This is a genomic window from Sphingomonas sp. AP4-R1, assembly GCF_013113735.1.
Lineage (GTDB): Bacteria > Pseudomonadota > Alphaproteobacteria > Sphingomonadales > Sphingomonadaceae > Sphingomonas_I.
In genome coordinates, this window is record NZ_CP053346.1 from 455,802 (window position 1) to 509,204 (window position 53,403).

A 53,403-nucleotide genomic window follows, 5' to 3' on the forward strand; every position below is an offset into this window, starting at 1 on the left:
GCGAAGCTGCGGGGGTAAAGCCCCGGTCCGTTTCGCTCTGCTCTTCTCGGGCTGCCCTACCCCAACCCGTTCGTCCTGAGCGTAGTCGAAGGACGTGCTTCAAGCGGCATCGCCCGTGGCACGTGCTTCGACTTCGCTCAGCACGAACGGAGAGAGAAGAGCATCTCTCTCGCAGCCCCCTATTTCCGCAGCAGGAACACCGCATGTTCCGCGCGCAGGTTGGCCGCCCCGCCCTTCACGGCGCGCGCGCCGGAGAGGAACCACTCCCCTTCCACCGTCACGCGGCGCTCGGCGATGAAGGCGCGGAAATCGTCGATCGTCAGCTGGTGGATATTCTCGGTCTCGTACCAGCTGACCGGCAGCGCGGGCGTCACCGGCATGCGCCCGCCGAACAGGAACGACGCGCGCACCCGCCAGAAGCCGAAATTCGGGAAGGAGACGAACGCGCGCGATCCGATCCGCAGCAGTTCGGAGAGGACGCGATCGGGCGAGCGCGCGGTCTGCAGCGTCTGGCTCAGGATCGCATAATCGAACGCATTGTCGGGATAATAAGCGAGATCGGTCTCGACATCGCCCTGCACCACCGACAGGCCTCGCCCCACCGCGAGCGAGACGTTGGCGGGATCCAGCTCCAGCCCGCGCGCATCCACGCCGCACAGATCGCGCAGGCTCGCCATCAGCTCGCCGTCGCCGCAGCCGATATCCAGCACGCGCGCGCCGCGATCGACATTGTTGGCGATGATCTGGAGATCGGGCCGCAGGCTCATGACGCGGCCTTCAGCAACGCCGCCGCCTCGGGCGACAGCCGCTCCATGTAGCGATCGGGGCGCAGCACGGCGTGGAACCCAAGCGCCTGATAGACGCCATGCGCGTCGGCGGTGACGAGGCCGACCCGGCGCATCGCCGCATAATCGGGCCGATCGAGGAACCAGCCGACCATCGCCCGGCCTACGCCCTGCCCGCGCGTGCTTTCGTCGACGAACACGTCCGCCAGCCAGGCGAAGGTGGCATGATCGGTGATCATGCGCGCGAAGCCGATCTGCGCGCCCGCCGCATCATAAGCGCCCACGCAATGCGATCCGGCGATGGCCTTTTCCACCAGTTCGCGCGCGATGCCCGGCGACCAGTAGCTGTTCGCCAGCCAGTCATGGATGCGCGCGACATCCAGCAGCATCTTGTCGTCCGAAAGGGTGAAGGTCATGCGTTGGCCCTGAGGAATCCGTCGACCACGCGGTACAGCTCCGGCACGTCGAGCAGGAAGCTGTCATGCCCATAAGGCGCGGACAGCTCGACGAAGCTGGCCGCAGCGCCTGTCGCGTTCAATGCGTGCACGATCGCGCGCGATTCGGCGGTGGGATAGAGCCAGTCCGTATCGAAGCTGACGAGGCAGAAGCGCGCCTTCGATCCCTTGAACGCATCGGCCAGCCGCCCGCCATGCTCCTCGGCCAGATCGAAATAGTCCATCGCGCGGGTGATATAGAGATAGGAGTTCGCGTCGAAGCGATCGACGAACGCCAGCCCCTGGTGGCGCAGATAGGATTCCACCTGGAAGTCCGCATCGAAACCGAACGTCTTGGCGTCACGCGCCTGCAGGCGGCGGCCGAACTTGCCGGTCAGCCCCGCTTCCGAGAGATAGGTGATGTGCGCGGCCATGCGCGCGACCGCGAGGCCGGCGGACGGCCCCTCGCCCGTCCCGTAATAATTGCCGCCGCGCCAGTTGGGATCGGCCATCACCGCCTGCCGGCCGACCTCGTGGAAGGCGATATTCTGCGCCGAATGCCGCGCGGCGCTGGCGATCACCACCGCCGAGCGGACGCGCGCCGGATAGGTCGCCGCCCATTCCAGCACCTGCATGCCGCCCATCGATCCGCCGACGACGGCCGCGAGGCTCCAGATGCCGAGATGATCGAGCAACAGCGCCTGCGCGCGCACCATGTCGCGCAGCGTGATCACCGGAAAGCGCATCGCATAGGGCGCGCCCGTCGCCGGATCGATCGCGGCCGGGCCGGACGATCCCATGCACGATCCCAGCACGTTCGAGCAGATGATGAAGTGGCGCGCCGGATCGATCGGCTTGCCATCTCCCACCATGCGCGACCACCAGCCGGGCTTGCCCGTGCGCGGATGGACCGAGGCGACATGCTGGTCCCCGGTCAGCGCATGGCAGATCAGGATCGCGTTCGACCCGTCCGCATTGAGCGTACCGTAGGTTTCGTAGGCGATATCGATCGACGTGAGGCTGGCACCGCCGTCCAGCAATAGCGGCCCGGAAAGGGTCACCAGCCGGCTGAGGCCGAAGCGCTGATCGTCCATGGCAGGTGCTGCGAGCATCGCGCGCGGCTAGGTCCGGGCCGGTCGCGTGTCAACGCGCGGGGCGGTGGAAGAGCCTCGTTATCGGACATTCCTCCCATGTCATCCCGACGAAAGTCGGGATGACGGTGTTGGCGGGGCACGGGGCCGGAAGCGCTTCCACCTCCGGCCATGACGCTCTAAGGCCCGGCCATGAACGCCCCCGTCGCCAAGCCCTGGATCGCCGAAATCGCCCCCTACGTCCCCGGTCGCTCGACCAGCGACGACGGGCGCAAGATGACCAAGCTGTCCTCGAACGAGAATCCGCTGGGCACCAGCCCCGCCGCGCGCGCCGCCTTCGCCGAGGCCGCGCAGAACCTTCAGGTGTATCCCGATGGCGCGGCGATCGCGCTGCGCGAGGCGATCGGCCGCCATTACGGGCTGGAGCCGGACCGGATCATCCACGGCACCGGATCGGACGAGGTCCTCCACTTGGCCACGGGCGCCTTCGCCGGCCTCGGCGACGAAGTGCTGTACGTGCGCTACGGCTTCTCCGTTTACCCGATCGCGGCGCGGCGCGTGGGCGCGGTGCCGGTCGAGGCGCCGGACAAGGATTATGCGACCGACGTGGACGCGCTGCTGGCGGCCGTGACGGAGAAGACGCGCGTCGTGTTCGTCGCCAATCCGAACAATCCCACCGGCACCTATACCAGCCGGGCCGAGCTGGCGCGGCTGCATGCCGGGCTGCCCAAGGATTGCCTGCTCGTGATCGACCAGGCCTATACCGAATATCTCGACGCCGAGGACGAGGATGGCGGGCTGGAGCTGGCGCGCACCCAGAGCAACGTGATCGTCACGCGCACCTTCTCCAAGATCTTCGGCCTCGCCGCCGGGCGGATCGGCTGGGGCTATGGGCCGATGCCGGTGATCGACGCGATGCAGCGCATCCGCGCGCCCTTCAACGTGGCGACCGGCGGCCTCGACGCGGCGATCGCGGCGCTGGGCGACATGGACTTCGTCGCGACCAGCAAGGCGCATAACGATCAGTGGCGCGGCTGGTTCGCACAGGAAATCGCCAGCCTCGGCAATGCCGGGCTGCGCGCCGTGCCGAGCAAGGCCAATTTCATCCTCGTCCTGTTCGAAGGCCCGCTTTCGGCCGAGACCGCCTATAAAGGATTGATGGCGCGCGGGCTCGCCACGCGCTGGCTGCCGGGGCAGGGCCTGCCCCATGCGCTGCGGATCACGATCGGCGAGGAAGAGGCGATGCGGGGCGTGATGGCGGGTCTGCGCGAGATGGTGGCGGAGGCGAAAGCCGCCTGATGCTGCCTTTCGCCCGCGTCACCATTCTCGGTCTCGGCCTGATCGGCTCCTCGATCGCGCGCGGCATCCGCGCGACGATGCCCACGGTGCGCGTGACCGGCTATGATGCAGATCCCGCCGTCCGCGCCCGAGCTCGTGAAATCGATCTGTGCGACGATATCGCCGACACCGCCGGCACCGCCGCGATCGACGCCGATCTGGTGATGCTGTGCGTGCCGGTGGGTGCGATGGGCGCGGCCGCGCAGGCGATCGCGGCCGATGTGCCCGCCGATGCGATCATCAGCGACGTGGGGGGCGCGAAGGTCTCGGTGGGGACGGCGATCCGCGAGGCGCTCCCCAACAATGTCGTCGTGCCCGGCCATCCCGTGGCCGGCACCGAGCATTGCGGGCCGGATTCGGGCTTCGCGACGCTCTTCAAGGGCCGCTGGTGCATCCTCACGCCCGAGGGCGACACGGATCCCACCGCCGTGATGCGCGTCTCGGCGCTGTGGGAAAAGCTCGGCGCGCAGGTGGAGATCATGGATGCACGCCATCACGATCTGGTGCTGGCCGTAACCAGCCATGTGCCGCACCTGATCGCTTACTCGATCGTCGGCACCGCCTCCGATCTGGAAGAAGTGACGCAGAGCGAGGTGATCAAATATTCGGCGGGCGGGTTCCGCGATTTCACGCGCATCGCCGCCTCCGATCCCACGATGTGGCGCGACGTGTTCCTGAACAATCGCGAGGCCGTGCTGGAAATCCTCCAGCGGCTGACCGAGGACGTGACGATGCTGCAGCGCGCGATCCGCTGGGGCGACGGCGATGCTCTGTTCGACCTGTTCACGCGCACGCGCGCCATCCGCCGCTCGATCATCGAGCAGGGCCAGGACGATGCGCGGCCCGATTTCGGGCGTTCGCATGAATAAGATCTCTTCCCGTTGGTCCCGAGCGCAGTCGAGGGGCCGCAGGACCGAGCGTAGCAGAGGGCCGTCCTGCACAGCCCGCATCTCGGCTTCGCTCGATGCTTCCCATCTCTCGACTTCGCTCGGGACAAACGGATTGAAGGTTCTCTGACATGACCAACCCCCTCCGCATCGCGCTCGCCGGCCTCGGCACGGTCGGCGCCGGCGTCGTCAAACTGCTCGACGCGAACGCCGCCCTGATCGAGCGCCGCGCCGGTCGCGCGATCCAGATCACCGCCGTCTCCGCGCGGGACCGGACGCGCGATCGCGGCGTCGATCTCGGTCGCTTCGCCTGGGTCGACGATGCGACGCAACTTGCGGACCGCGACGATGTGGACGTGGTGGTGGAGCTGGTCGGCGGATCGGACGGCCCGGCGCTGACGCTGGCGCGCTCGACGCTCGCCGCCGGCAAGAGCTTCGTCACCGCCAACAAGGCGATGCTCGCGCATCACGGGCTGGAGCTGGCGCAGGCTGCCGAGGCGAAAAACGTCGCGCTGAAATATGAGGCGGCCGTCGCGGGCGGCATCCCCGTCATCAAGGGCCTGCGCGAGGGCGCTGCCGCCAACGAGATCCACCACGTCTTCGGCATCCTCAACGGCACCTGCAACTATATCCTCTCGACGATGGAGAGCGCGGGCCGTGATTTCGGCGACGTCCTCGCCGAGGCGCAGGCGCTGGGCTATGCCGAGGCCGATCCCAGCTTCGACATCGACGGCGTCGATGCCGCGCACAAGCTCTCGATCCTCGCCAGCCTCGCCTTCGGCGCGACGGTGGATTTCGATGCGGTCGCGATCACCGGCATCCGCCACGTGAAGGCGGCCGACATCGCCGAGGCGGCGGCGCTCGGCTACAAGATCCGCCTCGTCGGCCTGGGCGAAGCGACCTCGAAGGGCCTGTTCCAGCGCGTCCACCCCTGCCTCGTGCCGGTCGATCATCCGCTGGCCCACGTCACCGGATCGCTGAACGCGGTGGTGGCCGAGGGCAATTATGTCGGCCGGCTGCTGTTCCAGGGTCGCGGCGCGGGCGAGGGCCCGACGGCGAGCGCGGTGGTGGCCGATCTGGTCGATATCGCGCGCGGCGAATATGGCCCGGCCTTCGGCATGCCCGTCGCCAGCCTCACCAACCTGCCAGCCGCTCCTGCGGGCGAACGGCGCGGGCGCGCCTATCTGCGCTTCACCGTGGTCGACAAGCCGGGCGTGCTGGCCGAGTTGACGGCCGCGATGCGCGATGCCGGCGTCTCGATCGAAAGCCTGATCCAGCGCGGCCCGGCGGCGGACGGCGGCGTGCTGATCGTCCTCGTCACGCATGAAGGCCCGGAGCAGTCTGTGGCGCATGCGCTGGAGAAACTGGAAGGCTCGCCCAGCGTGATCGGCCAGCCGATGCTCATGCACATTCTGGAGGCCTGAGGCCGCCCGCAGGGCCTCTCATTCTTTCTCTGCGTCTCCGCGTCTCTGCGTGAACCCATTTTTTTGTTCACGCAGAGACGCGGGACGCGGAGACGAAGAGGAGAGGCGAAAAGAAAAACCGCTTTTCCGCTTCGCGGACTGCCCGCTTACCCGCTTACTGGCCCATGCCCTTGCCGGTGATCTTGCCGTCGCCCCGCAGCGTCACCTGCGCGCCCGTCCGGGGCATGATGCCGACCGGATTGGTGTAGCGGATGCCCGCCGTGGACGGCAGTTCGCCGATCGCGGTGCGCGATCCGTCGCGGATGCTCTGATCGTTCGGCAGGGGCGCGCGGGCGCCTTCGCGCACGCCGCAGACCGTGACCGTATCGCCGCCGCCCCGGCTGCGGCAGCGCACGGGCGCGGCACGGGGCTGTTCGCTCTTCTGATAGGCCTCGATCGCCTGTTCGGCCGGGGTCGTCTTGGCGGCGACGGGGGCCGGCGGACCGGCCGTCTGCGCGAACGCCGGGGCTGCCGACACCAGCGCGATCGTCACCGCTACCATCCGCATCGCACGCGCCCTTCCGAATCCGTGGGCAGCATGGCGCAGAAAATGGGCGCTCGATAGAGCAAAGCCTTATTGCGGAGGCGCCGTCGCACGCACTTCGGCCTGATCCGCCTTGCCCTGATCGCCCGCCGCTTTGGCGGCGGCCGCCTGCTTCGCGGCGTCCTGTTCGTAGATCATCTTCAGCGTCGCATTCCGCGTCTTTGCCGTCTTGCCCATGCCGAAGCGCGCGACCGTGGTGCCCGGCCGGGGCGGGAACGGTCCCTGCCCGACATCGGCCTGCCGGATCTCGCCGGGATGGGAGCCCGGACCGCGTTCGTCCGGCAGCGGGATGCGCTCGGGCGACCGGCCGGTGACCCCGCAGACGACGATCTCGCCCGCATTGTTATGGCACGGCGTATCGGGCGGCCGCGCGCCTTCCTTCACCCCGCAGGCCGTGCTGATCGAGCCGTCAGCCTTGCGACAGGTCTGGCCGGGTGGGGACGGCGGGGGCAGCGCATCGTCCCGATGCGCGTAGGAAATCGCCTGCTCGGCCGGGCTCTGCTTCGGTTCGACCGGGACCGGCGGCCCCGCCGTCTGGGCGAAAGCCGGAGCCGTCATCAGCAGCGCGATCGTGACCCAGACCATCCGCATCGCGCACCGCCCTTTCGAAGCCATCCCCAGCATGAGGCAGAAAAGCGCGATTCGAAAGTGCGGGCCTTATCGGGGCGCGGCGGCTGCCGTGATCACGGCCTGATCCACCTCGGCCTGTTTGGCGGCACGATCGGCGGCAGCCTGTTCGGCGGCCTCCTGCGCGTAGATCATCTTCAGCGTTTCGTTGCGCATCTTCACGGCCTTGCTCATGCCGAAGGTGATCAGCGTGATGCCCGGCCTTGGCGGGAACGGCCCTTGCCCGACATCGGCCCGCGCGAACTCGCCGGGATGGTGCGCGGGCCCGCGCTCGTCGGGCAAAGGAATGCGATCCGGCGAGCGGCCGACGATCGCGCAGACGACGATCTCGCCGTCCTTGCGCCGACAGGGAATCGAGGGCGGCCGCGCGCCATCCTTCACGCCGCAGGCCGTGCTGGTCTCGCCCTTGGCATTCTTGCAGGAGACGGGCGTGGGCGCGGGCGGGATCGGATCGTCGCGATGCGCGAAGGCCACCGCCTGCTGGAACGGCGTCTGCTTCGGCACCACCGGCACGGGCGGCCCCGCCACGCTGGCCAGCGCGGGCGACGCCCCGATCAGCGCGATCAGCAGCGGGACGAACCGACTCACCTGTTGGACCTCGACATCATCGGCCGAACCCTGAACCTCCCAGGCTGAATTAGCCCGAAACATGACGTCCAAATTCCGGCGGTCCGACGTCAAAAGGGAAACGCCGGAAGATCCGGTGCGATCCAGCCGCGCCGCGCCTCCACCGAAAACAGGCGCTCCCGCGTCCAATAAGCGAGCGGCCAGTCGGATCGCCCGAGCGGGCCCGCCATCAGTGCGTCGACCGCCTCATGCAAAGGCTCGTCGTGCGGCCTCTCCACGAGGAATGCCCGCGCCGCCCGGATCGAGGCCTGCGTGATCGTTTCGTGATAGCCGGTGTGATCGTCGTTCACGCCGCCGACCGACGCATTATAGGCGCGGATCAGCGCGGGCATGTCGCGCTCGGCCACGATCTCCGGGCGGGCGGCGATCAGCCACAGGGTCGTCGCGAAATGGGCGGCGTGGGTCCATTCCGCCTTGGGCAGAGTGCGATCGAGGAAGGCGTTGCCCAGCCGCGCGATCGCGGCGTCATCGGGATAGAAATGGCTCATGTCGGTCTCCGAAAACGGGGTCCGGCGGCGCGCGCGACCGCATCCGCCGGAAAGGCGGGCGCGTCGCGGCGGGAGGGTGGCGGGAGCTTTAGGAAGAAAGCCCCGGACACAGGATCGCGCGCGCGCCCTCGAACGGGGCGGCTTGCCGTTGGGAGAAGGCGGCGATCCGGTGCATTCCGGCACTTTCCTGCGCCGCCGCGAGCCGGTCAAGCCATGACTTGCCCGCAGCCCTTCTCGACAAGGTAACATGGCCGCCCTATCCCGGTCTCATTCCGGCAGTGAGGAGTAAAAGGGTGGAAGTAACCGCTTCGAAGGCGCTCGATCGCGTTCTCGTTCTCGAAATGGTGCGCGTCACCGAAGCTGCGGCGATCGCCGCGTCCTCGCTCGTCGGTCGTGGCGACGAGAAGGCGGCCGACCATGTCGCGGTCGAGGCGATGCGCAAGGCCTTCAACGAGCTGGATTTCGACGGCACCGTCGTGATCGGCGAGGGCGAGCGCGACGAGGCGCCGATGCTCTATATCGGCGAGAAGGTGGGCAAGGCCTCGCCCGGCAGCCCCAAGATCGATATCGCGCTGGATCCGCTGGAAGGCACGACGCTGACCGCCAAGGCCTATCCGAACGCGCTGGCCGTGCTGGCGATCGCGGAAGAAGGCGGCCTCCTCAACGCACCCGACGTCTATATGGAAAAGCTCGCCATCGGGCCGGGCTATGAGAAGGGCCTCGTCAGCCTCACCAAGACGCCGACCGAGAATATCAAGGCGCTGGCCGCCGCCAAGGGCGTGGCCGCGAACGAGATCATCGCCTGCGTGCTGGATCGCCCGCGCCACGAGGCGCTGATCGCCGAGCTGCGCGCGCTGGGCGTCGGCATCATGCTGATTCCGGACGGCGACGTCGCGGGCGTGATCGCCTGCACCGATCCCGACACGACGATCGACATCTATTTCGGCTCGGGCGGCGCCCCGGAAGGCGTGCTCGCGGCGGCGGCGCTGGCCTGCGTCGGCGGCCAGTTTCAGGGCAAGCTGCTGTTCCGCAACGATGACGAGCGCGGCCGCGCCGCCAAGTGGGGCGTCACCGATCTCGACAAGATCTATGAGCTGGAAGATCTGGTGAAGGGCGACGCCATTTTCGCCGCCACCGGCGTCACCGACGGTTCGCTGCTGGAAGGCGTGAAGGTCCGCAAGGGCGTGATCACCACCGAGAGCATCGTGATGCGCGCCAGCTCCGGCACGGTCCGCCGCGTGAAGGGCGAGCATCGGCGCTAAGCTCCGATCCGCTGACGCGGATGACCGGCGCCGGCCCGCTCCCCATCCAGGAGGAGCCGGCCGCGCCGCCCCCACAGAAGACAGGCGATCGGGGTGGATCGGAACAGCCACCCCGACCTGCCGTTTCAAGGCGACGTTCCTTCCGGCTGACGATCCCGCCAGCCTTATCCTCGCTCTGAAAGGACAGGCTCATGCGCGTCGCGCTTCTCGGCATCGGCAATATGGGTGCGCCGATCGGGCGCAATATCCTGAAGGCCGGGCATGATCTGATCGTCTGGAACCGCTCTCCGGACAAGGCCGCGCCGCTCGTCGCGGAGGGCGCGACGCTGGCCGCCACGCCGGCGGCCGCCACGGTGGAAGCCGAGATCGTCTGCACGATGCTGGCCGACGATCGCGGCGTGGAGGCGGTGACGTTTGGGGAAGAGGGCCTGCTCTCGGCCGATCCCCGCAAGCTGCATGTCGGCTTCAGCACGATCAGCCTCGCCCTCGCCCGCCGGCTGGCCGAGGCGCAGGGCGACCTCTATATCTCCGCCCCGGTGTTCGGACGGCCGCCCGCCGCCGCCGCCGCGCAATTGAGCGTCGTCACCGCCGGCGCGTCCGAGAGCATCGCACGCGCGCAACCCATCTTCGACGCGATCGGGCAGAAAATCTTCGTCGTCGGCGCGGAGGCGCCCGCCGCGAACCTGGTGAAGCTGTGCGGCAATTTCATGATCATGTCCGCGATCGAGGCGATGGGCGAGGCGATGGCGCTCGCCGCCAAGAACGGGCTCGACAAGCAGGCCCTGTTCGATGTGCTGACCGGCACCCTGTTCGGTGCGCCCGTGTACAAGAATTACGGACCGGCGCTGATCGCCGGCGAATATCGGCCGGCGGGCTTCCCCGCGCCGCTCGGACTGAAGGACATGAACCTCGTGGCCGAGGCGGCGGGCGGCGCGCGCGTGCCGATGCCGCTCTTGGGCGTGATCCGCGATCACCTGCTGCAGACGATCGGGCGCGAGGGCGACGATGTCGACTGGGCCGCGATCGGCAAGGCGATCAGCGACAATGCGGGGCTGTAGGCTCAATCCCTGACGCACCCCCTCCGCTCCGATCGATGAGGCCCCGCCATATCTGACCCGTTCGTGCTGAGCCTGTCGAAGCACGGGCCTCACACGCCACGCTAGCAGCACGTTCTTCGACTTCGCTCAGAACGGACGGAGATAGGAGGATCGCCATGGCTTTTCGCTCTACCTACTCAGCGTGAGGGAAGATGGCGGTCGCAAACCAAATGGCTAGGAGAGACAGGTGAACAAGGTCGCCTTCCTCTTCCTCGGCGAGACATTGCTGATCCCGCATCTGTGGCCGATCGCGGAGGCGCTGGCGGAGGCCGCACCCGATCTGCCGATCGATCTGTGGGTGTCCACCTCGATCCACGAGGAGATGCTGAGCCGCTGGTCGCGGGCCTATCCCTCGATGCGGCTGCGGCGTGCGCCCGGCTATCGCCCCCTGCCGGGGCTGGCGGCGGGCACCAACCCGCCCCTCCCCGCCAAGATCCCGATGCTGGCCCGTCTCGCCCCGCTGCTGCTGGGCACGCGCGTGGCGGTGTGCGCCGAGCAGACCAGCCTGTGGATCCCCCGCGCGCTCTCCTTCCACCCCACCCGCTTCGTGCGGACCGCGCACGGCGCCGGATCGATCAACGCGCGCAGCGATCCCCGCCAGCGCGCCGCCACCCTGTTGTTCGAGCCGAGCGAGACCGAGCGGCAGGCCTTCATCCGCCATGGCGTGCGCCCCGAGCGCATCGTGGTGACGGGCTATATCAAGGCCAGCTTCCGTCACCGCACGCCTGCCGCCCATCTCTTCCCGGAGGCACGGCCGATCCTGCTCTATACGCCGCACTGGCAGCGGCATCGCTCCTCCTGGTGGGAGTGGGGCCGCCAGATCGTCGGGCACCTGGCCGAGCAGACGCGCTTCAACGTGATCCTCGCGCCGCATCAGCGGCTGGTGGAGCGCGACCCCGGCCTGCGCGAAGTGCTGGCGGGCGTTTCCCACCTGCCCCACATCCATGCCGATCTCGACAGCTTCGCGATGGTGGACGGCAGCTATACGGCGGCGGCCGACCTCTATCTGGGCGATACGTCGAGTCAGGTGGTGGAATATATGGTCCGACCGCGCCCGTGCCTGTTCCTCAACGCGCAGAAAATCGACTGGCGTGCGACCGACGATCACGATTTCTGGAATTGTGGCGACGTGATCGACGATCTCGCCGCTTTGCCCGCCGCGCTGGACGACGCCACGAAACGACATTCTCACTACGCGGCGCTGCAACAATCTTTCGCCGAAAATGCGCTGGGCGACACCTCCGGAAAGGCGCCGGCCATTTCCGCTAAATATCTGATTTCCTTGTTGAGTGCGTGATTGCATTTCACGCATCTCCGACGAACCGTTTCTTACTTGCGATGAATTGATCGCTCCCTATGTGGCCTGCACCGCACCATTCCTGCGGCACTAGTGGAGAAGTCTCGTGTTCAAGTTCGAAGGTGCCACCGCCCTCCTGATCGCGGTTGCCGCGCAGGCGCTGGTGGTCGGAGCGATTCTCGCCGCCTAACGGCCCCGAGAGCGGAGCGGTCGACGGCCCTCGGGACCGTCCCGCCCCGAAAGCCCCTTTCGACCCACGACCTCCCTGCACCCCCGAAATTCCGGCCCGAAGGGCCAACCTCTCCCCCTTTTTTCTCTCTCTGCGTCTCTGCGTGAACAAAAATTGGATTCACGCGGAGACGCAGAGGAGAAAGGCATAGCCGCTCCGCGGCGATCTACCGCGCACAGCAAAACGCCCGCGAACCTCTCGGCTCGCGGGCGCTTGCATATCCCGAGGGATCGGAGGCTTACGCCTCGACCGAAACCTTCTCGCGATTGTCGCGGCGCTCGGCGATGCGAGCGGCCTTGCCGGTGCGGCCACGCAGATAATAGAGCTTCGCGCGACGGACGACGCCCTTGCGGACCACGTCGATCGAATCGATGTTCGGCGAATAAAGCGGGAAAACGCGCTCGACGCCCTCGCCGAACGAGATCTTGCGGACGGTGAACGAGGAGCCCATGCCCTTGTTCGAGCGCGCGATGCACACGCCCTCATAAGACTGAACGCGGGTGCGCTCGCCTTCGACCACCTTCACGCCGACCTTCAGCGTATCGCCGGGGCGGAATTCCGGAATCGGGCGCTTGGCGGTGAGCGCGGCGATCTGCTCGGCTTCGAGCTGCTGGATGAGGTTCATCTCATTCGTCCTTCTTCTGCCGCGCACCAGAGGGCGACTGGACCCGAGCGCCGATATGGCGCTCCCAAAGATCCGGCCGCCTTAGCCGTGTATCGATCTCGGCCATGGACTGGCGCCATGCCTTGATCGCCGCATGATCCCCCGATCGCAGCACTTCGGGGATCGTGCGGCCCTCCCACATTTGCGGTCGGGTATAATGCGGATATTCGAGGAGGCCGCTTTCGAAGCTTTCCTCGTCTCCGCTCGAAGCGGCGCCCATTACTCCGGGAAGCAGTCTGACGCAAGCGTCGAGCAGCACGATCGCCGCCGTCTCCCCCCCCGACAGCACATAATCGCCGATCGAAACCTCCTCGATCTGCCGCGCCTCGAACAGGCGCTGGTCGAAGCCCTCGAATCGGCCGCAGAGAATCGCCACGCCCGGCCCCGCCGCCAGCGCCCGGACGCGGGCCTGCGTGAGCGGCGCGCCGCGTGGCGTCATGGCGAGCAGGGGCACGCCGGGCTGCGCGGTCGCATCGATCGCGGCGGCCACCACATCGGCGCGCAACACCATGCCGGAGCCGCCGCCGGCCGGCGTATCGTCCACCGAGCGATGCTTGTCCGTCGCGAAATCGCGGATCTGCACCGCATCGAGCGACCACTTCCCCTCCGAGAGCGCACGCCCGGCCAGGCTCACGCCCAGCGGGCCGGGGAACATTTCGGGGTAGAGGGTGAGGACGGTGGCGGAGAACATGGCGACGGCCTCTACCGCCCTACGTCAGGCCTGAGGAGCCCCCCGCCATACTCCGTTCGTGCTGAGCGCAGTCGAAGCACGGGCTTCGAACGGGCCGCTTGCGGCACGTCCTTCGACTTCGCTCAGGACGAACGGGGTCTTTGGTTCGTGCTAGCCCCTCACCCTCACGGCGCCTGCACCGCGAATTCCAGCGCCTGCAGCTTCACCTCGGGCGTGGGCGCGCGCTGGACGCGGCCGGCGATGCGGCCATGTTCGCAGGTCCAGACGAACTTGCCCTCCATCGCCGAGACGGGCGTGATCGCCGCGTCCGCGTCGCAGGTGCCGACCTCCTTCTTCAGCCCCTCCACCAATGTCTTCCAGCGCGGAGCGTCGCGATCCATCAGCACGTTGTTCGCGACGGGCGCGGCCTCGATCCCGCCGGTGCGCCACACGGCGCGCGCGGCCTCATAGGCGGTCGCAAGGCCGCCGCTGACCGGCATCGTGCGATCGGCGGCCAGCACGCCCGCCTTGTTCAGCGCCAGCATCGCGCGATAGGCGGGGAGCGAGGCGCCCGCATAGGTCTTGCTGGCGAAGGCGAACAGGCCGACGCCCTTGTCTGGCAGCAGCATCACGACCGAGCCATAACCGGGATAGCCACCCGTATGCGTGACGACGCGACCCAGATCGCAATCGTCGATCACCCGCCATGCCATGCCATAGGCGCTCGCCTGCCGGCAGGGCGCGCCGCCATAGGCCGCGTTCCGCATGCCCGCGCCCACGAAGTTCGCCCCGGTGACGATCTCGCGTACCGTCGCACGCTTGACCGGGCCGGTGTCGGCGCCGTCGCGGGCGGGCCAGGCCGACAGCAGGAATTCCACCCACTTGGCATAATCCTGGGCGCTGGTCTCGACGCCGCCCATCGCGCCGAACGCGCCGTCCTTCATGTCCGGCTCGCGCACATAGCCATTGTCCTGCCAGCGATAGCCGATCACGCGGCGCCCCTGCGGCCCGGCGAAGATGTCGTAGCCGGACGAGGCCATGCCGAGCGGCACCATGAAGGTCTTGCGGATATACTCCTCGTAGCGGATGCCCGACACGTTCGAGACGATCCGACCGAGCGTGGCATAGCCGAAGTTCGAATATTCCATGCCGAGGCCGGGTGCCCGCGCGAACGGCACGCCCGCCTTCAGCACGGCGGTGAACTCCGCCTCCGGCATCACCTGCTGACGATCGCCCCAGGGATTGTCCTCGACGAAGCCGGCCGAGTGGGTGAGCAGGTTGCGGACGGTGATCTTCGGACTGTCGGCGGTGGGGTATGTCCAGCCCTTCAGCTCCGGCACGTAAGTTTCGGCGGGCGCATCGAGGACGATCCTGCCCTCGTCGCGCAGCTTCAGGATCGCCAGCGCGGTGAAGGCCTTGGACATGGAGGCGATGCGGAACAGGCTGTCGGGCGTGACCGGCTTGCGCGCCACCATATCCTGCAGGCCCCCGCCGCGCACATGGACGAGCTTGCCATCGACGACGAGGCCATAGACCAGACCCGGCACATGCGCGTCGATCGCCCAGGTGTCGAAGATGCGGTCCACCTCCTCCAGCGCAGCCTTGTCGGGCCCGTTCTTTTCAGGGGCCGCCGAGGTGGCGGGGGTGACGGCGAACAGCATCATCGCGAAAAGCAGCGTGCACCGTGCCAACATATTGATTCCTTTGCCTATATGATGGCCGACAGGGCCTCGCGCCACACCGATCACGCGCCCACCCTGGGCGCGACGACTTCGACGGCGGCCGCCACGATCGCCCCCGCCACCGCCATGCCGATCACGACCGGGAGCCATGCGCGCAACAGCCCCGTATCCCCCTCCCACGCCAGCGTCCCGATCAGCACCACCGGCGGCAGCATCACCCGGATCGCCGCCGTGATGCCCCGCATGCGCGGCGCTAGTCGGCGCTTGCGGGCGCCGACCTGACCATAAGCGATCAGCACCAGATAGGTGGGCACGAGCAGCAGGAAGAAGGTGTCGAGCGTCATGCGGACGAGTCCGGGGGAAGCATCCAGTTTTCGACCTGGAGATCGGGGACGTCAGCGAAATCGCGCTCGTTGGCGGTGATCAGCGTCAAGCCGAGCGACAGCGCGTGCGCCGCGATGAGCCGATCATAGCTTCCGCGCACGAACGGCAGGCGGGCATAGGCCACGCTGGCGGCGCGATCGAACGGGAGAACCGCCACCTCCTCGACGAACGTATCCAGATAATCGAGCGCGGGTTGCTTGCCGTGCATGCAACCATGCGCGACCTCCGCATAGACCACGGCCGACGTCACGATGTCCCCCTCGTCGCACTCCGCCATGCGCGCCTGCAAGCGGGTGTCGCCCGCCATCATCGCTGCGATCAGGATGTTGCTATCGAAGAGATATTTCACGGCTCACGCTTGGTGACCGAGGCAACCCATTCGGGATCATCCCAGAGCAAGGGGCGATGCTCGAACACACGATCTTCAGGCGTGATCGGCTTCAGATCCAGATGCTTCCCGATGCCCCAGATCTTCTCAAGATTGATCTTGCGCTTGGGCTTCTCGACCGGCTCGACGATGTAGCGGCCCCGCTCCTCGCGCAGCAGCATTTCCGCACCTTCCTCCAGCCCGAGCGCCTTGGGCAGGCGGAGCGCGAGAGAATTGCCCGACTTGAAGACCTTCGCGCGATATTCTTCGCTCATCGCCGCCTCCGTATATACGGAGCGTATATACTAAGCGACGAAGGCGGCGTCCACCACGAGGCGCTCGCCGTTCCAGTCGGGCACGGCATCCGTGTTCATCGGCACCATGAAGGTGCCGCCGCCTGCGCGCGCGATCTCGATCACGTCGCCGGCGCCGAAATTCTCGACCGCGGCGACATGGCCGAGGGGCTCGCCCGCATCGGAGACGCACGGCAGGCCGATCAGATCGATATGATAATATTCGCCCGGTGGCAGCGCGGGCAGCGACGAGCGCGGCACCGACAATTCGGTGCCGCGCAGCAGCTCGGCCGCATTGCGATCCGCGACGCCGTCGAAGCGCGCGATCGCGCCATTGGCGCCGTGGCGCAGCGAGAGCAGGCGCAGATCGCGCCCGCCCGCGCGGATGCCGGGATAGGCTTTCAGATCATCGGTGAAGAGCTTCAACCGGCATTCGCCGGCGATGCCATGCGCGCCGATGATGACGGCAAGCGTCACCATCCGCTCGCCAGCAGGCGGAGCGGAAGATGCGGCCGGGGCCGAAGCCCCGGCGCCCTTGCGACCGTCCGACGCGGCGGCCACCGATCGGGGCCTCAGGCCTCGGTCGTCTCTTCGGCCGCAGCCTCTTCAGCCGGAGCTTCCGGAGCCGGCGGATTGGCGGCGGCTTCAGCGGCGGCGAGCTTCTCGGCACGCTCCTCGGCGCGCTCCTTGGCCTTCTCGCCCGGCTCGCCCTTCTTCGGGTTCGAGCGTGCGGCGCGCTCCTTCAGGCCGGCCGCATCCAGGAAGCGGGCGACGCGATCGGTGGGCTGCGCGCCGACCGACAGCCAATGCTTGGCGCGCTCGCCGTTCAGCACGACGCGCTTCTCGTCATCCTTGGCGAGGAGCGGATTGTAGGTGCCGATCTTCTCGATGAAGGCGCCGTCGCGCGGAGCACGCGAGTTGGCGACGACGATGCGGTAATAGGGGCGCTTCTTGGAGCCGCCGCGCGACAGGCGAATGGAAACGGACATGGGATCTTCCTTCTTATATTCGGTCCGTCATCCCAGCGAGGGCTGGCATCTCGTTCGGCGGTGATTCCGCTTCTTGAGATCCCAGCTTTCGCTGGGATGACGAGAGTGATCGAGTGGGTTTGGGTTGGTCGTCTAAATCAGCGCTTCTTCAGGAAATTCTGGAAGCCCGGCGGGAGCCCCTGGGGGTTTCCGCCGCCGGGCAGGCCCGGCATGTTGGGGAGGCCGCCCGGCGGAAGCCCGGCGCCCTCCATCATGGCGTTGAGGTCACCCCCGCCGCCGCCGAAGAGTTTGGCCAGCCCCTTGAGGCCGCCCATCTTCTTCATCTTCTTCATCATGCCGGCCATTTCCTGATGCATTTTCAGGAGCTTGTTGACCTCCTGCACGGTCGTGCCGGAGCCCTTGGCGATGCGGATCTTGCGCTTGGCGGCGATGATCTCCGGCTTGGCGCGCTCCTTCGCCGTCATGGAGGACATGATCGCCTCCAGCCGGACCAGATGCTTGTCGTCGGCGGCGCCCGAGGCCATCGCCTGCTTCACCTGCTTCACGCCGGGCAGCATCGAGGCGAGGCCGGAGAGGCCGCCCATCCGCTTCATCTGATTGAGCTGCGAGCGCAGATCGTTGAGATCGAACTTGCCCTCGTCCATCCGGCGGGCGAGCGCTTCGGCTTCCTCCACCTTGATGGTCTCGGCGGCGCGCTCGACGAGGCTGACCACGTCGCCCATGCCGAGGATACGGCCGGCGACGCGTTCCGGATGGAAGGCCTCAAGGCCATCGAGCTTCTCGCCCGTGCCGACGAACTTGATCGGACGGCCGGTGACGGCGCGCATCGACAGCGCCGCACCACCGCGCGCATCGCCGTCCATGCGGGTCAGCACCACGCCGGTCAGAGGCACCTGATCGGTGAAGCTCTTCGCGACGTTGACGGCGTCCTGGCCGGTCAGCGCATCGACGACGAGCAGGATTTCATGCGGGGTCGCGATGTCGGCGACCGCCTTCATCTCGTCCATCAGCGCCTGATCGACGTGGAGACGGCCCGCCGTATCGAGCATCAGCACGTCGAAGCCCTGCAGCTTCGCCGACTGGAGCGCGCGGCGCGCGATCTCGACCGGCTGCTGGCCGGCGACGATCGGCAACGTCTGCACGTCCGCCTGCGTGCCCAGCACCGCCAGCTGCTCCTGCGCGGCCGGGCGATTGACGTCGAGCGACGCCATCAGCACCTTCTTCGCGCCGCGCTCCTTCAGGCGCTTGGCGATCTTGGCGGTGGTGGTCGTCTTGCCCGAGCCCTGCAGACCGACCATCATCACGATGGCGGGCGGCGTGACCTCCAGCAGCAGCTCCGACGCTTCCGCGCCCAGCATCTCGACCAGCGCATCGTGGACGATCTTGACGACCTGCTGGCCGGGCGTGACCGACTTCAGCACATTCTGGCCGACCGCCGCCTCGGTCGCCTTGTCGACGAATTCGCGGACGACGGGCAGAGCGACATCGGCCTCGAGCAGGGCGATCCGCACTTCGCGCATCGCCTCGCGCACGTCCGTTTCGGTCAGCGCGCCACGGCCGCGCAGACGATCAAACGTCGCGGAAAGCCGATCGCTCAGACTGTCGAACATAGGCCACATCACTCCAGGGCTCCCCGAAACGCAAGAAACGCCGGCGGACGAAACCTCGTCAGCCAGCGTCCACGCCACCATCAGGAGGAGGTCGTGGGATTCTCACGTTCGTCAGGAACGGATGGCGGCCGCATAGCCGATCCGGCCCGTGGCGGCAAGCGCGCCTCTCCGCGCGGGCGGATCAAGCCCCCCGGCCCGTTCAGTCCTGCCGTGCGGGCTGGGGGCCGACATGGACGTCGATCGCCAGCGCCTCATGCCCGCCGCCGATGCGCAGGCCCGAAATCGGCGCGGCCTCGCGGTGATCCAGCCCGATCGCGACGCGGACATAGCTTTCGGTGGGGCATTGCCCCTCGAACGAATCGAAGCCGATCCAGCCATAACCATCGACCCAGATTTCCGCCCAGCCATGCGCGGCATGGCCCTCCGGCGCATCCGGCCGATAGAGATGCCCCGCCACATAGCGCGCGGGGAGGCGCAACGCGCGGGCGGCGGCGATCAGCACATGGGCATGGCCCTGCGGATCGGCGGCGCGGGCGGCGAAGCGCGCGGCGGCGCTGTGATCGGTCGCGGGATCGGCCTCGGCCGGGGCCAGCAGATCCTCGATCGCCTCGGCCAGCGCGTGCGCGCGCGCCTGCGGATCGGCCGGAAGGCCCAGCGCGGCGACATGATCGGCCAGCGCCTCGTCCCCCTTCGTAAGCGGTGTGGACTGCAGATAATAGACCGGCGGCAGCGTCTCGACCGCGCCGATCAGCATGCCGGCGCGATCGTCGGTCAGCACCTCGCCCGACACTTCGAGCGCGATCCGCTCCAGCGGGCCGTCGAGATAGAGCATCGTCGTCTCGTTGCCATAGCCGTCGCGCGACGATTTCAGCCGCGCGTCGCGATCCACATCGATCCGCCACGAGACGATCGACTGGCCGGCATGATTGCCGGGCGTGAGGCGCAATAGCTGGACGAGCCGCGCCTGCGGCTCCGAAAAGCGATATTCGCTGCGATGTTTGACGAAGAGACGCACGAGTCGCGGTGTAAGCGAGCGCGCGCGTTTTCGACAAGCGGCGGGTTTGGGCCGACGGCGACGTTGACAGAAAGATGGCGCCCATCTCCGTCACCCCGGACTTGATCCGGGGTCCCGCTACCTTCGGCGCGACGTTGCGAAGGACGAAGCGGGATCCCGGATCAAGTCCGGGATGACGTGATTTAGCCGAAGCGGAACTGCGCGGCGATGGTGCGGTCCAGCCGGGCATTCTCGACGAGGAAGGCCTCCAGATATTCGTGGAGACCCTGCTGGAAGACGCTGTCGATGCTGGTGCGTGCCAGCATCGCCTGACGCTGGCGGGCGAGACGGTCCGCCTCGCCCTGCCGGCCGAGGCGCCTGCCGATGAAGGCGAGGTGGCCCAGCACCTCGTCCGCCGAGCCTGCCAGGCTGCGCGGCAGCTCCGACTTCAGGATCAGCATGTCGGTGACGAGCCACGGCTTCAGTTCGTCATGATAGAGCCAGCGATAGGCGGTGTTGGCGGAGACGGTGTGCAGGATCGTCGTCCACTGATCGCGATCGATCACGCCGCCCACCTGCTCGCCCTCCGGCAGCAGCAGATGATATTTCACGTCGATCAGCCGCGCGGTGTTGTCCGCCCGCTCCATCGCGGCGCCAAGGCCGAGAAAGGCATAGGCCTCGTTGCGCAGCATCCGGTGGAGCGCGCCCTCGAAGCCGCGCGTCTCGGCGCGGATCTTCTCGATCACGGCGAGCGCCGACCGCAAATCGCCCATGTCCGTCACGTTGCGCAGGCCGAGCCACGCGCGGTTGATCGTCTCCCACGCATCGCGGGTGAGCGCGGTGCGCACCGACTTGGCGTTCCAGCGCGCCGCATCGAGGCAGGATCGGATCGAGCTGGGATTGTTCACCGCCAGCGTCAGATAGGCCGAGACGTTGCGCGGGTTCAGCTCGACGCCCGTGGCCGCGAAACCCTGATCGGCGGCGACGACCAGCAGCGCGCTTTCCCACGCGGTGGCGCCGGCCGGGCGCGCGGACAGCGCATCGAGGCGGACGGTCGCCTCGATCAGGCGCGCGGTGAATTCGGCACGCTCCACATAGCGGCCGATCCAGTAGAGCGAGGCGGCGGTGCGCGAGAGCATCAGCCCTGCCCTCCCTGCCCCTGCGACTGGCTCTGGCCGCCACGCGGGGGGAGGAGGCATTCGGGCGTATCGCTCAGGATCAGACTGTCCTTGGTGCCACCGCCCTGGCTGGAATTGACGACCAGCGAGCCTTCCTTGAGCGCGACGCGGGTGAGCCCGCCCGGCACGATATGCACGCCGTCCGATCCGGTCAGCACGAACGGGCGGAAATCGACATGGCGCGGGGCGATGCCTTTCTCCGTAAGCGTCGGCACGGTGGAGAGGGCCAGCGTGGGCTGCGCGATGTAGCGATGCGGCTCCGCCTTCAGCGCGGCGCGGAAATCCTCAATCTGCGCGCGCGTCGCGGTGGGGCCGACGAGCATGCCGTAGCCACCCGATCCGTCGACCAATTTCACCACCAGCTTCTCGAGATTGTCGAGCGTGTACTGGAGCGCGCCGGGCTCGCGACAGCGATAGGTTTCCACATTGGGCAGCTTCGCCTCGCCGCCCGAATAATATTTCACGATCTCCGGCATGTAGCTGTAGATCGCCTTGTCGTCGGCGATGCCGGTGCCGGGCGCGTTCACCAGCGCGACATTGCCCGCCAGATAGGCCGCGATCAGCCCCGGCACGCCCAGCAGCGAATCCGGGCGGAAGACGAGCGGATCGATATAATCGTCGTCGATGCGCCGGTAGATCACATCGACGCGCACGCGCCCGTCGATCGTGCGCATCCAGACGATATCGTCGTCCACCTCCAGATCGGCGGGCTCGACCAGCTCCACGCCCATCGAATCGGCGAGGAAGCTGTGCTCGTAGAAAGCCGAGTTGAAATGGCCGGGCGTGAGCAGCACGCACACCGGCTCCGACCCGCGCCCGCGCGGCGCGACCGAGCGCAATGTATCGCGCAGCTGATCCGGGTAACGATCGACCGGGCAGACGTTGAAGCGGTGGAACAGCTCCGGACAGAGCCGCAGCATCGCCTCGCGATTTTCCAGCATGTAGGAGACGCCGGAGGGCGTGCGGGCATTATCCTCCAGCACCCAGAATTCATCGGCGCCGGTGCGGACCAGATCGATGCCACAGATGTGCGCGAACACGCCGTGCGGCGGCTTCTGCCCGGACAGGAAACCCCGGAATTGCGGGTTGGCCAGCACCAGCTCCTGCGGCAGCACGCCATCCGCGAGGATCTTCCGCTCGCCATAAATGTCCGCGAGGAACGCGTTGATCGCCTCGACCCGCTGGACGAGGCCCTCCTTCAGCCGGCTCCATTCGGTGGCGGTGAAGATGCGCGGCACGATATCGAACGGAATGATCCGCTCGGCACTGTCGTCATTGCCGTACACCGCGAAGGTGATGCCCAACTGGCGGAAGGCCGCTTCGGCCGCCTGCTGCCGCCGATCCAGTTCGCTGTCCGGCGTTTCTTCCAGCCACGCGCCCAGCGCAGCGAATTCCGCGCGGGGCTGGTCGCCACTATTCCCGAAAATCTCGTCAAAAGCGGTCGGAACGGACATCGGGCTCCTGAGTGTCGGAGGATGACGGGCAGACTGCAACGCCGGACGGCGCTGCACAAGTGCCTAACGTTGCAGCGCCGTAAGCGTTGCCCGCCCGCTTCATCCCCACCGGGGGGAGGTCCGTCCGAAATGGCGCGAAAGAGCGCCGATCCGGAGGGGACCTCCTTCCCAATCAGAGGCCGACCACGCCCCCGTCATTCTTCGTGATCACGATCGTGGCCGAGCGCGGGCGGACGCCCGGCGCGGCCGTGCCGCTCTGGTTGGCCGGCCAGTTGCTCGTGATGTTGCTGGGCGTGCCATTCTCGCCCGGATGCTGGATGTTCACGAAGATCGAGCGGCCGTCCGGCGTCGAATCGATGCCGGTGATCTCGCACTCCTTGCAGCCGACCAGGAAGCGGCGGAGCGACGTGCCCGGCACCTTGCCGACGCGCGTGGACTGCGTGCCGGTGGTGGCGCCGATCGTGTTCGTGATCGTGCGCGTGGCGCCGTCGTTCACGCTGCCCGGCTGGGCGGCGAGCAGCATGCAGTTGGTGACGTCGGTATAGGCGCCGTCATCCGTCTCGATCCACATGACCGGGCTGACAAGGCCGGTCGGGTTCGAGGTGCGGCCGAACCACAGACCGTCCGGCGACGAGAAATCGTTGGTCGCGTCGAGCCCGGACAGGTTGATGTTGGTGGGGTTCAGATCGCTGCCCGCGCCGAAGGCGTAGATGTCCCACGCGAAGGTGGTCGCCTCGGTCGTGTCGCCCGTCTCGCGCAGGCGGATGATGTGGCCGTTGGCATTGCCGTTGGTGACGGTGCCGTTGATGCGCGGATCGGTGTAGGCGCGCGGATTGGCCGTGTCGGTATTGGCGACGGTGCGCGAGCTGTTGTTCGTCAGCGTGCAGTACATTTCGCCCGAGACCGGATTGATCGCCGTCCATTCCGGACGATCCATCCGCGTCGCGCCCAGCACGTCCGCCGCGAGGCGGGCGTTGATCAGCACATCGGCCTGATCGGCGAAGGCGTAGGTGGGGTTGGCGGCGGTGACGCCGCCCTGGCCGAAGATCAGCGGCAGCCAGGTGCCCGTGCCGTCCGCGTTGAACTTCGCGACATAGAGCGTGCCCGTGTTCAGATATTTGTCGCCCGTGGCGAGGCGGTCAGTGGGCGTCGCATCGGCGGCGACCCAGGGCGTGGCCGAGACGAACTTGTAGATATATTCGTTCTGCGCGTCGTCACCCATGTAGAAGGCCGGACGCACGCCGACGACGGTGCGGCCGACCCAGCAGCCCTCGTGATTCATGCGGCCGAGCGCGGTGCGCTTGCGCGGAACCGAGGTGTTGGTGAACGGATCGATCTCGACCACCCAGCCGAACTGGCTGGCCTCATTGCGATAGTCGCCCGTGCCGTCGGCGGCAGCACCGGCCAGCGTGGTGATGTTCCAGCGGCGATAGATGGTGCTGGTCGTGTCGGCCGGGGTGACCGTGGCCCAGCCATAATTGCCGGCGCGATTCTCGGGGATGCCGTAGCGGGCGAGGCTGACATTGGCCTTGGCGGTGGCGCCGCCGCGCGCGGCGACGTCGCCCGTGTCACGGCGGAAGTAGCCGGCCCAGTTTTCCTCGCAGGTGATGTAGGTGCCCCACGGCATATAACCGTTGGCGCAATTGTTGATCGTGCCGCGACCCGCCACGCCCGTCGGCGAGAAGGAGGTGCGCAGGCCTGCGCTGCCCGCGACGGGGCCGGTGAAGGTCATCGGCGTCAGCGGCGTGATGCGGCGGTTGAGCGCGCCCGCCTGCACATAGCTCCAGGTGCCGGTGGCCGAGCCGCGCGTGATCTCGACGACGGAGATGCCGTGGCACTCCATCTCCTTCAGCGCCTCGCCCTCGGGGCGCGCGCCGCCGACGGTGGTGGCACCGTTCGGGTGGAGATAAGGCTGGTTGATATTCTCGTGGTTCATCACGAGCAGGCCGCGCAGGTTGCTCGTGGGATCGGGCGCGCTGCCGGTGGCGGCGAGGCCGAAATAGGACATGCCGTCATGATGATCGCCGGCGCGGGCCGAATAGCCGGTGTCCGTGCCGTTGTTGGCGAAGGCGGCGGTGGCGGTGTTGATCGGATCGCCGAGGCGATAGAGGACCGTGACGCTGTAGCCTTCCGGCACCTTCACGACATCGTCGAGGCTCTTGGCGACGGCGGTGAAGCCGAGCACGGCGGGCGTGACGGTGACGGTGGTGTCGGCGGTGATCGCCCCGCTGCTGCCGGTAGCGGCATAGCGGAAGGTGAGGACCGTGGACGCCGAGACGCTGGGCGCGATGAAGGTGGCGGTGGTGCCGGTGCGCGTATCGAAGGTGACCGTCGGCCCGCTGACCTGCGTCCACGCATCGGCGCCGGCGGTGGCGTTCGCGGTCGATCCGGTGAGGGTGACGGCCTTGCCCGAGCTGGTCGTCATCGCGGCACCGGCATTGACGACCGTGCCCGCGCCGAGGCCGGGCGCATCATTGTCGCCGCCGCACGCGGTGACCATGCCGCCGAGCGTCGCCACCGTCAGCGCCGAGATGCCACCGAACAGGGTCTGCCGGCGCGAATAACGCTGGTCGACGATCTCGTGGATCGTGGGATTGGCGGTGGTGTTGGTGTCGATCAGGCCATCGTCATAATGGCCGGCGGCGGAATGGTCCGTCATGTGAATCCCCCATGAATGATATCGCGGGGCGCGGACTAACCGCGTATCGGGGACAGGCTCGTTTCGGTCCTGTGGCGGTCTTGTGACATAGACCGACGCGCGGCGCGCGAACGCGGCCACTTCCGGATGACGCGCCTCTATCGCGAACAATTCTCAATAGCAATAGAGGGCAAAAACGAACCCCACCCGCTCGACGAGAGCGGATGGGGTTCGTTTGGGTATTGGCGATACGGTGGTGCCGGGGTCAGGCGACCTGCGCGACCTCTTCGGGCTCGCGCAGCACATAGCCGCGGCCCCACACCGTCTCGATATAATTCTCGCCGCTGCAGGCGAGGCTGAGCTTCTTGCGGAGCTTGCAGATGAAGACGTCGATGATCTTCAGCTCCGGCTCGTCCATCCCGCCATAGAGATGGTTGAGGAACATTTCCTTGGTGAGCGTGGTGCCCTTGCGGAGCGAGAGCAGCTCCAGCATCGCATATTCCTTGCCGGTCAGGTGGACGCGGCTGCCATCGACCTCGACCGTCTTGGCATCGAGGTTCACGGCGAGCTTGCCCGTGCGGATCACCGACTGGCTGTGGCCCTTCGAGCGGCGCACGATCGCATGGATGCGGGCGACCAGCTCCTCGCGATGGAACGGCTTGGTGACATAATCGTCGGCACCGAAGCCGAGCGCGCGCACCTTGGCGTCCGTCTCGGACGTGCCGGAGAGGATCAGAACCGGGGTCTGCACGCGGCTGACACGCAGCTTCTTCAGAACCTCATAGCCGTTCATGTCCGGCAGATTGAGGTCGAGCGCGATCAGATCGTAATCGTACAGCTTGCCCAGATCGAGGCCTTCCTCGCCCAGGTCGGTCGTGTAGACATTAATGCCTTCCGCGCCGAGCATCAGTTCGATGCTGCGTGCCGTGGTAGGATCATCCTCGATCAGCAGAACCCGCATGTGCCTAACCCTTCGTTTCACCACCCCCGACGGAGCCCCTCCGCCTGTCGTTCATACTTATTACCGGGAAAAGTTAACGTACGTTTAAACTGGATACCAGCCCGTCAACGTTCGTAAACGCCAAAGGAGCCGAGGCGCTCCTTTTTCGCCTTCTCCCGCCTTTGTGAGCCCATTTCATGTCGCTGCCGATCATTTACGAGGACGCCGAATCGCTGGTGATCGACAAGCCGGCGGGGTTACCGGTCGATCATCCGCGCGCCGGCGGCGAGTCGCTGGAAGCGCGGCTGGACGAGCTGCGACTCGGATTCGCGCGTGCGCCCGCAGCGGTGCACCGGCTGGATCGCGACACGTCGGGCTGCCTGCTGCTCGCGCGCAATCCGAAGGCGCTGCGCCGTTTCGCCGCCGCATTCGAGGCGCGCGAGGTGGCCAAATCCTATCTCGCGATCGTGACGGGCGATGTGCCGGACGAGGGCGAGATCGATCTGCCGCTGACCAAGACGAGCAGCGCCGAGGCGGGCTGGCGGATCATTCCGTCCCGTGCCGGCAAGCCTGCGCGCACGCACTGGCAGCGGCTGGCGACGGCAGGCGACCACCGCCTGCTGCTGCTGACGCCGGAGACGGGGCGGACGCACCAGCTGCGCGTGCATCTGGCGAGCGGGCTCGATCGGCCAATCGTGGGCGATGCCGTCTATGGAGCAGCCCATCCGGGGGGCATGATGCTGCACGCGTGGCGGCTCGTGGTGCCGCGCGCGGGCAAGCCGCCGATCCGGGCCGAGGCGCCCTTGCCCGCGCGCTTCGCGGCATTCGGCTTCGGGCCGGAGTCGCTGGAGGGGATCGCGTTCGATGGCCTCGCCTGAACCGCCGCCGCTGCCCGAAAGCGCGCTGGAGGAACGCTTCCTCGCCGCGACGGGACCGGGCGGGCAGAATGTGAACAAGGTGGCGACCGCCTGCCAGCTGCGGCTGGACGTCTATGCGCTGCGGCTCGCGCCCGACGTCTATGATCGGTTGAAGACGCTGGCGGGCACGCGCTGGTCGGCCGGATCGATCCTCGTCACCGCGCGCCGCTTCCGCACGCGCGAGGCCAATCGCGAGGATGCGCGCAAACGTCTCGCGCAAATGGTGGCGGATGCCCATATCCGGCCCGAACGCCGCGTGAAGACCAAGCCCAGCAAGGCCGCCAAGGCGCGGCGCGTGGAGGCGAAATCGCAACGCGGCGCGATCAAGCAGGGCCGCGCCAGGCCCCGGATCGAATGATAGGAAGACCTTTATGTATCAGTTCGACATCGCCGCCACCGACAAGCCGGCTCTTTACCGCGAGATGGAGCAGGCGCTGGACGCGCTCGTCACCGGCGAGCCCGACGCGATCGCCAACATGGCCAATGCGGCGGCGTTGCTGTGGGAATATCTGCCCGACCTGAACTGGGCGGGCTTCTATCGCAACGTGCGCGACGAGCTGGTGCTGGGGCCGTTCCAGGGCAAGGCGGCGTGCATCCGCATCCCGTTCGGCAAGGGCGTGTGCGGTGCGGCGGCCGCAACGCGTGCGACGCAGCGCGTGGAGGATGTCCACGCCTTCCCCGGCCATATCGCGTGCGATGCGGCCTCGGCCTCCGAGCTGGTGGTGCCGATCGTTCATGACGGGCGGCTGATCGGCGTGCTGGATCTCGACAGCCCTACGCCCGGCCGCTTCGACGCCGAGGATCAGGCGGGGTGCGAGCGGCTGGTGGCGCGGCTGGCGCCGGCGCTTGCAGGTGCGCTGGCGGCGTAACAGTCCGTTACACACAGGCCGCTTCGGACCTAGTATAAGCGGGGCATGACGATGCTCCGCCCCCTCCTGCCGCTGCTGATGCTGATCCCGTTCATCGCGATCAGCGGCGCCGTGCGTGCCGCCACCCCCGCCGAGACTGCGCGGCAGGCGCCGATCCACGCCCAAGCGCCGTTCGTAGTGAGTGACGACGCCCGCGCCGGCAGCCGGACGGCCCGCTAAGTACTCACCGCGAAACAAACCCGCTCGTGCTGAGCCTGTCGAAGCACCGTCCTTCTTAAAGTCGCTCGAGAAGAACGGCACTTCGACAGGCTCAGTGCAAACGGAAGAAGGGCGGAAACCCGGTTTCCGCCTCCCTCAGAAATCCAGCTTGTCGTAATGATCGGGCGGGCCGATCACCTCCATCCGCTCGGCCAGCAAAGGCCGGAAGCTCGGGCGGCTCTTCATGCCCGAATACCAGTGGCGCGTGCGCTCATGCCCGCGCCAGTCGATCCCGCCGAGATAGTCCGCGACCGAAATGTGCGCGGCCGCCGCCAGATCGGCGAGGCTGAACAAAGGCCCCGCCATCCAGCGGCGATGATCCAGCATCCAGTCGACATAATCGAGATGGCTGTTCGCCGCGCGCATCGCCTCGCGCAGGATCTTCGCGTCGGGCGACAGCCGGTGGACCAGACGCTTCTCCATCCGCTCGAACATCAGCGGGCGGACGACCTCGTCATGGAATTTGTGATCGAACCAGGCGGTGACGCGGCGGATCTCCGCGCGATTGGCGGACGTGCCCGGCAGCATCGAGGCGCGCTCGATCGTCTCTTCCAGATATTCGCAGATGGCCGAGGAATCGATCAAAGGCAGGCCGCTGCCCTTGTCGATCAGCACCGGCGTCTGGCCGGCGGGGTTCATGTCGATGAACTCGTCGCGTTGTTCCCACGGGCTTTCCCGGATCAGCTCGCACCCCTCCCCCTTCTCGCCGAGGAGGAGCCGAACCTTGCGCGAGAACGGACAAAGGGGAAACTGATAGAGCTGCCACATGCTGACGTGACGTTATGCGTGTGTCGCGCAGGATTCCAGCACTGCCTTGCGTGGGATGCAACCTTATCTGGGGATAGACGGCGAAGCCGGGGCCGCATCGCGACCCCGGCCACGCATTTCAGGCCTTAGCGGTTGTGAGTGCCGCCCTGCTGATCGCTCCGTCCGACCTTGTCGCCATCCTTGCGATCGCGATCCGTCTGCTCGCGAGTCTGCTGGTTCTGCTGGCGATCGGCCTGCTGGTTGCGATCCTGCTGCTGGTTGCGGTCACCCTGGCCGGCATTGTTGCCGCCGCCGGTGGCATTGTTGTTCGCCATGATCGTCTCTCCTGTTATATTAACCCTCTGAAGGGCTTGAACAAAACGGACGGTCGTCGCCCGCCGTTCCGCCTTTTGCGACGAGCCGAGCGAGACCCCGCCAGGCCGATCGACGCATGTTTCCCGCATCCGCAGAAAAGTCCGCAACCGGACCTTCTCGCCTTCCGTACCTGTCGCTGCGTCCGCTTGGCCGCGCCTCCGGAGAGGATGATCCCATGAAGATCCTGCACATGACGATGATGGCGCTTGCCGCCACCGCGCTGACCCCCGCCGCGTTCGCCGCCAATCCGATGGTGGGCGGGGCCGCCATGTATCCGACCAAGACGATCGTCGATAATGCCGTCAATTCGAAGGACCACACCACGCTCGTCGCCGCGGTGAAGGCCGCCGGCCTGGTCGAGACCTTGTCCGGCCCCGGCCCCTTCACCGTCTTCGCGCCGACCAACGCCGCCTTCGCCAAGCTGCCCGCCGGCACGGTCGATACGCTGGTGAAGCCCGAGAACAAGGCGACGCTGACCGGCATCCTCACCTATCACGTCGTTTCGGGCGCGATGACCTCGAAGGATATCGCCGCCGCGATCAAGAAGGGCGGCGGCAAGGCCACGCTCACCACCGTTCAGGGCGAGCCGCTCACCGCGTGGATGAAGGGCAACATGCTGGTGCTGACCGACGCCAAGGGCGGCAATTCGACCGTGACGATCAAGGACGTGATGCAGTCCAACGGCGTGATCCACGTCGTCGATACGGTGCTGATGCCCTGAACCTTCTCCCCTCCCTGCAAGGGAGGGGCCGGGGGTGGGTGGCTCCGCTTGCGGCCACGTCGTTCGCCGATAGCGACCCACCCCTCAATCCCAGTGTCAGGTCGGTCATGCTCCCAGCATGACCTAAACAGCGCGGGGCGCTGTTTACCTGACACTCTTTCAGGGAGGGGAAGCTTTCTTAAAACTCCTGTTTCTCGCCCCCGAAATTCAGGCGGCGGGTGACGCTCACGTCCAGCACGGCCATCACGAAATAGCCGATGCTCCAGCGCAGCCGGTCGAGCAGGCTCGCCTTGCCCAGCAGGTCCGGCGTGATTGCGCGCGAATCCGCCATCTCGCCCTCGAAATAGTGACGCATGTGCGCGGCGAAGGCCGGATCCTCGATCCGCAGCATCAGCTCCAGATTGAGGAACAGGCTGCGCATGTCGAAATTGGCCGAGCCGATGTGGACGACATCGTCGATTACGTAGAGCTTCGTGTGCAGCTTCTGCGGCTGATATTCGAACACGCGCACGCCGCGCTTCAGCATCCGGCGGAACAGGTGCCGCGCCGCCGCGATCGCGACCCGGTGGTCCGCCTTCGAGGGCGTGATCACGCGCGAGACGCCGCCCCGCTCCGCCACGCGCTCGATCCGGCGCATCATCAGCGGATGCGGCGCGAAATAGGCCGAGATGATGTCGAGCCGCCGCGCGCGCTGGATTTCCTGCTTCACGGTGCGCGCCCAGGGCGAGAGCTTGCGCGTGGGGCCGCCGAGCAGCCAGCGGACGTGGCGCTTCTTGTGCTCGCTCCATTTGCCCAGCGCCGCGCGCAGATCGCGCATCCGCGCCTTGGGCTGGTGCGTCCATTCCGCCAGCGCATCGAAATAGCCGACCAGCCGCTTGGCCGCCGGCCCCTCCACCAGCAGGCCGAGATCGCGCCAGCCGGTGCGATCCTCGAAATAATCGTCCTGGATGTTGAAGCCGCCGATGATGACGCGCTCCTCGTCCGCCAGCGCCAGTTTCTGGTGGTTGCGGAGCAGGTAGCGCCGGCCGAAGCGCGGCAGGAAGCGGCAGACATCGGCGCCGTCGCGCGTCAGCTCGTCGAAGAAATGGGCGGGCACCGAACTGCCGAAGCCGTCGACGATCAGCCGCACGTCCACGCCGCGCAGCAGTGCGGCATCCATCGCCGCGCGCACCCGGCGCCCGGATTCGTCGTCGCAATAAATATAGTAGAGCAGGCGGAGCGAATGCCGGGCGCCGTCGATCAGCGCGATCAGCGCCTCCAGCCGCACGCTGCCCGCGATCAGAGGGGTCAGGCGATTGCCCTCCACCTCGAACGAGACGCCGTCCTTCACGCCGCCGGCCGATGCACCCGCCTCGCCGCCGCCTTCCACATTGACTTCGGGGGCGTCCCTCATTAAGTAGTCGGTCCTTCCGAAAGCCCGAAATTTGAAGAGCGAGGCGTTTGCATGGCGCGCGTAACGGTCGAAGATTGTGTCGACAAGATTCCCAATCGTTTTGACCTCGTGTTGCTGGCCGCACAACGCGCGCGGCAGATTTCGGGTGGCGCAGAACTGACCATCGATCGCGATCGCGATAAAAATCCGGTCGTCGCCCTGCGCGAGATCGCGGAAGAGACCGTGATCCCGACCGAACTGAAGGAACTGGTCGTCTCCGGCCTGCAGCGCGTGCAGATCGACGACGAGGATGCGCCCGACGCCGTCGGCTCGCTCACCGCCTCGGCCGAAGCGCTGCGCCTCACCGCCGCCGCCCCGCCGCGCAACCAGAGCCTGGGCGCCGATTACGAGTGACGCGGTCGCCTTCGGGCGACTCGAAGCGAGCATATTGTGGCCGGCGCGCGACGCCGCCGGCCTTTTTTGCCCCGCAACATGCTGTCACGGCTTGCCTTAGGACGCGCGCGCACCCCATCTTGCGTGGGTGCTGCGCCAATATGAACTCGTCGATCGGGTCCTGAGCTACGATCCCAACGCCGACGAGGCGTTGCTGAACCGTGCCTATGTGTTTTCCATGGCCGCCCATGGCAGCCAGGTGCGCGCATCGGGCGATCCCTATTTCAGCCACCCGATCGAGGTGGCGGGCATCCTCACCGATCTGCATCTCGACGACGAGACGATCGCCACCGCCATCCTGCACGACACGATCGAGGATACGGTCGCCACGCAGGAGGAGATCGAGGCGAAGTTCGGCGCCTCGGTCGCGCGCCTCGTCGACGGCGTGACGAAGCTCTCCAAGATCGAGGCGCAGAGCGAGAGCGAGCGCGCCGCCGAGAATTTCCGCAAATTCCTGCTGGCGATGTCGGACGACATCCGCGTGCTGCTGGTGAAGCTGGCGGACCGGCTGCACAATATGCGGACGCTCCATCACATTCCGAAGCCGGAGAAGCGCCGCCGCATCGCCCGCGAGACGATGGACATCTATGCCCCGCTCGCCGAGCGGATCGGCATGTACGGCTTCATGAGCGAGATGCAGACGCTCGCCTTCCGGGAACTGGAGCCCGAAGCCTACGCCTCGATCACGAAACGCATGGAGCAACTGCGCGAGGGCGCCGGCGACCGCATCTCGCGCATCACCTCCGGCCTGAAGCTGCTGGTGGGTCAGAAAGGCATCACCGCCGAGGTGCAGGGGCGCGAGAAGCAGCCCTTCTCGATCTGGCGCAAGCTGGCGGAACGCCATGTGAGCTTCGAGCAGCTGACCGACATCATGGCCTTCCGCCTGATCGTCGACGATATCGAGCAATGCTATCAGGCGTTGGGCATCATCCATCGCCGCTGGCCGACCATCCCCGGCCGCTTCAAGGATTATATCTCGACGCCCAAGCGCAACGGCTATCGGTCGCTGCACACGGCCGTGATCCACAGCGAGCGCGTCCGCATCGAGATCCAGATCCGCACGCACGAAATGCACGAGCAGGCCGAGAATGGCGTGGCCGCGCACTGGGCCTACAAGCAGGGCCAGCCGCTGCGGGGCGACAGCTATGGCAGCTGGGTGAAGGATCTCGTCGATCTGGTGGACAGCGCCTCCAGCCCCGAGGAGCTGCTCGAAAATGCGCGGATGGCGATGTATCAGGATCGCATCTTCGCCTTCACGCCCGCGGGCGAGCTGATCCAGCTGCCGAAGAACGCGACGCCGGTGGACTTCGCCTATGCGGTCCACACCGATCTGGGCGACCAGACGGTGGGCGCGAAGGTGAACGGCCGGGTCGTGCCGCTGCGCACCACGCTGAACAATGGCGATCAGGTGCAGATCCTGAAATCCAAGGCGCAGGAGCCGCAGGCGGCGTGGGAGAGCTTCGCCGTCACCGCCAAGGCGCGCGCCGCGATCCGCCGCTACGTGCGCCAGAAGGAGCAGGCCGACGCGATCGCGCTGGGCCGCCAATTCTACGACCAGATCGTCGCGCGCCTGCCCGCGCAGCTGGCGCCCGACGCGCTGGTGCAGGCGCTCAAGCGGCTGCGGCTGCCCGACGCGGACAAACTGATGGGCATGATCGCGCGCCGCCGCGTGACCGACGCGCAGGTGATGGAAGCGCTGATGCCCGGCTCCACCAGCGACGGGCAGATCGCGACCAAGCCGGTCGCGCAGCCCGGTACGACCATTTCGATCAAGGGCCTTACGCCCGGCGTCGCCTTCACGCTCGCGCCCTGCTGCACGCCCGTGCCGGGCGACCGGATCGTCGGCGTGCGCCTGCCCCATGCGCCGGTGGAGGTTCACGCGATCGAATGCCCGGTGCTGGCCAACGCGCCCGAGGAGGACTGGATCGATCTGGCCTGGGGCGACGGCAGCGAGGGCGGCACGGTGCGCCTGCAGGTGGTGGTGAAGAACGAGCCCGGCTCGCTCGGCGTGATGGCCGGCATCTTCGGCGCGCAGGGCGCCAATATCGTGAACTTGACCCTCGCCCAGCGCGATCAGGGCTTCCACGTCTTCCAGGTGCTGATCGAGGTGCACGATCTGCAGCATCTGACGCGGATCCTCGCGTCGCTGCGCGCCGCCGATGCGGTGGTGCGCGCCGAACGGATGGAGCCGGCGGTGGCGGCGGCGGCGGAATAGGCAGAACAAGCCGGGGAGACCTGAACCGATCCCGGCCATGCCGGAAAGATCGGCTTCGGATCCTTTTCGTCATTCGATCGGGATCTCCCGGCCGACCGGATCATTGCATCGGCTATTCCCCGATGACATCTTCGTCATCTCGAATGCCGGAGGTGAGCGATGAAAGCTCTTTTGGCCTGCATGGCGGCGTGCATCAGTGTCGGCGCATCCGCCCAGATGACCGCCATGAATGGCATCATGACCGATCCCAGCAACCATATCATCCCACAAGGGCTGGAAGGTCGTGGAACGGGCGTCGCGGAAACGCCGACGATGAGACAGCAGAAGCTGGACCGGGCCATCGCCTTGCGGGCGGAGGCTACCGCATTGCTGGCGCAGGACGGCGGCACGCTGACCCCGGCCCACACTGCCTATCTGCGCCGCAAGGCCTGCGACATATTGGCCAATCAGGCGAAGAGCGGCGGGCTTGCGCCCTCCGGCGCCTGCCGCAGCTGACGCACGCGGCAGGCGCAGCGCCGATCAGGCGCGGACCTTCCTGCCGATCTTGTCGAGGATGCCGTTGACGAAGCCGGTCTCGCGCTTCTCGTAGAAGGCGTCGGCCACGTCGACATATTCGGTGATCACGGCCGCCGTCGGCACGTCGATGCGCGCCATCAGCTCATAGGTGCCGGCGCGCAGGATCTGGCGGAGCGGGCGATCGAGCCGGGCGAGGTTCCAGCCGGCGGCCAGATGCGCCTCGACGATCGCGTCGATCTCCTCGGCGCGGGCCGAGACGCCGCGCACGATATCGTCGAAGAAGGCGACTTCGGCACGCTCGTAGCGCTCGTCATCGATCTCGGCGCCGAGGCGGTGCGTGTGGAACTCGTCGAGCAGGCGGGCGAGCGGCGTGCTCTCCATCTCCTGCTGATAGAGCGCCTGCACGGCGGCGAGACGCGCGGCCGAACGCGAGCGCGAGCGGCTGTTGTTCGCGCCGCTCACAGCCGCACCTCCACCGACGCGGCATGGGCGGGCAGCCCCTCCGCATGCGCGAGCGCGACGGCGGCGGGGCCGATCGCGCGCAGGCTCGCCTCGGTGCAGGCGATGAAAGAGGTGCGCTTCATGAAATCCAAAACAGACAGTCCCGAGGAGAAACGTGCGCGACGACCCGTCGGCAGCACATGATTGGGGCCGGCCACATAATCGCCGACAGCCTCCGGCGTGTGGCGGCCGAGGAAGACGGAGCCGGCGTGGCGGACCCGGGCGAACAGGGCATCGGGATCGGCCACGGCCAGCTCCAGATGCTCGGCGGCGAGGCGATCGACCAGCGGCATCGCTTCCTCCAGCGTGGGCACGACGAGGATCGCGCCATTGGAGTCCCACGCGGCGCGCGCGGTGGGGCCGGTCTGCAGGCGGGCGAGCTGCGCGTCCACTTCGGCCGCGACCGCATCGGCGAACGCCGCATCGTCGGTGAACAGGATCGACTGGCTGGTGGGATCATGCTCGGCCTGGCTGAGCAGATCGGCCGCGATCCAGACGGGATCGTTCGCGCCATCGGCGACGACCACGATCTCGGATGGGCCCGCCACCATATCGATGCCGACCACGCCGAACAGCTGGCGTTTGGCCTCCGCCACCCAGGCATTGCCGGGACCGACGATCACGTCGACCGGCTGGACCTTGCTGGTGCCGTAAGCGAGCGCGGCGATCGCCTGCGCGCCGCCGATGCGGAATATGTCGTCGACGCCGGCAATCTCGGCCGCCGCCAGCACGAGCGGGTTGATCTCGCCGCCGGGCGTCGGCGTCACCATCGTCAGCCGGCCGACACCCGCCGCCTTGGCGGGGATGGCGTTCATCAGCACCGAGGAAGGATAGGCCGCGCGGCCGCCGGGCACGTAGAGGCCCGCCGCATCGACGGGGCGCCAGCGCGCGCCGAGGCGCACACCGGCCGCATCCATCTCGTCGCGATCGGCGGGGCGCTGGGCGGCGTGATAGGCGGTGATGCGCTCGGCCGCGAGTTCCAGCGCGGCGCGGAGGTCCGTGTCGAGCCCGTCGAGCGCGGCGCGGCGGGTGGCGCGGTCGATCTCCCAGCCGCCCGCGTCCAGATCGTGCCGGTCGAAGCGGGCGGTGTAGTCGCGCACGGCTTCGTCGCCCTTCGCGCGCACGGCGGCGACGATCGCGGCGACATCGCGCGACACATCCTCGTCCGCCTCGCGGCGGGCGTTGACGAGCGCGTCGAACGCGGCGGCGAAATCGGGGGCGGTGGAGGTGAGGCGGATCACCGCACTACCTCGCTCAGGACGAACGGGATGGATGTGGCGAAAGATTCACGCCGCATTCTTCGTCTCCACCGCGGCGCGGAACGCCTCGATCAGCGGCAGGATCTGCGCGGCGCGCGTTTTGAAGGCGGCGCGGTTGACGATCAGGCGCGCGGAGACGTCCGCGATCCGCTCCACCTCGACCAGCCCGTTCTCCGCCAGCGTGCGCCCGCTGGAGACGAGATCGACGATCCGGTTCGACAGGCCCAGCACCGGCGCGATCTCCATCGCGCCATTCAGCTTCACGCATTCGGCCTGCACGCCGCGCGCCTCGAAATGGCGGCGCGTGACGTTGGGATACTTCGTCGCCACGCGCACGTGGCTCCAGCCGCGCGGATCGTCCTTGGCGGCCATGTCGGCGGGCTCGGCCACCGAGAGGCGGCAATGGCCGATGTCGAGATCGACCGGCGCGTACAGCTCCGAATAATCGAACTCCATCAGCACATCCGATCCGACCACGCCGATCTGCGCCGCGCCGTGCGCGACGAAGGTGGCGACATCGAAGGCGCGCACGCGGATCAGGCCGATATCGGCGCGATCGGTGGCGAAGCGCAAAGCGCGGCTGCCCTCGTCGCTGAAGGCGGGTTCGGGGCGGATGCCGGCCTGCGCGAACAGCGGCATGACCTCTGAGAGGATACGGCCCTTCGGCACGGCGATGATGAGCGGAGCGGACATGGGAGCGCGCGCTTTACTTGGCCTGCCCGCGAGGAGCAATGCTGGGCGATGGCCGACGAAGCACGCAATCGCGAGTCGTTCCGCTGGCAGGCGGATTTCTGTGCCAAAAGCGGGATGACGATCATCACCCGCGTCTGCCAGGGGCTGGCCGACGCGCTCGACCGGACGAGCCGCACGGGCGCGCGCGTGCTCGACTGGCCCGGCGAGCCGATCGCGGATGCGCTGCCGCTCCGCCTCGTCGGCGGCCTGCACGCCCTGCATCGCGCCCGCAGCGCTCCCGCCCTGGCGCCGGTGTTCGAGGGGGTCGCCACGGAGCCCGCCGCGATCGCCGCGATGATCGGCGCGACTTTGGCCACGCATGACGACGAACTGCACGGCTGGCTCGACGGCCCGCCGCAGACCAACGAGGCGGCACGCTCCGGCGTGCTGATGACGGGCCTGCTCTCGCTGGCCCAGCGGTTTCGCGAAGGGCTGGGCACGCCCGTACCGTTCGAACTGCTCGAGATCGGCTCCAGCGCGGGCCTCAACCTGATGATCGATCGCTATGGTTTCGATCTGGGCGCGGTGCGCGTCGGCCCGGAGGACGCGCCGATCCGGATCGCGCCCGAATGGCGCGGCGCCTCCCCGCCCGACGTGAAGCTGGCCATCACCAGCGTGCGCGGGGTCGACAAGGCGCCGATCGACCTTTCCAGCGAGGAATCGGTCGAGCGGCTGGTGGCCTATGTGTGGATCGACCAGCAGGACCGGGTGGAGCGCACGGGCAAGGCGATCGCCATGGCGCAGGCCGATCCGCCCCGGCTGGGCGAGGGCGACGCGGCGGACTGGGTCGAGGCGCGGCTGGCCGAGCCGCAACCGGAGGGCACGGCGCGCGTGCTGATGCACAGCATCGTCTGGCAATATCTGACGCCCGAGGGGCAGGACCGAATCACGGCCGCGATGGCGGCGGCGGGCGCGCGCGCCACGCCCGATCGCCCGCTCGGCTGGATCGCTTATGAAGGCGACCGCGCGCACAAGACGCACCGGCTGACGATCCGCTCCTGGCCGGGCGAGGGCGTGACCGAAGACCTTGGCGGCGCGCATCCCCATGGCGCGTGGATTTCGTGGGAGCGGGATTAGGGAGGAGTGCGCCCTGCTGTCGTGAGCGCTGAGCTGGAAAGCGGGCGCTCCCAACCCTCGACCGGTTCGTGCTGAGCGAAGTCGAAGCACCTGCCCCAAGCGATCCGCCCGCAGCCCGTGCTTCGACTTCGCTCAGCACGAACGGAGATTGGGGGATCCGGCAGCCCTATCGGTCAGCTCCAGCCGTCACCACCGATTCGCGTGCCCTTCACCACACGCCATGTTCGGCCAGCATCTCCGGCAGGTCTTCGGGAAAATAGGGCTCGCCCAGCGCCGCCAGCGTGGCGCGATCGAACCAGCGCCATTCGCGCATCACCGCCTGCTCCAGCGCGGTATGGCCGTCGGTCGCGACATGCGTCTGCTCGGTGCGGACGAGGAAATAGCGTTCGTCGGCCGAGACGGGCACGCCCTCGATCGTGACGAACTCCACCTGCCGGCGCGCGATCTGCTCGCCGCATTCCAACACCAGCCCCGTCTCCTCGCGCAGTTCGCGCGCGGCGGCCTGCTCATAGCTTTCGCCGGGATCGACCGCGCCGCCGGGCGTGCACCAGAAAGGCGGGCGGTCCCACGGCACGAAGCGGAACAGCAGGGCCCGCCCCTCCGGATCGGCCAGCAGGATGCGCGCGGCCGGACGGAGGGCGCGGGCGCCGGTCATTCCCCGTCCAGCTCGGGATAGTGGCGGAAGATACCCTCGCCGAACGGCTGGCGCCGCTCGCTCGCCAGATAGTCGGCCAGCTCCGGCAACTTCGCCACCTCCGCGTGCAGCGCCATCACCTTGGGAACATCGCGCGCCACCGTCGCCATCCGGCGCGGGAAGGCGAACAGCAGCCCCTCGACCAGATGGAATAGCGAGAGATCGGCATAGCTCCACGCCGCGCCGTTGAGCCATGGGCCGCGCCCGGCCAGCGCGCGCTCGAACCATTTCAGGAATTTGGGGATGCGATTCGCCCGGAAATCGGCGGCGCGGCGCAGCGCCTCCTCCTTCTGGTCCTCGTAATAAGACCCCATCTCGACCGGATGATGCGTGTCGTGTGCCTCCGCCACCATGTCCGCGATCGTGAGCTGGCACTGGTTGGTCCACAGCCAGCCCGCTTTGTCCGCCGGCGCCAGACCATGTTCGGTGCCGAGGAAGGCGAGGATGTTCGCGACCTGCGCGATCACCAGCCCGTCGACGAGGATGTAGGGCGGCGCGAAGGGCGGCGTCTCGCGCGGCGCATCGAGATCGCGCGACAGGAGCGCCATGCCCTCGTCGCCCGCCTCGATCGCGACGTCGCGATAGGGGATCTTGCCCGCTTCCAGCGCGAGCCGGACGAACTCGCCGCGACCGGGAATGCCCGGCCAGTAATAGAGATCGATCGGCGCGATGGGCGCGCTTTCTTCCTCTTCCACAATTTCGACCGGCTGCGCGCGGTGGCGGCTGGGCTTGTCCGCGCCCTTCTTCTTCTTGAGGGCGGACATGGGCGGGTGGGATCGGCTGCTCATGCTTCCTCGGGGGCCTTCGCCTTGATCGCCAGCGCATGGACGCGCTCGGCCAGAAGCGTGGCCAACGCCTGATTGACCAGCCGGTGCCGATCGACGCGCGACTTGCCGGCGAAGGCCTCCGCCACGATCTCCACCGTGAAATGGCTCTCGCCGCGCGCATCGTGGCCGGCATGGCCGCGATGCTTCTCGCTATCGTCGATCACGGCGAGGCGCATGGGTGACAGGGCGGAGCGCAGGCTCCGTTCGATCTCGGCCGCGACCGGCCCGGTTTTCTGCTCGTTCATCCGCCCTATATACGCCGTTTGCCCAGGGAGATCGCAAGTTGGCAGACGGTGCACGGAACACGCGCTTTCACGGCAGGGTGCCGGGCGAGCGTATCTGTTCGGAACCGGGCTGCACCGAGCCGGGCGAATTCCGTGCGCCCGTGGAGCATGGCCACCGCTCGGGATTCGACGGACCGGGCGACTGGCGCTTCCTGTGCCTGGAGCATGTGCGGGCGTTCAACCAGCGCTACAATTTCTTCTCCGGCATGAGCGCGGAGGAGATCGCCGCCCAGCAGCGTCCCTATGCGGGCTGGGAGCGGGAGACGCGCGCTTTCTCCAGCGCGGGCGCGGACCAGCCGCCGCGCTGGGCCGATTTCCACGATCCGCTGGATGCGATCCAGGCCCGCTTCCGCGCCACCCGCCCGGCCGAGCGGCAGGACGGCCGCCCTCTTTCGGGCGATGATCGCAAGGCGCTGAAGGTGCTGGGGCTGGAGGTGGATGCCGATCGCCGCGCGCTGCGCGAGCGCTATTCGGAGCTGGTGCGCCGCTATCATCCCGACCGCAACGGCGGCGACCGCAGCCACGAAGGCGCGCTGCAGAAGGTGATCGAGGCCTATCAGGCGCTGCGGAAGGCGCCGGCGTTCGCCTGAGGCTCAACCGCACACCAAATATCAACGCGGCTCGACAGTCAGACGCCCAACCCAAAATCGTTCGTGCTGAGCCTGTCGAAGCACCGTCCTTTCTCTTTCCAGAAGGGGAAGAAAGAACGGCACCCTTCGACTGCCTGCCAAGGCAGGCGCTCAGGACAGGCTTCGACAAGCTCAGTGCAAACGGGGAGAAGGTCGAAGGTTAGGGCGGATCGACATTCGGCGATTGGAAACGGCGGCTTTGGAGAAATCGTCACCCTGAACTCGTTTCAGGGTCCATGACCCGACCGTTGAACCAAGCCGACCCTTCAGGTCATGGATGCTGAAACGAGTTCAGCATGACAGTCTGGAATGAAGCTCGGCACATTCTTTCAAGCTATCCGAATGTCGATCCGTCCTAATCCCTCCTACTCCGTCACCCCAGCGTAGGCTGGGGTCGCTTGAGGCGTAATGCGGCGCTCGCCTCCGGGCGATGCCAGCCTTCGCTGGCATGACGGGAAAGAAACCCCTCACACCAGCCGCTTGGCCACCGCCTCCCACTGTTCGGCCACCTTGGCCCAGCCCTCCGCGAAGCCCATCGCCTTGTGCTGCTCATAGGCCTCGGCGGTCCAATGGCGCGCGCGGCCGCGATAGAGCGTGCGATCGCCCTGCGGCTCGAATTCGAAGGAGCCGACCATGAAGGGCCCGGCCGGTTGCCAGCCCGCCCGGAACGCATCGGTGAACACGATCAGCCGCTCGGGCACCACCTCCAGATAGACGCCCTCATTGGGCATCACCTCGCCATTGGGGCCGTACATCGTGACGGCCGACCGGCCACCCGCGCGCAGATCCATCACCTGCACTTCGGCGCGCCACGGCGGCGGGCAGAACCAGTCGTTCAGATGATCGGTATAGGCTTTCCAGAGCGCGGCGACGGGCACGTCCATCAGCCGCTCGATCGACAGTTCCAGATCCTCGCTCATGCCTCTTCTCCCCGGAACGCGCGTTCGATCGTGGCGACATCGATCTTCCGCATCGTCATCATCGCTTCCATCGCACGCCTGGCGGCGGCGCGATCGGGCGAGGCCATCGCCTCGTTCAGGACGCGCGGCGTGATCTGCCAGGAGAAACTCCAGCGATCCTTGCACCAGCCGCACGCGCTTTCCGCCCCGCCATTCGCGACGATCGCATCGTAATAGAGATCCGTCTCCGCCTGATCGGCGGTTTCGATCATGAAGCTCACCGCCTCGTTGGGCGTGAACATCGGCCCGCCATTCAGGCCGAGGAAGCGCCGCCCCAGCACGGTGAAGTCCACCGTCAGCTCCATGCCGGCCGCCCCGCCCGGAAAGTCGGCGGCGGCCGCCTGCGCCGCGCCGACATGGCTATCGGGAAAGAGGCCCGCATAGAAGGAGGCGGCCTCGCGCGCCTGGCCGTGATCGAACCAGAGGCAGGTGATGAACCGGTCCATCGCCACCCCCTCAGCCCTGCTCGCCCGAGGCGAAGCCGACGGCCGCGCCCTGGGGATCGATCGCGAGGATCACGCGCTCGCCGCCCGGCACCTCCATCGGCCCCATCACGACCGTGCCGCCCTCGGCCTTGATCGTCTCGGCAGCCGCATCCACGTCCGCCACGCGGAAATAGAAGACCCAGGCGGGCACGGGCTGGTTCGGCTGCTGCCGCATCACCGCGCCGAACGGCTCCGTGCCATGGGCCGTCCGCAGAAAGCTGTAGTCGCCCATCTCGCCCATCGGCATCGCCCCATCCTTCACGAAGCCGAAGAGGGTGCCGTAGAAATGGAGCGCGGCGGCATCGTCCGGCGCGATCAGCTCGCACCACGAACAATGGCCCGGCGCGCGGCGATCATAGGCCTCGCTGCGCGCGTCGACCGAGCCGCGCATCACATAGAAATTCACGCCCTGCGGATCGGCGAGGAACGCGAAGCGGCCGACGCCCTCCAGTTCCATCGCCGGCATGTGCAGGCGGCCGCCATCATGCTCCACAGCCGACACCGCCGCATCGACATCGTTCACGCCGATATAGCCGAGCCACACGGGCGGCATCGGCGCGCCTTCGGGCAGCTTCATCAGGCCACCCGCATTCTTCCCGTCCGGCGCGGTCATGATGCGATAGTCCATCGGCGAGGGCTCGCCGTTGAGTTCGCCGCGCGCGATGGTCCAGCCGACGACCTTTTCGTAGAAAGCCTGCGCCGCATCGGCGTCGCTCGTCAGCAGTTCGTACCAGACCCATTCGCCATGCTGGTTCGCCATCACCCTTCTCCCTGCGTATCGAGAATCGGCACGAAGCCGCCGAAGATCATCCTCTTGCCATCGAACGGCATCGGCGCCTCCGCCATGCGCGGATCGTCCATCGCGGCGCGGAAGCCCGCATCGCGCGCCCGCCTGTCCGGCCATTCGATCCAGGCGAAGACGGGCACCTCGCCCTCCTCCACCTTCACGGCCCTGTGGAAATCGGTGGTGTGTCCGTGGGCCACGTCGTCCGGCCAGCATTCCACCACGCGCAGCGCGCCAAACTCGCGGAACAGGGCGGCCGCCTTCGTCGCCACGTCCAGATAGGCGGCCCGGTCGGACGCCTTCACCGGGATCACGAACCCTTCGACATAGGCCATGGCGTGTCTCCCCTGCCGCCGGATCAGGCCGCGACCGGCGCGTCCGCGAGATCGGCGAGGTGATCGGCCATCGCCTTGCGATGCGCAGGCCGATCCTCGCCGCGCGCGACATAAGCGGCCAGCTGCGGGAAGCCGTCCAGCACCCCCGTCCCGCGCAGCCCGCCCAGCACCGAGATCAGCATCAGATCGCCCACGGTGAAATCGCCGCCGTCGATCCACGTCCGCTCGCCCAGCGCCTGCTGCAGATCGGCCAGCCGTTCCTCCAGATCCGCGATCACCTGCGGCCGCCGCTCCGCCGACCAGGGCCGGTCCGCCTCGAACACATCGACCACGGCGAGCTGCATCACATAGGGCTCGACCGAATTGAGCGCGGCGATCACCCACTGGATCGCGCGCATCCGGCCCTCGGGATCGTCGGGCAGCAGCCCGCCCCCTTCCTCCGCGATGCGCAGCGCGATCGCGCCCGATTCGAAGATCGCCACCCCATCGTCGCGATAGGTGGGGATCTGGCCGAACGGCTGGAAACGCCGATGCGCGGGCAGCTTGATGCTCTTCCCGTCGACCAGATCGACCGCATAGGGCCGGCCGATCTCCTCGAACGCCCAGCGCGCGCGGATGTCGCGGACGAAACCGCGCGCGAAATCGGGCACCCAGTTGAAGGCGGTGATCGTGGGGGTCATGCGCCCGGCTCCTCGGCCGCCGTTTCCTGCGCCGCCTGAAAGCCCGCCATGTCCATCGTGAAGGGGCCGTAGCCGTGGCCGTCGAGATCCTCGAACGCGCGCGAATACATGAAGCCCAGATCCTCGGGATCGTGCAGCTCGCGCCCGCCCGCGGCCAAAGCCGCCCCGGTGAAGGCGTCCACGCCTGCGCGATCGTCGAACGAGAGAGCGATCAGCGCGCCGCTCTGCGTCTTCGCGTCGATGATCTGTTTGTCGGTGAAGGTGGCGTAAAAATCATGGGCCAGCAGCATCACGTGGATCGCCTCCGACCAGACCATCGCGGAGCCGCGATCGTTGGAGAATGTCTCGTTCTTCTCGAAGCCGATCGCCGCGTAGAAAGCGGTGGCCTTGGCCACATCCGCCACGGGCAGGTTCACGAAGATCATCTTCGCCATCGCCACTCTCCTGTTCAACGGCCGCCCCTGTTCAGCAGGGTGTGCGCCGATTCGGTTTGCGCACGATGACGACACGAGTTATTAAAAACAACCATGAAGTTAGAAAAAGTGACCGAAGGAGAAAAGAGGACGCCGAAGCGCTGGTATGACGATGCCTGCGGCACCGCGCTGGCGCTGGAACTGGTGGGCGAGCGCTGGTCGATGCTGATCGTGCGCGAGCTGATGTACGGACCCCGCCGCTTCGGCGAATTGAAGACCGGCCTGCCCGGCATCAGCGCCAACGTGCTCACCCAGCGGCTGGAGAGCCTGGAGGAGGCCGCGATCCTCGTGCGCCGCAAGCTGGCGCCGCCCGCCAACGTGCAGGTCTATGATCTGACCCCCTGGGGCCGCGAGAGCGAAGGCGCGATCATGGCGCTGGGCCGCTGGGCCGCGCGATCCCCGCTGCATGATCCCACCGCCTTCATGAGCGGCGCATCGCTGATGATGTCGATGCGGACGATGCTGGTGTCGGGCCGGATGGGCGATCTCGCGTGCCGGATCGGCGTGCGGCTGGGCGCCGACCATTTCGTGGCGGAGGTGGCCGGCGAAGACATCGTCGTGCAGCGCGGTTTCGCCGAGGCGCCCGACGTGACGGTGGAGGCCGACACCGCCTTCCCGATCCTCGCCTGGATCTACGGCAAGCGCGATCCCGCGCCGATGGAGGCCGAGGGTGCGCTTCGCATCACCGGCGATCGCCCCCTCGCCACACGCTTCGCCGCCCTTTTCGCATTGCCGCCCAAAATCTGAGCCCCATATCGCACCGCGATATCTCAAGCATTGCGATCACCGCCCCGCCTGCTTAGGCACCGAGCCGTGGCCCGCATGTTTGGCGCCCTGAGAAACGTCCCGAGGATCGCATGACCGATATTCCCAACGTCCAGCCCGACAGTCGCGATGCGACGATCCTCGACGCGCCGGATCGTATGGTGAAAGTGCGCGAGGCGTTCGGGATCGACAGCGACATGGAAGTGCCCGCTTTCTCCGAAGCGGACGAGCGCGTGCCCGATCTGGACCCGGCCTATGTGTTCGATCCGGAAACCACGCTGGCCATCTGCGCGGGCTTCGCGTTCAACCGGCGCGTGATGGTGCAGGGCTATCACGGCACCGGCAAATCCAGCCATATCGAGCAGGTGGCCGCGCGCCTCAACTGGCCGTGCATCCGCATCAATCTCGACGCGCACATCAGCCGCATCGATCTGGTCGGCCGCGACGCGATCGTGCTGCGCGACGGCCAGCAGGTCACCGAGTTTCGCGAAGGCCTGCTGCCGTGGGCGCTGCAGACGCCCTCCGCGCTCGTATTCGACGAATATGATGCGGGCCGGCCGGACGTGATGTTCGTGATCCAGCGCGTGCTGGAAACCGAGGGCAAGCTGACGTTGCTCGACCAGAATCGCGTGATCCGCCCGAATCCGTGGTTCCGCCTGTTCGCCACCGCCAACACGGTGGGTCTGGGCGACACGACGGGCCTCTATCACGGCACCCAGCAGATCAATCAGGGCCAGATGGATCGCTGGAACATCGTGATCACGCTCAACTATCTGCCGGCCGCGACCGAGGCGCGGATCGTGCTCGCCAAGAGCGGCGAATATGACAAGCCCGAGGGCAAGAAGACCGTCGACAACATGGTGAAGGTGGCCGAACTGAGCCGCCAGGGCTTCATGGCGGGCGACATCTCCACCGTGATGAGCCCGCGCACCGTGATCTCGTGGGCGCAGAACGCGCTGATCTTCAACGATATCGGCTTGGCCTTCCGCCTCTCCTTCCTGAACAAGTGCGACGAGGCGGAGCGCCCGCTGGTGGCCGAATATTATCAGCGCGTGTTCGGCAAGGATCTGCCCGAAAGCGTCGTGGCCAAGAAATAGGCATGGCGGAGCGCACGCCCATCGAAGCCTTTCGCGAGGTGCTGGCCGGCACCGCGCGGGCGATGGCGCACGAGCCGGAGCTGGAGCTGAGCTTCACCTCCGAGGCGCCGTCCTCCTCGTTCAAGCAAGTGCGCGTGCCGATGCCGGCGCGTGGGCTTCCGGCCGAGCAGGTGGCCGAGGCACGCGGCTTCGCCGATGGCTTCGCGCTGCGCGAGCGGCATCACAATCCCGCCGTCCACGCGCGCAACGCCCCTCACGAGGCCGTCGCCCGCTCCGTCTTCGATGCGGTCGAGCAGGCGCGCGTCGAGGCGTTGGGCGCGCGCGAGATGGCGGGCGTGCGCGCCAATTTGACGCACGCGCTGGACGTGCGGCTGCGCTCCGATCCGCTGACGCGCGCGCGCACTCAGGCGGAGGTGCCGCTGGGCACCGCCGTGGCCTTGATGGTGCGCGAGCGGCTGACCGGTGACGCCCCGCCCGCCTCCGCGAAGGCGGGGCTGGGGCTGGTGCGCGACTGGATCGAGGACAAGGCCGGCAGCGGGCTGGACGCGCTGGGCCTCGCGCTCGACGATCAGGCCGCCTTCGCCGCGCTCGCCAGCCGCCTGCTGCAGGATCTGGAGCTGATCGAGGCCGAGGCGGCGCCGAACGAGCCCGAGGATGCGAACGAATCCGACGGCGAGGACGAATCGAACGAATCCGGCGAGAGCGAGCAGGATCAGGACCAGCCCGGCGATTCGGACCAGATGCAGAGCGAGCAGCGCTCCGAGCAGGGTCAGGACAGCGAGCAAGAAGCCGACGGCCAGGAAGAGCGCGAAGGCGATTTCGACGGCGACAGCGAGATGGGCGAGGACGGGCAGGACGGCATGCTGCCGAGCCGCCCGAACCGGCCGAGCGGCGATATGCCGGGCCATCTCGACTATCAGAGCTACACGACGCGCTTCGACGAGATCGTCGAGGCGGGCGAACTCTGCACCGAAGAAGAGCTGACGCGGCTGCGCGCCTATCTGGATCAGCAGCTCACGCATCTGCAGGGCGCGGTCACCAAGCTCGCCAACCGGCTCCAGCGCCGCCTGATGGCGCAGCAGAATCGCAGCTGGGATTTCGATCAGGAAGAGGGCCTGCTGGACGCCGCGCGCCTCGCCCGGATCGTCACCAGCCCCGGCCATTCGCTCTCCTACAAGATCGAGCGCGAGACCAATTTCCGCGACACCACCGTCAGCCTGCTGATCGACAATTCGGGATCGATGCGCGGCCGCCCGATCTCGATCGCGGCGATCTCGGCCGACATCATGGCGCGCACGCTGGAGCGCTGCGGCGTGAAGGTGGAGATACTGGGCTTCACCACGCGTGCCTGGAAGGGCGGGCAATCGCGCGAGGCGTGGCTGGCGGCGGGCCGTCCGTCTGCGCCCGGCCGCCTCAACGATCTGCGCCACATCGTCTACAAGCGCGCGGACGAGCCCTATCGGCGCGCGCGCAAGAATCTCGGCCTGATGATGCGCGAAGGGCTGCTGAAGGAGAATATCGACGGCGAGGCGCTGCTCTGGGCCCACGCGCGCCTGATGGCGCGGCCCGAGGAGCGCAAGATCCTGATGGTGATCTCGGACGGCGCGCCGGTCGACGATTCGACGCTGTCGGTGAATTCGGGAAGCTATCTGGAGCGCCATCTGCGCCAGGTGATCGGCTGGATCGAGGCGCGCTCGCCGGCGCAGCTGGTGGCGATCGGCATCGGCCACGACGTGACGCGCTATTATGCGCGCGCGGTGACGATCATGGATGCGGAGCAACTGGGCGGCACGATGATCGAGCAGCTGGCGGGGCTGTTCGACGACGCCTGAGGGGGAGTTTTACCCCCAATCCCGTTTGGTTCGAGCTTGTCGAGAACTGGCCTAGGCTTCGAGCGAAGTCGAGAAGCCGGGACGCGGAGCACGGGCTCTCGGCTAAGCTCGAACCAAACGGATTTGGGTTGGGGAAAATCAGCAATCCCGATCGATCGCGCGGCCCGCCAGCGCGCCGACGCCGGCGCCCACGATCGTGCCGACGCCGCGATCGCCCCGGCCCGCTACCGAATTGCCGAGCAGGCCGCCCGCGATCGCGCCGATGATGGTGCCGCCGGTGCCCTTGTCGCAGCGGCCCCGGCCGCGATAGCCGCGCCGGTCATAGCCCGGCCCCGGACCACGCCCATAGCCGCGATCGTCATAGCCGCGATCATAGCCGCCACGGTCGTAGCCACGGCGATCATAATCGCGCTGATCGATCTGCTGATAATAGCCGCGCTCGCCTTGCCAGCGCTGGGCATCGGCCGCTCCGGGCACGGAGACGGACGCCGCAAGCATCGCTGCGGCAAAGCCGATCTGCTTGAACATCGCCACTCTCCTCGCACCACGGCACGGATGCCGGGGACGGGACACTTCCCATCCACGAATCGCTGTCTAGCGATTCGCGGCTGAGTGGCGTCTGAATGGAGCCGTTAGCGGAGGTTCAGCCTCCGCCGACGCCCCTTCAGGCTGCGATCTTGGACTTCTCGATCTCGCGCTTCAGGCGACGCGCGCGAAGCGACAGCTTCTCGGACGAGGTCTTCAGCAGCCAGTTGTCGAGGCCGCCGACATGCTCGACCGAACGCAGGCCGTGCGTGGACACGCGCAGGCGCACGCCCTTGCCGAGCGAATCGGAGATCAGCGTCACGTTCTGCAGGTTCGGCAGGAACGTCCGCTTGGTCTTGTTGTTGGCGTGAGACACGTTGTGACCCACCTGCCGGCCCTTGCCGGTCAGCTCGCAAATACGCGACATGCGCTTAAATCCCGTTTGATCGGTTGATACCGGAAGGTCGCGGCCCTTAAGGAAGGAAGGGCGCCCCGTCAAGTTCGGGAGGCCATTCCCGCGGATATCACACGCAACCGGAACGGGTCCGAACCGTTGTCCGGCCAGATATTCGAGAGGATTAGCCTGTCATGCGTGCGATTGTCACCCTGCTCGTGATCGTGGTCATCGTCGGGATCGTCGGAGTCGCGACCGGATTCTTCAAATTCTCCGGCACGCCGGGCGAGTTGCCGAAGGTCGCCATCTCCGGCGGATCGCTGCCCAAGGTGAATGCGGATACGGGCTCGATCTCGCTCGGCACGAAGAAGGAGGCCGTCTCCGTCCCCGACGTGAAGGTGGAGCAGAAGCAGACCTCGGTCGACGTGCCGACCATCGCCGTGAAGAAGCCCGAGTGATGGCCCGCCCCGCCCCCTCGATCGGCGCGCTGATCGCCGCCGTCCTGCTGCCCCCGCTGGCCGTGTATCTGGCGCGCGGACTCGGCCCCTCCTTCTGGATCGGCGTGCTGCTCACCCTCTTCTGGTGGGTGCCGGGCGTGATCTACGCGCTGGCGATCCTGTTCGCGCCCATGCCCGTCGCGACGAGCGTGCGACCGCGCTGACGCCGGAATATCGTCGCGCGGCGCCCGCTTGTGCCGCGCGACGACCGGAATCCGCGATCGAATCGGACAAAAGCGGCCATTTCGTGCTGAAATCGCCGCGCCGCCCCAGACCATTGCCGCCCCACAGCGAACCCGTCACATTTCCCCTCGGGGATAGGGCAAGGGGGGCCTGAATGACGGATCTGGGGACATCGCCGACTCGGCGCGAGCTGCTGACCGCGATCGGCATGATCGGGGGCACCGCTGCGCTCTATCAGGCCATGACGACCATGGCGCATGCGGCCGAAACCCAGTTCGCCGGGCCTCCCAATCTCTCCGGCGCGCGCAAGGGCGCGACCGTGCTGGTGCTGGGCGCCGGGCTGGCGGGAATGCTCGCCGCCTATGAGCTGACCAAGGCGGGCTATACCGTCCGCATCCTGGAATATCAGGATCGCGCGGGCGGGCGGAACTGGTCGCTCTACGGCGGCGACACGTACACCGAACTCGGCGGCGCCACGCAGACGGTGCAGTTCGCGCCGGGCAATTATCTGAACCCCGGCCCGTGGCGCATCCCGCACCATCACCGCACCCTGCTCCATTATTGCAAGGCGTTCGGGGTGAAGCTGGAGCCGTTCATCCAGTTCAACCACAATGCCTATGTCCACAGCGACGCGTTCGGCGGCAGGCCGCAGCGCTTCAAGGCGCTGGCCGCCGATTTCGAAGGCAATGTCGCCGAGCTGCTGAACAAGTCGATCGACCAGAAGGCGCTCGATTCGACGCTGACGGCCGAGGATCGCGATCGCCTGAAGGAAGCGCTGCGCGACTGGGGCATGCTCGACAAGGACATGCGCTACGCGAAGAACCTGCGCTCGTCCGAGCATCGCGGCTTCGATCGGCCGCCCGGCGGCGGCGTCAACGGCGCGCCGATCCCGTCCGAGCCCTTCGCGTTCAAGGATGTACTCGATTCGCGCATCTGGACGCAGATGGCCTTCTTCATGAACTACGAGTTCCAGACGACCATGTTCCAGCCGGTCGGCGGCATGGGCATGATCGGCAAGGCCTTCGCCCGGCAGGTCCAGCCGATGATCACGCACCATGCGAAGGTGACGAAGATCCTGCAGGACAAGAAGGGCGTCACCGTCTCCTACACGGATACGGCGAAGGGGCAGGCGCAGACGGCGCGCGCCGATTATGTCGTCTGCACGATCCCGCTCGGCATCCTCAACCAGATCGAATCGAACCTGTCCGATCCGATGAAAGCGGCGGTGTCGGCCGTGCCCTATACCAATTCGGTGAAGATCGGGCTCGAGATGGGCCGCCGATTCTGGGAGGAAGATCAGGCCATCTATGGCGGCCACAGCTTCACCAATCAGGAGATCAGCCTGATCTCCTATCCCAATTTCGATTATCTGAAGGATGGCCCGGCCGTGCTGCTGGGCGCCTTCGCCAGCGGCATGGGCGCCTATCGCCTCGGCGGCATGACGCCCGAGGAGCGGATCGAGGCGGCATTGGCACAGGGATCGGTGTTCCACCCGCAGCAATATCGCAAGGAGTATCGCAACGGCGCGTCGGTGGCGTGGAGCCGCGTGCCGTGGACGATGGGCTGCTGCGCGCGCTGGAACGAGGAGACGCGCAAGCAGCATTACCAGACTTTGGTGGGGATCGACGACCGCGTCGTGCTGGCGGGCGAGCATGCCTCCTATGTCGGCTGCTGGATGGAGGGGGCCCTGCTCTCCTCGCTCGACGCCATCACCCGTCTGCACAAGCGCGCGCTGGAGGCCTGATCCGATGCCGAAGACGATCCTCCGCACCGCCCTGCGCGCCACCACGCCCCTGCTGGCGATCACGGCCGCCCTGCTGGTCGCCCGCGCGGCACACGCCGACGAGCCCGGCCCCGGCGGCACCAAGGCGCCCGTGCCCGTCACGGGCGAGCAGGTCTACAAGACGGTCTGCCAATCCTGCCACATGGCCGACGGCAAGGGCGCCGAGGGCGCGGGCCGCATGCCCGCGCTGGCGGGCAATCCCCGCCTCGCCGCCGCCGCGTATCCGATCGTGACGGTGGCCAGAGGCCGCGGCGCGATGCCCGGCTTCGTCGGCACGCTGAGCCCCGCGCAGGCCGCCAACGTGGTGGGCTATATCCGCACCCATTTCGGCAATGCCTATGCCGCGCCGGTCACGGAAGCGGAGGTGACGAAGCTCTACGGCACGCCGCCTACGCCGGAGCGGTAGTCCCCTGTCCCGTTTGCGCTGAGCCTGTCGAAGGGCCGTTCTTCTTGGATCGCTCCAGAAGAAGGACGGTGCTTCGACAGGCTCAGCACGAACGGAGAGAACAGTTCAGGCCAGCATTTCCCGCACCTTGGCCGCGAGCGAATCCATCGCGAAGGGCTTGGTGAGCAGGGCCATGTTCGGATCGAGCTGGCGATTGCCGATCACGGCATTCTCGGCATAGCCGGTGATGAACAGCACGCGCAGATCGGGCAGGAGAGCCAGCGCGCCATCCGCCACCTGACGGCCGTTCATCATCCCCGGCAGCCCGACATCGGTGATGAGCAGATCGACGCGCGCACCCGATTGCAGGACGCGGAGCGCGGACGCGCCATCCCCCGCTTCCAGCGCGGAATGGCCCATCTCGCCCAGCACCTCCATCACCAGCATCCGCACGGTGGGCTCGTCGTCCACGATCAGCACGGTGCGCGAATCGGGATCGCGCGTCTGCGCTTCGAGGCTGGTCTGCGCACCTTCCTCGTCGGGGCCCGCCTCGCCATGATGGCGCGGCAGATAGATGCACACCGTCGTGCCCATCTCCACCTCGGTATAGATGCGCACCTGCCCGCCGGACTGGCGCGCGAAGCCATAGATCATCGACAGGCCCAGCCCCGTGCCCTCGCCGATCGGCTTGGTGGTGTAGAAGGGATCGAAGGCGCGCGCCTGCACTTCGGGCGTCATGCCCGTGCCGGTATCCGTCACGCACAGCGACAGATATTGGCCCGGCTCCAGATCGCGCTCGCGCGCGGCGCGCTGGTCGAGCCATTTGTTCGCCGTCTCGATCGTGATCCGGCCGCCGTTCGGCATCGCGTCGCGCGCGTTGATGCACAGGTTCAGGATCGCATTTTCCAGCTGGTTGGGATCCACCATCGCCGGCCACAGTCCGGCCGCGCCCACCACCTCGACATGCAGATCCGGCCCCACCGTGCGCCGCACCAGATCCTCGATGCCCGAAACCAGCCGGTTGACGTCGACGGGCTTGGGATCGAGCGTCTGGCGGCGCGAGAAAGCGAGCAGCCGGTGCGTGAGCGCCGCCGCCCGGCGCGCGGCGCCCTGCGCGGCCGAGACGTAGCGATCCAGCTCGCCCAGCCGCCCCTGCGCGATCCGCACCTGCATCATCTCGATCGCGCCGGAGATGCCGGTCAGCAGATTGTTGAAATCATGCGCGAGGCCGCCGGTCAGCTGCCCCACCGCCTCCATCTTCTGCGACTGGCGCAGGCTTTCCTCGACCACGATCAGTTCGCGCGTGCGCGCGCTGACCTGCTCTTCCAGCGAGGCGTTGAGCGCCTCCAGCGCCCATTCCACCCGCCGCCGCTCCACCGCCGCGCGCGTGCGCTCGGCCACTTCGCGGATGAAGGCGATCTCCTCCGGGGTCCAGTCGCGCGGCCGATCCTGGTTGACGAACAGGAGCGCGACGAACTTGCCATGCTCGATCAGCGGCAGGTTGACGAGCGCATGGACGTCCAGCGCCTTGGCCATCTCCGCCAGATCGCGCGTGCGCGGATCGACATCGACATTGGTGATCGCCACCGTCTCGCCGGCCTTCAGATCATCGATGAAGCTGCCATAGTCACGGAAATGGAGCGTGGGCGGATAAGGCCCGATGCCCGGCGCACACCATTGCCGCTCCGATGAAATCGTCTCGGCGACCGGATCGATCAGTCCGTAGCCGACGCGGATCGATCCCAGTG

The 53,403-nt window shown here is 67.4% G+C and carries 63 protein-coding genes (2 of these 63 running past the window's edge); 24 read left to right on the plus strand and 39 right to left on the minus strand.

Annotated elements, in window-relative coordinates:
- Nucleotides 1-18, plus strand: partial view of a phenylalanine--tRNA ligase subunit beta gene (gene pheT, locus HL653_RS02150; RefSeq protein ID WP_171743048.1) — the 3' portion only. 2,355 nt of this gene lie to the left of the window's left edge; 18 of the gene's 2,373 nt are visible here — the last part of the coding sequence; its start codon lies beyond the left edge, outside the window; the stop codon is at nt 16-18.
- 161 nt (nt 19-179) lie between these two features.
- Here pheT and metW read toward each other — a convergent pair whose 3' ends face one another.
- Genes metW through HL653_RS02165 form a run of 3 tightly spaced genes read right to left on the minus strand, consistent with a single transcriptional unit; the run spans nt 180 to nt 2,313 of the window.
- Nucleotides 180-767: a methionine biosynthesis protein MetW gene (gene metW / locus HL653_RS02155; RefSeq protein WP_171743049.1), complete on the minus strand. Its 588-nt coding sequence runs from the start codon at nt 765-767 to the stop codon at nt 180-182.
- The gene (locus HL653_RS02160) at nt 764-1,201 is read right to left on the minus strand and encodes a GNAT family N-acetyltransferase (RefSeq protein ID WP_171743050.1); all 438 of its coding nucleotides are present in this window, start codon (nt 1,199-1,201) and stop codon (nt 764-766) included. The genes metW and HL653_RS02160 overlap by 4 nt, the downstream gene beginning before the upstream one ends.
- Complete coding sequence (locus HL653_RS02165; protein WP_171746729.1) at nt 1,198-2,313, minus strand: homoserine O-acetyltransferase; 1,116 nt, start codon at nt 2,311-2,313, stop codon at nt 1,198-1,200. The genes HL653_RS02160 and HL653_RS02165 overlap by 4 nt, the downstream gene beginning before the upstream one ends.
- Nucleotides 2,314-2,502: 189 nt before the next feature.
- Here HL653_RS02165 and hisC point away from each other — a divergent pair, with 189 nt between their 5' ends.
- From hisC to HL653_RS02180, 3 genes are all read left to right on the plus strand, one after another.
- Nucleotides 2,503-3,609 carry a histidinol-phosphate transaminase gene (hisC, locus tag HL653_RS02170; protein ID WP_171743051.1) on the plus strand — a complete coding sequence of 369 codons (1,107 nt, stop codon included), beginning with the start codon at nt 2,503-2,505 and terminating at the stop codon, nt 3,607-3,609.
- Nucleotides 3,609-4,517, plus strand: coding sequence for a prephenate/arogenate dehydrogenase family protein (locus tag HL653_RS02175; RefSeq protein WP_171743052.1), 909 nt, complete (start codon nt 3,609-3,611; stop codon nt 4,515-4,517). Before hisC ends, HL653_RS02175 begins: the two co-directional genes overlap by 1 nt.
- Nucleotides 4,518-4,666: 149 nt before the next feature.
- A complete protein-coding gene (locus tag HL653_RS02180; RefSeq protein ID WP_171743053.1) occupies nt 4,667-5,959 on the plus strand; it encodes a homoserine dehydrogenase in 1,293 nt (430 codons plus the stop codon).
- Between the two features lie 154 nt (nt 5,960-6,113).
- Here HL653_RS02180 and HL653_RS02185 read toward each other — a convergent pair whose 3' ends face one another.
- The 4 genes from HL653_RS02185 to HL653_RS02200 form a co-directional block, all read right to left on the minus strand.
- The gene (locus HL653_RS02185) at nt 6,114-6,506 is read right to left on the minus strand and encodes a hypothetical protein (protein ID WP_171743054.1); all 393 of its coding nucleotides are present in this window, start codon (nt 6,504-6,506) and stop codon (nt 6,114-6,116) included.
- Nucleotides 6,507-6,572: 66 nt separating this feature from the next.
- Nucleotides 6,573-7,133, minus strand: a complete 561-nt coding sequence (locus tag HL653_RS02190; protein ID WP_171743055.1) for a hypothetical protein — start codon at nt 7,131-7,133, stop codon at nt 6,573-6,575.
- A 66-nt stretch (nt 7,134-7,199) separates the two neighbouring features.
- A complete protein-coding gene (locus tag HL653_RS02195; RefSeq protein ID WP_171743056.1) occupies nt 7,200-7,757 on the minus strand; it encodes a hypothetical protein in 558 nt (185 codons plus the stop codon).
- 89 nt (nt 7,758-7,846) lie between these two features.
- Nucleotides 7,847-8,284 (minus strand): hypothetical protein, encoded by a 438-nt coding sequence (locus HL653_RS02200; RefSeq protein WP_253717468.1) that lies wholly within the window; start codon nt 8,282-8,284, stop codon nt 7,847-7,849.
- Between the two features lie 341 nt (nt 8,285-8,625).
- Here HL653_RS02200 and glpX point away from each other — a divergent pair, with 341 nt between their 5' ends.
- The 3 genes from glpX to HL653_RS02215 all read left to right on the plus strand — a co-directional run bounded on the left by glpX (nt 8,626) and on the right by HL653_RS02215 (nt 11,940).
- Entirely contained in the window at nt 8,626-9,546 is a 921-nt protein-coding gene (gene glpX / locus HL653_RS02205) for a class II fructose-bisphosphatase (protein WP_216599997.1), read from the plus strand.
- 191 nt (nt 9,547-9,737) lie between these two features.
- Nucleotides 9,738-10,604, plus strand: a complete 867-nt coding sequence (locus tag HL653_RS02210; RefSeq protein ID WP_171743058.1) for an NAD(P)-dependent oxidoreductase — start codon at nt 9,738-9,740, stop codon at nt 10,602-10,604.
- Between the two features lie 226 nt (nt 10,605-10,830).
- Nucleotides 10,831-11,940: a hypothetical protein gene (locus HL653_RS02215; protein WP_171743059.1), complete on the plus strand. Its 1,110-nt coding sequence runs from the start codon at nt 10,831-10,833 to the stop codon at nt 11,938-11,940.
- A 467-nt stretch (nt 11,941-12,407) separates the two neighbouring features.
- Here the strand turns inward: HL653_RS02215 and rplS are convergent, their stop codons facing one another.
- The 14 genes from rplS to ctrA all read right to left on the minus strand — a co-directional run bounded on the left by rplS (nt 12,408) and on the right by ctrA (nt 26,053).
- A complete protein-coding gene (gene rplS, locus HL653_RS02220) occupies nt 12,408-12,794 on the minus strand; it encodes a 50S ribosomal protein L19 (protein WP_171743060.1) in 387 nt (128 codons plus the stop codon).
- 1 nt (nt 12,795) lies between these two features.
- A complete protein-coding gene (gene trmD, locus HL653_RS02225; protein ID WP_171743061.1) occupies nt 12,796-13,524 on the minus strand; it encodes a tRNA (guanosine(37)-N1)-methyltransferase TrmD in 729 nt (242 codons plus the stop codon).
- Nucleotides 13,525-13,688: 164 nt separating this feature from the next.
- Nucleotides 13,689-15,197 carry a serine hydrolase gene (locus HL653_RS02230; protein ID WP_171743062.1) on the minus strand — a complete coding sequence of 503 codons (1,509 nt, stop codon included), beginning with the start codon at nt 15,195-15,197 and terminating at the stop codon, nt 13,689-13,691.
- A gap of 50 nt (nt 15,198-15,247) precedes the next feature.
- Nucleotides 15,248-15,529, minus strand: a complete 282-nt coding sequence (locus tag HL653_RS02235; RefSeq protein WP_171743063.1) for a hypothetical protein — start codon at nt 15,527-15,529, stop codon at nt 15,248-15,250.
- Nucleotides 15,526-15,918 carry a type II toxin-antitoxin system VapC family toxin gene (locus tag HL653_RS02240; RefSeq protein WP_171743064.1) on the minus strand — a complete coding sequence of 131 codons (393 nt, stop codon included), beginning with the start codon at nt 15,916-15,918 and terminating at the stop codon, nt 15,526-15,528. Before HL653_RS02240 ends, HL653_RS02235 begins: the two co-directional genes overlap by 4 nt.
- The gene (locus tag HL653_RS02245) at nt 15,915-16,211 is read right to left on the minus strand and encodes an AbrB/MazE/SpoVT family DNA-binding domain-containing protein (RefSeq protein ID WP_171743065.1); all 297 of its coding nucleotides are present in this window, start codon (nt 16,209-16,211) and stop codon (nt 15,915-15,917) included. The genes HL653_RS02240 and HL653_RS02245 overlap by 4 nt, the downstream gene beginning before the upstream one ends.
- A 30-nt stretch (nt 16,212-16,241) precedes the next feature.
- Complete coding sequence (rimM, locus tag HL653_RS02250) at nt 16,242-16,709, minus strand: ribosome maturation factor RimM (protein ID WP_171746731.1); 468 nt, start codon at nt 16,707-16,709, stop codon at nt 16,242-16,244.
- A 92-nt stretch (nt 16,710-16,801) separates the two neighbouring features.
- Nucleotides 16,802-17,218: a 30S ribosomal protein S16 gene (gene rpsP, locus HL653_RS02255; RefSeq protein WP_171743066.1), complete on the minus strand. Its 417-nt coding sequence runs from the start codon at nt 17,216-17,218 to the stop codon at nt 16,802-16,804.
- A 137-nt stretch (nt 17,219-17,355) separates the two neighbouring features.
- Nucleotides 17,356-18,828 carry a signal recognition particle protein gene (gene ffh, locus HL653_RS02260; protein ID WP_171743067.1) on the minus strand — a complete coding sequence of 491 codons (1,473 nt, stop codon included), beginning with the start codon at nt 18,826-18,828 and terminating at the stop codon, nt 17,356-17,358.
- A 199-nt stretch (nt 18,829-19,027) separates the two neighbouring features.
- Nucleotides 19,028-19,843, minus strand: a complete 816-nt coding sequence (locus HL653_RS02265; protein ID WP_171743068.1) for a transglutaminase family protein — start codon at nt 19,841-19,843, stop codon at nt 19,028-19,030.
- A gap of 182 nt (nt 19,844-20,025) precedes the next feature.
- Complete coding sequence (locus HL653_RS02270; RefSeq protein WP_171743069.1) at nt 20,026-20,961, minus strand: alpha-E domain-containing protein; 936 nt, start codon at nt 20,959-20,961, stop codon at nt 20,026-20,028.
- The gene (locus HL653_RS02275; RefSeq protein ID WP_171743070.1) at nt 20,961-22,454 is read right to left on the minus strand and encodes a circularly permuted type 2 ATP-grasp protein; all 1,494 of its coding nucleotides are present in this window, start codon (nt 22,452-22,454) and stop codon (nt 20,961-20,963) included. The genes HL653_RS02270 and HL653_RS02275 overlap by 1 nt, the downstream gene beginning before the upstream one ends.
- Nucleotides 22,455-22,626: 172 nt before the next feature.
- On the minus strand, nt 22,627-25,113 hold the full coding sequence (locus HL653_RS02280) for a PhoX family phosphatase (RefSeq protein ID WP_171743071.1): 2,487 nt from the start codon (nt 25,111-25,113) through the stop codon (nt 22,627-22,629).
- Nucleotides 25,114-25,357: 244 nt separating this feature from the next.
- A complete protein-coding gene (ctrA, locus tag HL653_RS02285) occupies nt 25,358-26,053 on the minus strand; it encodes a response regulator transcription factor CtrA (RefSeq protein WP_171743072.1) in 696 nt (231 codons plus the stop codon).
- 176 nt (nt 26,054-26,229) lie between these two features.
- Here ctrA and HL653_RS02290 point away from each other — a divergent pair, with 176 nt between their 5' ends.
- Genes HL653_RS02290 through HL653_RS02305 form a run of 4 tightly spaced genes read left to right on the plus strand, consistent with a single transcriptional unit; the run spans nt 26,230 to nt 28,037 of the window.
- Complete coding sequence (locus tag HL653_RS02290; RefSeq protein WP_171743073.1) at nt 26,230-26,910, plus strand: RluA family pseudouridine synthase; 681 nt, start codon at nt 26,230-26,232, stop codon at nt 26,908-26,910.
- On the plus strand, nt 26,897-27,307 hold the full coding sequence (gene arfB / locus HL653_RS02295) for an alternative ribosome rescue aminoacyl-tRNA hydrolase ArfB (RefSeq protein ID WP_171743074.1): 411 nt from the start codon (nt 26,897-26,899) through the stop codon (nt 27,305-27,307). The genes HL653_RS02290 and arfB overlap by 14 nt, the downstream gene beginning before the upstream one ends.
- A gap of 13 nt (nt 27,308-27,320) precedes the next feature.
- A complete protein-coding gene (locus HL653_RS02300; protein ID WP_171743075.1) occupies nt 27,321-27,818 on the plus strand; it encodes a GAF domain-containing protein in 498 nt (165 codons plus the stop codon).
- 45 nt (nt 27,819-27,863) lie between these two features.
- On the plus strand, nt 27,864-28,037 hold the full coding sequence (locus HL653_RS02305) for a hypothetical protein (protein WP_171743076.1): 174 nt from the start codon (nt 27,864-27,866) through the stop codon (nt 28,035-28,037).
- A 135-nt stretch (nt 28,038-28,172) separates the two neighbouring features.
- Here the strand turns inward: HL653_RS02305 and HL653_RS02310 are convergent, their stop codons facing one another.
- Nucleotides 28,173-28,844, minus strand: coding sequence for a glutathione S-transferase family protein (locus tag HL653_RS02310; RefSeq protein WP_171743077.1), 672 nt, complete (start codon nt 28,842-28,844; stop codon nt 28,173-28,175).
- Between the two features lie 125 nt (nt 28,845-28,969).
- Nucleotides 28,970-29,158, minus strand: a complete 189-nt coding sequence (locus HL653_RS02315) for a hypothetical protein (protein ID WP_171743078.1) — start codon at nt 29,156-29,158, stop codon at nt 28,970-28,972.
- Between the two features lie 230 nt (nt 29,159-29,388).
- Here HL653_RS02315 and HL653_RS02320 point away from each other — a divergent pair, with 230 nt between their 5' ends.
- Nucleotides 29,389-29,919 (plus strand): fasciclin domain-containing protein, encoded by a 531-nt coding sequence (locus HL653_RS02320; protein WP_216599998.1) that lies wholly within the window; start codon nt 29,389-29,391, stop codon nt 29,917-29,919.
- 178 nt (nt 29,920-30,097) lie between these two features.
- On the opposite strand, the gene HL653_RS02325 is transcribed toward HL653_RS02320, so the two are convergent.
- The gene (locus tag HL653_RS02325; RefSeq protein ID WP_171743080.1) at nt 30,098-31,312 is read right to left on the minus strand and encodes a phosphatidylserine/phosphatidylglycerophosphate/cardiolipin synthase family protein; all 1,215 of its coding nucleotides are present in this window, start codon (nt 31,310-31,312) and stop codon (nt 30,098-30,100) included.
- 51 nt (nt 31,313-31,363) lie between these two features.
- Between HL653_RS02325 and rpoZ the strand changes: the two genes are divergently transcribed.
- From rpoZ to HL653_RS02340, 3 genes are all read left to right on the plus strand, one after another.
- Complete coding sequence (gene rpoZ / locus HL653_RS02330) at nt 31,364-31,705, plus strand: DNA-directed RNA polymerase subunit omega (protein WP_171743081.1); 342 nt, start codon at nt 31,364-31,366, stop codon at nt 31,703-31,705.
- 127 nt (nt 31,706-31,832) lie between these two features.
- Entirely contained in the window at nt 31,833-33,959 is a 2,127-nt protein-coding gene (locus HL653_RS02335; RefSeq protein WP_171743082.1) for a bifunctional (p)ppGpp synthetase/guanosine-3',5'-bis(diphosphate) 3'-pyrophosphohydrolase, read from the plus strand.
- Nucleotides 33,960-34,118: 159 nt separating this feature from the next.
- A complete protein-coding gene (locus HL653_RS02340) occupies nt 34,119-34,454 on the plus strand; it encodes a hypothetical protein (RefSeq protein WP_171743083.1) in 336 nt (111 codons plus the stop codon).
- 24 nt (nt 34,455-34,478) lie between these two features.
- Here the strand turns inward: HL653_RS02340 and nusB are convergent, their stop codons facing one another.
- Genes nusB through hisG form a run of 3 tightly spaced genes read right to left on the minus strand, consistent with a single transcriptional unit; the run spans nt 34,479 to nt 36,928 of the window.
- A complete protein-coding gene (nusB, locus tag HL653_RS02345) occupies nt 34,479-34,937 on the minus strand; it encodes a transcription antitermination factor NusB (RefSeq protein WP_171743084.1) in 459 nt (152 codons plus the stop codon).
- Nucleotides 34,934-36,217 (minus strand): histidinol dehydrogenase, encoded by a 1,284-nt coding sequence (gene hisD, locus HL653_RS02350; RefSeq protein WP_171743085.1) that lies wholly within the window; start codon nt 36,215-36,217, stop codon nt 34,934-34,936. The genes nusB and hisD overlap by 4 nt, the downstream gene beginning before the upstream one ends.
- A gap of 45 nt (nt 36,218-36,262) precedes the next feature.
- On the minus strand, nt 36,263-36,928 hold the full coding sequence (gene hisG, locus HL653_RS02355) for an ATP phosphoribosyltransferase (RefSeq protein ID WP_171743086.1): 666 nt from the start codon (nt 36,926-36,928) through the stop codon (nt 36,263-36,265).
- A gap of 48 nt (nt 36,929-36,976) precedes the next feature.
- Between hisG and HL653_RS02360 the strand changes: the two genes are divergently transcribed.
- Nucleotides 36,977-38,044, plus strand: a complete 1,068-nt coding sequence (locus tag HL653_RS02360) for a DUF2332 domain-containing protein (RefSeq protein ID WP_171743087.1) — start codon at nt 36,977-36,979, stop codon at nt 38,042-38,044.
- 208 nt (nt 38,045-38,252) lie between these two features.
- Here HL653_RS02360 and HL653_RS02365 read toward each other — a convergent pair whose 3' ends face one another.
- The 3 genes from HL653_RS02365 to HL653_RS02375 are packed head-to-tail and all read right to left on the minus strand — an operon-like array spanning nt 38,253 to nt 39,810.
- Nucleotides 38,253-38,699 carry an NUDIX hydrolase gene (locus HL653_RS02365; protein WP_171743088.1) on the minus strand — a complete coding sequence of 149 codons (447 nt, stop codon included), beginning with the start codon at nt 38,697-38,699 and terminating at the stop codon, nt 38,253-38,255.
- On the minus strand, nt 38,696-39,526 hold the full coding sequence (locus HL653_RS02370; RefSeq protein ID WP_253717470.1) for a glutathione S-transferase: 831 nt from the start codon (nt 39,524-39,526) through the stop codon (nt 38,696-38,698). The genes HL653_RS02365 and HL653_RS02370 overlap by 4 nt, the downstream gene beginning before the upstream one ends.
- Complete coding sequence (locus HL653_RS02375) at nt 39,523-39,810, minus strand: BolA family transcriptional regulator (RefSeq protein WP_171743089.1); 288 nt, start codon at nt 39,808-39,810, stop codon at nt 39,523-39,525. Before HL653_RS02375 ends, HL653_RS02370 begins: the two co-directional genes overlap by 4 nt.
- A gap of 38 nt (nt 39,811-39,848) precedes the next feature.
- Here HL653_RS02375 and HL653_RS02380 point away from each other — a divergent pair, with 38 nt between their 5' ends.
- Nucleotides 39,849-40,439 carry a J domain-containing protein gene (locus tag HL653_RS02380; RefSeq protein WP_253717472.1) on the plus strand — a complete coding sequence of 197 codons (591 nt, stop codon included), beginning with the start codon at nt 39,849-39,851 and terminating at the stop codon, nt 40,437-40,439.
- Between the two features lie 506 nt (nt 40,440-40,945).
- On the opposite strand, the gene HL653_RS02385 is transcribed toward HL653_RS02380, so the two are convergent.
- From HL653_RS02385 to HL653_RS02410, 6 genes are read right to left on the minus strand one after another with little or no spacing between them, the layout of a single operon-like run.
- Nucleotides 40,946-41,398 carry an SRPBCC domain-containing protein gene (locus HL653_RS02385; protein WP_171743090.1) on the minus strand — a complete coding sequence of 151 codons (453 nt, stop codon included), beginning with the start codon at nt 41,396-41,398 and terminating at the stop codon, nt 40,946-40,948.
- Nucleotides 41,395-41,883 (minus strand): VOC family protein, encoded by a 489-nt coding sequence (locus HL653_RS02390; protein ID WP_171743091.1) that lies wholly within the window; start codon nt 41,881-41,883, stop codon nt 41,395-41,397. The genes HL653_RS02385 and HL653_RS02390 overlap by 4 nt, the downstream gene beginning before the upstream one ends.
- Nucleotides 41,884-41,893: 10 nt before the next feature.
- On the minus strand, nt 41,894-42,682 hold the full coding sequence (locus HL653_RS02395) for a VOC family protein (RefSeq protein ID WP_171743092.1): 789 nt from the start codon (nt 42,680-42,682) through the stop codon (nt 41,894-41,896).
- On the minus strand, nt 42,682-43,041 hold the full coding sequence (locus HL653_RS02400) for a DUF1428 domain-containing protein (RefSeq protein ID WP_171743093.1): 360 nt from the start codon (nt 43,039-43,041) through the stop codon (nt 42,682-42,684). The genes HL653_RS02395 and HL653_RS02400 overlap by 1 nt, the downstream gene beginning before the upstream one ends.
- Before the next feature lie 23 nt (nt 43,042-43,064).
- The gene (locus HL653_RS02405) at nt 43,065-43,721 is read right to left on the minus strand and encodes a glutathione S-transferase family protein (RefSeq protein WP_171743094.1); all 657 of its coding nucleotides are present in this window, start codon (nt 43,719-43,721) and stop codon (nt 43,065-43,067) included.
- Nucleotides 43,718-44,155: a VOC family protein gene (locus tag HL653_RS02410; RefSeq protein ID WP_171743095.1), complete on the minus strand. Its 438-nt coding sequence runs from the start codon at nt 44,153-44,155 to the stop codon at nt 43,718-43,720. Before HL653_RS02410 ends, HL653_RS02405 begins: the two co-directional genes overlap by 4 nt.
- 108 nt (nt 44,156-44,263) lie before the next feature.
- Here HL653_RS02410 and HL653_RS02415 point away from each other — a divergent pair, with 108 nt between their 5' ends.
- From HL653_RS02415 to cobT, 3 genes are all read left to right on the plus strand, one after another.
- Nucleotides 44,264-44,941 carry a winged helix-turn-helix transcriptional regulator gene (locus HL653_RS02415; protein ID WP_367613586.1) on the plus strand — a complete coding sequence of 226 codons (678 nt, stop codon included), beginning with the start codon at nt 44,264-44,266 and terminating at the stop codon, nt 44,939-44,941.
- A gap of 110 nt (nt 44,942-45,051) precedes the next feature.
- Nucleotides 45,052-46,056, plus strand: coding sequence for a cobaltochelatase subunit CobS (cobS, locus tag HL653_RS02420; RefSeq protein WP_171743097.1), 1,005 nt, complete (start codon nt 45,052-45,054; stop codon nt 46,054-46,056).
- A 2-nt stretch (nt 46,057-46,058) separates the two neighbouring features.
- Entirely contained in the window at nt 46,059-47,888 is a 1,830-nt protein-coding gene (gene cobT / locus HL653_RS02425; RefSeq protein ID WP_171743098.1) for a cobaltochelatase subunit CobT, read from the plus strand.
- 138 nt (nt 47,889-48,026) lie between these two features.
- Here cobT and HL653_RS02430 read toward each other — a convergent pair whose 3' ends face one another.
- Together HL653_RS02430 and rpmB are read right to left on the minus strand one after the other, a co-directional pair.
- The gene (locus HL653_RS02430; protein WP_171743099.1) at nt 48,027-48,416 is read right to left on the minus strand and encodes a glycine zipper 2TM domain-containing protein; all 390 of its coding nucleotides are present in this window, start codon (nt 48,414-48,416) and stop codon (nt 48,027-48,029) included.
- 136 nt (nt 48,417-48,552) lie between these two features.
- The gene (rpmB, locus tag HL653_RS02435; RefSeq protein WP_171743100.1) at nt 48,553-48,840 is read right to left on the minus strand and encodes a 50S ribosomal protein L28; all 288 of its coding nucleotides are present in this window, start codon (nt 48,838-48,840) and stop codon (nt 48,553-48,555) included.
- A gap of 161 nt (nt 48,841-49,001) precedes the next feature.
- On the opposite strand from rpmB, the gene HL653_RS02440 reads away from it, so the two are divergent.
- The 4 genes from HL653_RS02440 to HL653_RS02455 all read left to right on the plus strand — a co-directional run bounded on the left by HL653_RS02440 (nt 49,002) and on the right by HL653_RS02455 (nt 51,676).
- Nucleotides 49,002-49,265, plus strand: a complete 264-nt coding sequence (locus HL653_RS02440; protein WP_171743101.1) for a hypothetical protein — start codon at nt 49,002-49,004, stop codon at nt 49,263-49,265.
- Nucleotides 49,265-49,468 carry a YqaE/Pmp3 family membrane protein gene (locus tag HL653_RS02445; protein WP_171743102.1) on the plus strand — a complete coding sequence of 68 codons (204 nt, stop codon included), beginning with the start codon at nt 49,265-49,267 and terminating at the stop codon, nt 49,466-49,468. Before HL653_RS02440 ends, HL653_RS02445 begins: the two co-directional genes overlap by 1 nt.
- A gap of 173 nt (nt 49,469-49,641) precedes the next feature.
- Nucleotides 49,642-51,231 (plus strand): flavin monoamine oxidase family protein, encoded by a 1,590-nt coding sequence (locus HL653_RS02450; protein WP_171743103.1) that lies wholly within the window; start codon nt 49,642-49,644, stop codon nt 51,229-51,231.
- 4 nt (nt 51,232-51,235) lie between these two features.
- The gene (locus tag HL653_RS02455; RefSeq protein WP_171743104.1) at nt 51,236-51,676 is read left to right on the plus strand and encodes a cytochrome c; all 441 of its coding nucleotides are present in this window, start codon (nt 51,236-51,238) and stop codon (nt 51,674-51,676) included.
- A 105-nt stretch (nt 51,677-51,781) separates the two neighbouring features.
- On the opposite strand, the gene HL653_RS02460 is transcribed toward HL653_RS02455, so the two are convergent.
- Nucleotides 51,782-53,403 carry the 3' portion of a GAF domain-containing protein gene (locus HL653_RS02460; RefSeq protein WP_171743105.1) on the minus strand. The gene runs 964 nt beyond the window's last position, so 1,622 of the gene's 2,586 nt are visible here — the last part of the coding sequence; the start codon falls outside the window, past its right edge — the gene reads right to left on this strand; it ends in the stop codon at nt 51,782-51,784.

Excerpts from the sequence above, each read along its gene's own strand:
- HL653_RS02180 (WP_171743053.1), top strand. The coding sequence starts at position 4,667 with ATGACCAACCCCCTCCGCATCGCGCTCGCCGGCCTCGGCACGGTCGGC.
- ctrA (WP_171743072.1), bottom strand. The coding sequence starts at position 26,053 with ATGCGGGTTCTGCTGATCGAGGATGATCCTACCACGGCACGCAGCATC.
- HL653_RS02450 (WP_171743103.1), top strand. The coding sequence starts at position 49,642 with ATGACGGATCTGGGGACATCGCCGACTCGGCGCGAGCTGCTGACCGCG.
- HL653_RS02300 (WP_171743075.1), top strand. The coding sequence starts at position 27,321 with ATGTATCAGTTCGACATCGCCGCCACCGACAAGCCGGCTCTTTACCGC.
- HL653_RS02185 (WP_171743054.1), bottom strand. The coding sequence starts at position 6,506 with ATGCGGATGGTAGCGGTGACGATCGCGCTGGTGTCGGCAGCCCCGGCG.
- hisC (WP_171743051.1), top strand. The coding sequence starts at position 2,503 with ATGAACGCCCCCGTCGCCAAGCCCTGGATCGCCGAAATCGCCCCCTAC.
- HL653_RS02210 (WP_171743058.1), top strand. The coding sequence starts at position 9,738 with ATGCGCGTCGCGCTTCTCGGCATCGGCAATATGGGTGCGCCGATCGGG.
- HL653_RS02165 (WP_171746729.1), bottom strand. The coding sequence starts at position 2,313 with ATGGACGATCAGCGCTTCGGCCTCAGCCGGCTGGTGACCCTTTCCGGG.
- HL653_RS02280 (WP_171743071.1), bottom strand. The coding sequence starts at position 25,113 with ATGACGGACCATTCCGCCGCCGGCCATTATGACGATGGCCTGATCGAC.
- cobS (WP_171743097.1), top strand. The coding sequence starts at position 45,052 with ATGACCGATATTCCCAACGTCCAGCCCGACAGTCGCGATGCGACGATC.
- HL653_RS02315 (WP_171743078.1), bottom strand. The coding sequence starts at position 29,158 with ATGGCGAACAACAATGCCACCGGCGGCGGCAACAATGCCGGCCAGGGT.
- rpoZ (WP_171743081.1), top strand. The coding sequence starts at position 31,364 with ATGGCGCGCGTAACGGTCGAAGATTGTGTCGACAAGATTCCCAATCGT.
- rpsP (WP_171743066.1), bottom strand. The coding sequence starts at position 17,218 with ATGTCCGTTTCCATTCGCCTGTCGCGCGGCGGCTCCAAGAAGCGCCCC.
- HL653_RS02390 (WP_171743091.1), bottom strand. The coding sequence starts at position 41,883 with ATGGACCGGTTCATCACCTGCCTCTGGTTCGATCACGGCCAGGCGCGC.
- HL653_RS02320 (WP_216599998.1), top strand. The coding sequence starts at position 29,389 with ATGACGATGATGGCGCTTGCCGCCACCGCGCTGACCCCCGCCGCGTTC.
- HL653_RS02325 (WP_171743080.1), bottom strand. The coding sequence starts at position 31,312 with ATGAGGGACGCCCCCGAAGTCAATGTGGAAGGCGGCGGCGAGGCGGGT.
- HL653_RS02190 (WP_171743055.1), bottom strand. The coding sequence starts at position 7,133 with ATGCGGATGGTCTGGGTCACGATCGCGCTGCTGATGACGGCTCCGGCT.
- HL653_RS02175 (WP_171743052.1), top strand. The coding sequence starts at position 3,609 with ATGCTGCCTTTCGCCCGCGTCACCATTCTCGGTCTCGGCCTGATCGGC.
- cobT (WP_171743098.1), top strand. The coding sequence starts at position 46,059 with ATGGCGGAGCGCACGCCCATCGAAGCCTTTCGCGAGGTGCTGGCCGGC.
- HL653_RS02370 (WP_253717470.1), bottom strand. The coding sequence starts at position 39,526 with ATGAGCAGCCGATCCCACCCGCCCATGTCCGCCCTCAAGAAGAAGAAG.
- HL653_RS02405 (WP_171743094.1), bottom strand. The coding sequence starts at position 43,721 with ATGACCCCCACGATCACCGCCTTCAACTGGGTGCCCGATTTCGCGCGC.
- HL653_RS02245 (WP_171743065.1), bottom strand. The coding sequence starts at position 16,211 with ATGAGCGAAGAATATCGCGCGAAGGTCTTCAAGTCGGGCAATTCTCTC.
- hisG (WP_171743086.1), bottom strand. The coding sequence starts at position 36,928 with ATGTCCGCTCCGCTCATCATCGCCGTGCCGAAGGGCCGTATCCTCTCA.
- HL653_RS02430 (WP_171743099.1), bottom strand. The coding sequence starts at position 48,416 with ATGTTCAAGCAGATCGGCTTTGCCGCAGCGATGCTTGCGGCGTCCGTC.
- HL653_RS02160 (WP_171743050.1), bottom strand. The coding sequence starts at position 1,201 with ATGACCTTCACCCTTTCGGACGACAAGATGCTGCTGGATGTCGCGCGC.
- HL653_RS02365 (WP_171743088.1), bottom strand. The coding sequence starts at position 38,699 with ATGACCGGCGCCCGCGCCCTCCGTCCGGCCGCGCGCATCCTGCTGGCC.
- HL653_RS02410 (WP_171743095.1), bottom strand. The coding sequence starts at position 44,155 with ATGGCGAAGATGATCTTCGTGAACCTGCCCGTGGCGGATGTGGCCAAG.
- metW (WP_171743049.1), bottom strand. The coding sequence starts at position 767 with ATGAGCCTGCGGCCCGATCTCCAGATCATCGCCAACAATGTCGATCGC.
- HL653_RS02275 (WP_171743070.1), bottom strand. The coding sequence starts at position 22,454 with ATGTCCGTTCCGACCGCTTTTGACGAGATTTTCGGGAATAGTGGCGAC.
- HL653_RS02340 (WP_171743083.1), top strand. The coding sequence starts at position 34,119 with ATGAAAGCTCTTTTGGCCTGCATGGCGGCGTGCATCAGTGTCGGCGCA.
- HL653_RS02440 (WP_171743101.1), top strand. The coding sequence starts at position 49,002 with ATGCGTGCGATTGTCACCCTGCTCGTGATCGTGGTCATCGTCGGGATC.
- HL653_RS02230 (WP_171743062.1), bottom strand. The coding sequence starts at position 15,197 with ATGTTGGCACGGTGCACGCTGCTTTTCGCGATGATGCTGTTCGCCGTC.
- rpmB (WP_171743100.1), bottom strand. The coding sequence starts at position 48,840 with ATGTCGCGTATTTGCGAGCTGACCGGCAAGGGCCGGCAGGTGGGTCAC.
- HL653_RS02445 (WP_171743102.1), top strand. The coding sequence starts at position 49,265 with ATGGCCCGCCCCGCCCCCTCGATCGGCGCGCTGATCGCCGCCGTCCTG.
- trmD (WP_171743061.1), bottom strand. The coding sequence starts at position 13,524 with ATGTTCTCCGCCACCGTCCTCACCCTCTACCCCGAAATGTTCCCCGGC.
- HL653_RS02395 (WP_171743092.1), bottom strand. The coding sequence starts at position 42,682 with ATGGCGAACCAGCATGGCGAATGGGTCTGGTACGAACTGCTGACGAGC.
- rplS (WP_171743060.1), bottom strand. The coding sequence starts at position 12,794 with ATGAACCTCATCCAGCAGCTCGAAGCCGAGCAGATCGCCGCGCTCACC.
- HL653_RS02305 (WP_171743076.1), top strand. The coding sequence starts at position 27,864 with ATGACGATGCTCCGCCCCCTCCTGCCGCTGCTGATGCTGATCCCGTTC.
- HL653_RS02235 (WP_171743063.1), bottom strand. The coding sequence starts at position 15,529 with ATGACGCTCGACACCTTCTTCCTGCTGCTCGTGCCCACCTATCTGGTG.
- arfB (WP_171743074.1), top strand. The coding sequence starts at position 26,897 with ATGGCCTCGCCTGAACCGCCGCCGCTGCCCGAAAGCGCGCTGGAGGAA.
- HL653_RS02455 (WP_171743104.1), top strand. The coding sequence starts at position 51,236 with ATGCCGAAGACGATCCTCCGCACCGCCCTGCGCGCCACCACGCCCCTG.
- ffh (WP_171743067.1), bottom strand. The coding sequence starts at position 18,828 with ATGTTCGACAGTCTGAGCGATCGGCTTTCCGCGACGTTTGATCGTCTG.
- HL653_RS02375 (WP_171743089.1), bottom strand. The coding sequence starts at position 39,810 with ATGAACGAGCAGAAAACCGGGCCGGTCGCGGCCGAGATCGAACGGAGC.
- rimM (WP_171746731.1), bottom strand. The coding sequence starts at position 16,709 with ATGGTGACGCTTGCCGTCATCATCGGCGCGCATGGCATCGCCGGCGAA.
- HL653_RS02200 (WP_253717468.1), bottom strand. The coding sequence starts at position 8,284 with ATGAGCCATTTCTATCCCGATGACGCCGCGATCGCGCGGCTGGGCAAC.
- HL653_RS02360 (WP_171743087.1), top strand. The coding sequence starts at position 36,977 with ATGGCCGACGAAGCACGCAATCGCGAGTCGTTCCGCTGGCAGGCGGAT.
- HL653_RS02290 (WP_171743073.1), top strand. The coding sequence starts at position 26,230 with ATGTCGCTGCCGATCATTTACGAGGACGCCGAATCGCTGGTGATCGAC.
- HL653_RS02385 (WP_171743090.1), bottom strand. The coding sequence starts at position 41,398 with ATGAGCGAGGATCTGGAACTGTCGATCGAGCGGCTGATGGACGTGCCC.
- HL653_RS02270 (WP_171743069.1), bottom strand. The coding sequence starts at position 20,961 with ATGCTCTCGCGCACCGCCGCCTCGCTCTACTGGATCGGCCGCTATGTG.
- HL653_RS02400 (WP_171743093.1), bottom strand. The coding sequence starts at position 43,041 with ATGGCCTATGTCGAAGGGTTCGTGATCCCGGTGAAGGCGTCCGACCGG.
- glpX (WP_216599997.1), top strand. The coding sequence starts at position 8,626 with ATGGTGCGCGTCACCGAAGCTGCGGCGATCGCCGCGTCCTCGCTCGTC.
- HL653_RS02310 (WP_171743077.1), bottom strand. The coding sequence starts at position 28,844 with ATGTGGCAGCTCTATCAGTTTCCCCTTTGTCCGTTCTCGCGCAAGGTT.